The 57671-nt window shown below is 44.1% G+C and carries 41 protein-coding genes and 2 pseudogenes (2 of these 43 cut by a window edge); 36 read left to right on the forward strand and 7 right to left on the reverse strand.

The genetic code is table 11. The annotated features are described in order from the left end of the window. Together HW560_RS20560 and HW560_RS20565 are read left to right on the forward strand one after the other, a co-directional pair. On the forward strand, positions 1-1146 hold the 3' portion of the coding sequence (locus HW560_RS20560; RefSeq protein WP_090899086.1) for a preprotein translocase subunit SecA. It extends 1140 nt beyond the left edge of the window; the window shows 1146 of its 2286 coding nt (coding positions 1141-2286); its start codon lies beyond the left edge, outside the window; its stop codon occupies positions 1144-1146. A 20-nt stretch (positions 1147-1166) separates the two neighbouring features. After that, complete coding sequence (locus HW560_RS20565; RefSeq protein WP_179264512.1) at positions 1167-1922, forward strand: class I SAM-dependent methyltransferase; 756 nt, start codon at positions 1167-1169, stop codon at positions 1920-1922. A 278-nt stretch (positions 1923-2200) separates the two neighbouring features. Here the strand turns inward: HW560_RS20565 and HW560_RS20570 are convergent, their stop codons facing one another. Continuing rightward, the gene (locus HW560_RS20570; RefSeq protein WP_373565007.1) at positions 2201-3694 is read right to left on the reverse strand and encodes an arabinosylfuranosidase ArfA; all 1494 of its coding nucleotides are present in this window, start codon (positions 3692-3694) and stop codon (positions 2201-2203) included. A gap of 164 nt (positions 3695-3858) precedes the next feature. Here HW560_RS20570 and HW560_RS20575 point away from each other — a divergent pair, with 164 nt between their 5' ends. The 3 genes from HW560_RS20575 to HW560_RS20585 all read left to right on the forward strand — a co-directional run bounded on the left by HW560_RS20575 (position 3859) and on the right by HW560_RS20585 (position 7783). Next, positions 3859-4776, forward strand: coding sequence for an ArsR/SmtB family transcription factor (locus HW560_RS20575; protein ID WP_090899080.1), 918 nt, complete (start codon positions 3859-3861; stop codon positions 4774-4776). Between the two features lie 355 nt (positions 4777-5131). Continuing rightward, positions 5132-5845, forward strand: coding sequence for a beta-glucanase (locus HW560_RS20580; RefSeq protein ID WP_179264514.1), 714 nt, complete (start codon positions 5132-5134; stop codon positions 5843-5845). A gap of 252 nt (positions 5846-6097) precedes the next feature. Further along, entirely contained in the window at positions 6098-7783 is a 1686-nt protein-coding gene (locus HW560_RS20585) for an extracellular solute-binding protein (RefSeq protein ID WP_179264516.1), read from the forward strand. A gap of 157 nt (positions 7784-7940) precedes the next feature. On the opposite strand, the gene HW560_RS20590 is transcribed toward HW560_RS20585, so the two are convergent. Then, the gene (locus tag HW560_RS20590) at positions 7941-9581 is read right to left on the reverse strand and encodes a response regulator (RefSeq protein ID WP_179264518.1); all 1641 of its coding nucleotides are present in this window, start codon (positions 9579-9581) and stop codon (positions 7941-7943) included. A gap of 9 nt (positions 9582-9590) precedes the next feature. Then, positions 9591-11300 carry a sensor histidine kinase gene (locus HW560_RS20595; RefSeq protein WP_179264519.1) on the reverse strand — a complete coding sequence of 570 codons (1710 nt, stop codon included), beginning with the start codon at positions 11298-11300 and terminating at the stop codon, positions 9591-9593. A 211-nt stretch (positions 11301-11511) separates the two neighbouring features. On the opposite strand from HW560_RS20595, the gene HW560_RS20600 reads away from it, so the two are divergent. The 11 genes from HW560_RS20600 (at position 11512) to HW560_RS20650 (ending at position 34012) form a co-directional block, all read left to right on the forward strand. Further along, positions 11512-12396: an ABC transporter permease gene (locus tag HW560_RS20600; protein ID WP_177185802.1), complete on the forward strand. Its 885-nt coding sequence runs from the start codon at positions 11512-11514 to the stop codon at positions 12394-12396. A 15-nt stretch (positions 12397-12411) separates the two neighbouring features. Next, positions 12412-13290, forward strand: a complete 879-nt coding sequence (locus HW560_RS20605; RefSeq protein WP_179264521.1) for a carbohydrate ABC transporter permease — start codon at positions 12412-12414, stop codon at positions 13288-13290. 41 nt (positions 13291-13331) lie between these two features. Next, a complete protein-coding gene (locus tag HW560_RS20610; protein WP_179264523.1) occupies positions 13332-17792 on the forward strand; it encodes a carbohydrate binding domain-containing protein in 4461 nt (1486 codons plus the stop codon). A gap of 405 nt (positions 17793-18197) precedes the next feature. Beyond that, on the forward strand, positions 18198-19145 hold the full coding sequence (locus tag HW560_RS20615; RefSeq protein ID WP_090899057.1) for an ABC transporter permease: 948 nt from the start codon (positions 18198-18200) through the stop codon (positions 19143-19145). Positions 19146-19158: 13 nt separating this feature from the next. Then, positions 19159-20028 (forward strand): carbohydrate ABC transporter permease, encoded by an 870-nt coding sequence (locus HW560_RS20620; RefSeq protein WP_090899054.1) that lies wholly within the window; start codon positions 19159-19161, stop codon positions 20026-20028. Positions 20029-20093: 65 nt separating this feature from the next. Beyond that, positions 20094-21680 (forward strand): extracellular solute-binding protein, encoded by a 1587-nt coding sequence (locus HW560_RS20625; RefSeq protein ID WP_179264525.1) that lies wholly within the window; start codon positions 20094-20096, stop codon positions 21678-21680. Between the two features lie 166 nt (positions 21681-21846). Beyond that, the gene (locus HW560_RS20630) at positions 21847-23514 is read left to right on the forward strand and encodes a sensor histidine kinase (RefSeq protein WP_256222092.1); all 1668 of its coding nucleotides are present in this window, start codon (positions 21847-21849) and stop codon (positions 23512-23514) included. Then, on the forward strand, positions 23514-25136 hold the full coding sequence (locus tag HW560_RS20635; RefSeq protein ID WP_090899046.1) for a response regulator transcription factor: 1623 nt from the start codon (positions 23514-23516) through the stop codon (positions 25134-25136). The genes HW560_RS20630 and HW560_RS20635 overlap by 1 nt, the downstream gene beginning before the upstream one ends. Before the next feature lie 84 nt (positions 25137-25220). Further along, positions 25221-27452, forward strand: a complete 2232-nt coding sequence (locus tag HW560_RS20640; RefSeq protein WP_179264527.1) for an FAD-dependent oxidoreductase — start codon at positions 25221-25223, stop codon at positions 27450-27452. 17 nt (positions 27453-27469) lie between these two features. Further along, a complete protein-coding gene (locus tag HW560_RS20645) occupies positions 27470-28678 on the forward strand; it encodes an SGNH/GDSL hydrolase family protein (RefSeq protein WP_179264529.1) in 1209 nt (402 codons plus the stop codon). 270 nt (positions 28679-28948) lie between these two features. After that, entirely contained in the window at positions 28949-34012 is a 5064-nt protein-coding gene (locus HW560_RS20650) for a golvesin C-terminal-like domain-containing protein (protein ID WP_179264531.1), read from the forward strand. Between the two features lie 166 nt (positions 34013-34178). Here HW560_RS20650 and HW560_RS20655 read toward each other — a convergent pair whose 3' ends face one another. Next, entirely contained in the window at positions 34179-34733 is a 555-nt protein-coding gene (locus HW560_RS20655; RefSeq protein ID WP_179264533.1) for a stalk domain-containing protein, read from the reverse strand. 291 nt (positions 34734-35024) lie between these two features. Here HW560_RS20655 and HW560_RS20660 point away from each other — a divergent pair, with 291 nt between their 5' ends. Continuing rightward, positions 35025-36377: a glucoamylase family protein gene (locus HW560_RS20660; protein ID WP_090899032.1), complete on the forward strand. Its 1353-nt coding sequence runs from the start codon at positions 35025-35027 to the stop codon at positions 36375-36377. Between the two features lie 242 nt (positions 36378-36619). Here HW560_RS20660 and HW560_RS20665 read toward each other — a convergent pair whose 3' ends face one another. Then, positions 36620-37258 (reverse strand): TetR/AcrR family transcriptional regulator, encoded by a 639-nt coding sequence (locus tag HW560_RS20665; protein ID WP_179264535.1) that lies wholly within the window; start codon positions 37256-37258, stop codon positions 36620-36622. 127 nt (positions 37259-37385) lie between these two features. On the opposite strand from HW560_RS20665, the gene HW560_RS20670 reads away from it, so the two are divergent. Continuing rightward, positions 37386-38948 (forward strand): FAD-dependent monooxygenase, encoded by a 1563-nt coding sequence (locus HW560_RS20670; protein ID WP_257031387.1) that lies wholly within the window; start codon positions 37386-37388, stop codon positions 38946-38948. Next, positions 38949-39044, forward strand: a pseudogene (locus HW560_RS33995) (FAD-dependent oxidoreductase); the annotation flags it as partial. It lies immediately after the preceding gene. Between the two features lie 36 nt (positions 39045-39080). Here the strand turns inward: HW560_RS33995 and HW560_RS20675 are convergent. Beyond that, the gene (locus HW560_RS20675; protein WP_090899027.1) at positions 39081-39947 is read right to left on the reverse strand and encodes a LysR family transcriptional regulator; all 867 of its coding nucleotides are present in this window, start codon (positions 39945-39947) and stop codon (positions 39081-39083) included. A gap of 141 nt (positions 39948-40088) precedes the next feature. On the opposite strand from HW560_RS20675, the gene HW560_RS20680 reads away from it, so the two are divergent. The 16 genes and pseudogenes from HW560_RS20680 (at position 40089) to HW560_RS20755 (ending at position 56432) form a co-directional block, all read left to right on the forward strand. Continuing rightward, positions 40089-40454 carry a cupin domain-containing protein gene (locus tag HW560_RS20680; protein ID WP_090899025.1) on the forward strand — a complete coding sequence of 122 codons (366 nt, stop codon included), beginning with the start codon at positions 40089-40091 and terminating at the stop codon, positions 40452-40454. An 843-nt stretch (positions 40455-41297) separates the two neighbouring features. Beyond that, a complete protein-coding gene (locus HW560_RS20685) occupies positions 41298-42116 on the forward strand; it encodes a MerR family transcriptional regulator (RefSeq protein ID WP_090899019.1) in 819 nt (272 codons plus the stop codon). A 24-nt stretch (positions 42117-42140) separates the two neighbouring features. Beyond that, complete coding sequence (locus HW560_RS20690; RefSeq protein WP_179264537.1) at positions 42141-43319, forward strand: MFS transporter; 1179 nt, start codon at positions 42141-42143, stop codon at positions 43317-43319. Between the two features lie 181 nt (positions 43320-43500). Then, the gene (locus HW560_RS20695; RefSeq protein ID WP_143067031.1) at positions 43501-43932 is read left to right on the forward strand and encodes a hypothetical protein; all 432 of its coding nucleotides are present in this window, start codon (positions 43501-43503) and stop codon (positions 43930-43932) included. Between the two features lie 389 nt (positions 43933-44321). Beyond that, positions 44322-44948: a histidine phosphatase family protein gene (locus HW560_RS20700; protein ID WP_257031388.1), complete on the forward strand. Its 627-nt coding sequence runs from the start codon at positions 44322-44324 to the stop codon at positions 44946-44948. A 396-nt stretch (positions 44949-45344) separates the two neighbouring features. Continuing rightward, positions 45345-45557 (forward strand): hypothetical protein, encoded by a 213-nt coding sequence (locus HW560_RS20705; protein WP_090899010.1) that lies wholly within the window; start codon positions 45345-45347, stop codon positions 45555-45557. Positions 45558-46311: 754 nt separating this feature from the next. Next, positions 46312-48270: a beta-glucoside-specific PTS transporter subunit IIABC gene (locus HW560_RS20710; RefSeq protein ID WP_179264539.1), complete on the forward strand. Its 1959-nt coding sequence runs from the start codon at positions 46312-46314 to the stop codon at positions 48268-48270. A gap of 59 nt (positions 48271-48329) precedes the next feature. Beyond that, positions 48330-49772, forward strand: a complete 1443-nt coding sequence (locus HW560_RS20715; RefSeq protein ID WP_179264541.1) for a glycoside hydrolase family 1 protein — start codon at positions 48330-48332, stop codon at positions 49770-49772. A 17-nt stretch (positions 49773-49789) separates the two neighbouring features. Continuing rightward, a complete protein-coding gene (locus tag HW560_RS20720) occupies positions 49790-50641 on the forward strand; it encodes a PRD domain-containing protein (RefSeq protein ID WP_090902394.1) in 852 nt (283 codons plus the stop codon). Between the two features lie 369 nt (positions 50642-51010). Further along, positions 51011-52255: an endo-1,4-beta-xylanase gene (locus HW560_RS20725; protein ID WP_179264543.1), complete on the forward strand. Its 1245-nt coding sequence runs from the start codon at positions 51011-51013 to the stop codon at positions 52253-52255. After that, positions 52224-52673 (forward strand): endo-1,4-beta-xylanase, encoded by a 450-nt coding sequence (locus HW560_RS20730; protein ID WP_179264545.1) that lies wholly within the window; start codon positions 52224-52226, stop codon positions 52671-52673. Before HW560_RS20725 ends, HW560_RS20730 begins: the two co-directional genes overlap by 32 nt. Next, on the forward strand, positions 52658-53686 hold the full coding sequence (locus HW560_RS20735) for a sugar-binding protein (RefSeq protein ID WP_179264547.1): 1029 nt from the start codon (positions 52658-52660) through the stop codon (positions 53684-53686). Before HW560_RS20730 ends, HW560_RS20735 begins: the two co-directional genes overlap by 16 nt. A gap of 41 nt (positions 53687-53727) precedes the next feature. Next, positions 53728-53955 (forward strand): annotated as a pseudogene (locus HW560_RS20740) (ABC transporter permease subunit); the annotation flags it as partial. 705 nt (positions 53956-54660) lie between these two features. Further along, positions 54661-54834, forward strand: a complete 174-nt coding sequence (locus HW560_RS20745) for a hypothetical protein (RefSeq protein ID WP_177185733.1) — start codon at positions 54661-54663, stop codon at positions 54832-54834. Positions 54835-55147: 313 nt separating this feature from the next. After that, a complete protein-coding gene (locus HW560_RS20750) occupies positions 55148-55558 on the forward strand; it encodes an SH3 domain-containing protein (protein ID WP_177185732.1) in 411 nt (136 codons plus the stop codon). Further along, a complete protein-coding gene (locus HW560_RS20755; protein WP_177185731.1) occupies positions 55542-56432 on the forward strand; it encodes a GNAT family N-acetyltransferase in 891 nt (296 codons plus the stop codon). The genes HW560_RS20750 and HW560_RS20755 overlap by 17 nt, the downstream gene beginning before the upstream one ends. A gap of 202 nt (positions 56433-56634) precedes the next feature. On the opposite strand, the gene HW560_RS20760 is transcribed toward HW560_RS20755, so the two are convergent. Beyond that, a complete protein-coding gene (locus HW560_RS20760; RefSeq protein ID WP_090898990.1) occupies positions 56635-57090 on the reverse strand; it encodes a MarR family winged helix-turn-helix transcriptional regulator in 456 nt (151 codons plus the stop codon). Between the two features lie 386 nt (positions 57091-57476). Here HW560_RS20760 and HW560_RS20765 point away from each other — a divergent pair, with 386 nt between their 5' ends. Beyond that, a protein-coding gene (locus tag HW560_RS20765; RefSeq protein ID WP_090898987.1) for an aldo/keto reductase crosses the window boundary here: on the forward strand, positions 57477-57671 show its start. The gene runs 777 nt beyond the window's last position; 195 of the gene's 972 nt are visible here — the first part of the coding sequence; the start codon lies at positions 57477-57479; the stop codon falls past the right edge of the window.

The following is a 57671-nucleotide window of genomic DNA, read 5'->3' on the forward strand; positions in this document are numbered from 1 at the left end:
ATGGAATTCGAGGATATCTATGCACTGCAGGTCGTGCAAATTCCGCCGAACCAGCCAAACATACGGATCGACCACAAACATCGGATTTACACCCATAAAGAAGCCAAATATAAGGCGCTTGTACAAGAAATATCTTCCGTCCATAGGGTGGGACGCCCCATTCTTATTGGTACGTCAAGCGTCGAGGAATCTGACATGCTGGCGGAGGCACTTGCGGTTGCCGGAGTACCTTGCCAGGTTCTGAATGCAAAAAACGATGCAAAAGAAGCCGAAATCATCGCTAAAGCGGGAGAAATCGGGGCCGTAACGGTATCTACGAATATGGCAGGGCGCGGCGTCGACATTCGTCTCGGCGGCGGTAATCCTGCTCAGGCAGAAGTGGTTGCCAAGCTGGGCGGATTATACGTAATAGGTACACATGTGAACGAAAGCATGCGAATTGATAACCAGCTGCGCGGGCGTTCCGGCCGCCAAGGCGACCCGGGAGCTTCCGTATTTTATATAAGCCTGGAAGACGAGTTGATGCTTCGCTTTGGCATTCATAGACTGTTTCGCGCTCCCAGGCAGGACGAGGTTCTTGATGATCCGGCGCTCCGCAGCAAAATCGAGCATATTCAGCGCGTTATTATAGGTCAAAACTTCGATATTCAGCGGGAATTGAACTGTTATTCGGATATGGTGGAGGATCAGAGGCGAATTCTATACGAGGAGCGGCTCGGAATTTTGAAAGGCGAGAGACCGATGAGCTCATCGGAGCAGCGGGTACGGCTTTTTTATATCGACGAGTTATGGGCTGACCATCTGGCATACGTTTCTTACATTCGCGAAAGCATCCATCTCCAGAGCATTACCAGTCGCAACCCGATCGACGAGTTTCATACGCAAATCACCCAAGCATTCGAGCAAATTCCGGCTAAAATAGATCATGAGTCGGCGAATATGCTTAGAAAACTTGGAGGTTCGAATGATCCGGCGAAATGGGAAGAGTTCGGTCTGAAGAGTCCTATTTCGACTCGAACCTATATGATCAACGATCAATACAGCCAAGATAAGCGCAGCTCATGGACCGGAACGACGGTATTTGCTTTTTGGGGCAGTAAGATTTTGAAACTGTTACTGAGGCCAGTATATAGGATGTCAAAATAGTGATGGGAGTGTGACGATCGATGAACAATAGAGAACGGTTTACGAGCCGGGTCGATTCGTATTTAAAATACCGCCCGAGTTACCCAAAAGAGGCTATTGACCATTTGTATGAGGTCGTCGGTTTACGTGCGAGCAGTAATATAGCAGACATCGGTTCAGGTACTGGCATCATCTCAAAGTTGCTTCTGGAACGCGGAAGCTATGTAATCGCGGTCGAGCCAAATCAGGCAATGCGTGAGGCCGCCGAGCAAATGTTAGAAAGTAATCCGCAATTCCAGAGTATAGAAGGTTCCGCAGAATCTACTGGATTACCTGATCAGTCGGTTGATTTTATTGTCTGCGCTCAGGCATTTCACTGGTTCGATCGCTCTGCAACCCAAATCGAGTTTCGCAGAATTCTAAGGCCAGGTGGGAGAGTAATACTCATCTGGAACTCACGTCTTACAAACGGTACTCCGTTTCGTGAAGAGTACAATCATCTGCTTCATACTTACGGAACCGACTACGAAAAAGTCAATCATAAAAATATTTCTCAGACGATGCTGCTCTCTTTTTTCAAGGAAGGTTCAATGCATGAAATGCGAGTCAGAATGAGTCAGCAGTTCGATTTTGAGGGCTTGAAAGGCCGGTTGCTGTCCTCTTCCTACAGCCCTGCACCCGGGCATGCAAATTATGATCCCATGATGAAAGAACTGCGGAATCTATTCAATAGGAATAATCAAGATGGTATTGTTGAATTCGATTATGAGACTGAGATTTTTTGGGGAGAAGTATAGTTCTTCAAAATGATACCCAGCTATGCATAGCTATGCCTGAGCTGAGTAGTGATGAAATCGATTCATGTAAATGCCATTCAGCTTCTGATCTCGGGAATAGAGCATATGATTACCGGATCAGAAAAATGCCGCTTATCTTTGAATGGATAAGCGGCATTTTCATTATTTATTCAAATCTTGAGGGCTTAAATAGACTTCTACAGCGTCCCGCTATCCAGATATTCGGCATATCAAGGCAGCTCCCCGTACACAGAAAAATCCCTTTAAACCTATTTCCATTATGCCTGCTTCGTTTTCAGACGAATAACGTTCCACGACGCTTTGTTCAGCACAGCTTGTACGTTACCCTGATCAACCTTGGTATGTCCTCCGTTGTGCGGAACAACGTTATGCGGGTTCGCTTTGGTATTGATGGCCTTTAGATCGTCGTTCTCCAGCACGATATGCTCAATGAATGTAGTTTCCCCGAAAGAACGAAGATCCACTTGAAGCTCCATCTGTTCTTCCAGATGTCTGTTCACCGCAAAGATGGTGATCATGCCGTTTTCTTCATCATGCACGCTGATCGCTTCAAGGTAAGGTACGTCCGTAAAGTCTTTGGAATCATACTTCGGCGAAGATACGACAGACTGAAGCACAGTACCGCGACCGAAGTTGGATGCATGCATGAACGGGAAATAGGTCGTCTGGAACCAGATCGCTCCGTTGTTCTCTGTCATGATTGGCGCAATGACATTGATTAACTGTGCAAGGCAGGCCATCTTCACACGGTCTGCATGTTTGAGGAGTGTAATCACGTAACAGCCTACCGCCAGGGCATCTTCATGTGTGTATACATCTTCGAATTCAGGCGGTGCAATCTGCCAGCGCTCTTCAGCTCGGCTTGTGCCAATGGACTTCCAGACATTCCATTCGTCAAGGGACAGCATCAATTTCTTTTTGCTGCGTTTCTTGGCTTGCACATAGTCACAGATCGATGCCACACTGTCAATGAATTGGTCCAGATCCAGCGATGTAGCCAGGAAATTATATGTGTTGTCATTGTTATTGTTGTAGTAAGCATGCAAGGACAAGTAATCCACATTTTCATAGGACAGGTCGAGAACAGTCGCTTCCCACTCTGCAAACGTGCTCATGCCCCGGCTGGAACTGCCGCACGCTACAAGTTCAATATTCGGATCAACCCATTTCATCGCCTTCGCCGTTTCATTCGCAATGCGGCCGTATTCATGCGCGGTCATTGCACCAATTTGCCAAGGCCCGTCCATTTCGTTACCAAGGCACCACGTTTTGAATTTGTGAGGCTCTTTATACCCATGGGAAATTCGCAAATCACTCCAATAGGTGCCCGAAGGATGGTTGCAGTATTCCACCAGGTTTCTTGCGGCATCAATGCCTCGGGTACCGAGATTGACCGCCATCATGACCTCGGTTCCGACCAGCTTGGCCCAATCCGCGAATTCGTTGGTGCCAACCGCATTGGTTTCAATGGTCCACCAGGCCAGCTCAAGTCTGCGTTTCCGCTCTGCTACCGGTCCAACACCATCTTCCCAATTGTAACCGGATACGAAATTTCCACCTGGATAACGGATAATGGGCACATTCAGCGCTTTGATGGCTTCGATAGCGTCTTGGCGGAAACCTTGTTCATTCGCCGTGGGATGACCAGGGTCATAAATACCGCCATAGACAGCACGTCCCAAATGTTCAACGAAGGAGCCATACAGACGTGGATCGACTTCGGCTACCTGAAAATCTTTATCAATAAGCATTTTGGATGTAAGCAAAATGAAAACCTCCATAGGATTGAATTCGCCAAATAGCAAAATCAATTCATTGATTTGTTAGTTAATATGTATCATAATGCAACTATAGGAGCAAGTTTGTTTTGCAGAGTTCGCAAAATAGCGAATTCAATATAAGGAGAGTGAGATTGATGATGCTTGGCACAGATGCATCTTCGCTAGTCATTTATGAGGCGCTGGCAAGCGAAGCGCGGTTAAATATTGTTCGGTTATTGCTGTTGAACAGAGAAATGCACATTAATGCGCTCTCCAAGGAGCTTTATTTGAGTAAAGCCATCGTAAGTACCCATGTGAGCAAGCTGCAAAAGGCCGGAATTGTAGGCAGCCGAATGAAGCGGGAGAACGGTGGCACATATAAATATTGTTTTATTCAGCAAGAGTTCATGCTCATCAATCTGTCACCCGAACCGCTCGATGTCCCATACCATGAGGTATCCATTCCGGTTGGACAATATACGGATTACGAAGCGTGGCCGACATGCGGGATTGCAACGACGACCCAAATGATTGGACAATATGACACACCCGCATGCTTCATGGACCCGGACCGGGTGAATGCAGGCATACTCTGGTTGGCACGAGGTTTTCTCGAATATAAGATACCTAATTATCTGTACAAAGATCAGGTACTGCGTGAAATTGAAATTTCACTGGAGCTTGGATCGGAGGCTCCGCAAGTCAATGAGAACTGGCCTTCGGACATCCGTTTTGTCCTTAATGGCCATCACCTCGGAACGTGGACAAGCCCTGGTGATTTTGGCGACCGCAAGGGTAAACTGACACCGCAATGGTGGCATTCCGACGTGAACCAGTACGGCGTACTGAAAGTGCTTCGTATCAATGCAGAAGGTACCTTTATCGACGGTCAGCGCATCTCGGATGTCCGCATTCACGATCTGGATCTCCAAGCCGCAACGTATTGGACCATTCAATTAAGTCCTGAAGAAGGGGTACCCGGCCGGGGTGGACTTACGCTGTTTGGAAAGGGATTCGGGAACTACGACCAGGACATTTTGATTCGGTACTATTACGAGGGTGCTCTGTTATAAATCAGATCGAAAAATGTATAGCTGGAGGGTAGACCTTCTTCAATTGCTTTTGATACAAAGGTGTATAACTTTAATAATTCCTGTTTTGGCTGGTACATGTATGAGTATTTCCAAACCGTGCTCTCCGGAATACGGTTATGGACAATTTCAGTTGTTCTTTTGGTAAGAATAAAGGATTGGCATGATTGCTCAAGAAGGTGCTCAGCCTTATACGAATGAAACTAACATATCTTTAAAAATGAATATACATTCTTTAAAGTTTGCTATAGTTCACTTCAGGTGGAATATATAAAATGGAAACAACACCCATGTAAGCGTTTTATATTAGGTGGGTGAATTTGAATGGAGGTGTATGATGAAAAGGAAGACATGGTGGACGTTAACGATTTCGGGAGTGGTTTCATTATTTCTTTCGGTAAGCGCTTTCGCAGGGTATGTATTTTGGGAGCCGCTAACGTACCACAACCCGAGCACCTGGCAAAAGGCGGATGGTTATTCCAACGGTTCAATGTTTAATTGCACCTGGCGAGCGAACAATGCAAACTTTACGAGTGATGGTAAGCTGAGACTGAGCTTGACCAGCCCGTCCAACAACAAATTTGATTGTGGTGAATATCGATCAACCAATTCTCAAGGATATGGTCTGTATGAGGTAAGTATGAAACCTGCCAAAAACACAGGCATTGTCTCTTCATTTTTCACGTATACCGGACCTGCTCACGGAACGCAATGGGATGAGATTGATATTGAATTCTTGGGAAAAGACACTACCAAAGTACAGTTCAATTATTACACCAATGGTGTCGGCAATCATGAGAAGATCGTTAATTTGGGATTTGATGCATCTCAGGGCTTCCACACCTACGCGTTTGATTGGCAACCAGGCCATATCAAGTGGTACGTGGATGGCGTTCTGAAACATACGGCCACAACGAACATTCCAACGACGCCTGGTAAAATTATGATGAATCTGTGGAACGGAACGGGCGTGGACAGCTGGCTGGGGTCTTACAACGGAGCTAACCCGCTGTATGCTGAATATGACTGGGTGAAATATACAAGTAATTAGAGTGATCCATTTGCAAGAAGGCGATAAACGAAGAGGATAAGAGGAGAGGGGCGTATGTCGCTGTCCTCTTTTTTGCATGTTATTTTAGACATTTCATAAGGACCATTGCACTAATGCAACATCCATATCCATTTTCCAATATCCTAAATTAATGCAATAAATGTTGTAATATTAGTATGGGCATGCACCTGGATCATTCATTATGATGGATTCTGTAGACAACACCATTACATAGACAGGGGGAAACATAAGTTGGTAACAAGCAAAAAGAAAAAGATCGGTGGTTTGGCTTTGGCAGGAATGTTCGCGCTTTCAGCAGTGCTGAGCGGCTGTAACAGTGGAGCAAGTAAAGAGGCTGCACCGAGCACACCGAGTGCTACACTGGAATTGAAGGACGGTAAGTATGATCCACCCGTAAAACTTACTTATTTGCGTCCTTGGGGACCTGAAATCAAATTCAAATCTGGTGAAGATCAGGACAATAACGTGCACACGAAATGGGCGAAAGACAAGCTCGGCATTGAATTGAAAAATCAATGGGTCTCACCATCCACAAACAACGCGTTTGAAACGAAGCTTCGTCTGTCGCTGGCTTCCAATGCAGAAATGCCGGACATTATCTCGTATCGCGGCGACTTTAATCTGGCACGTGAGTTGATTGAAACGGGCAAGTTCGTTGATGCAGGTGAATTGTTTGATCAATATGCAAGTGATACCTGGAAAGCCGCAGTGAATGAAGATCCTTCCGTATGGTATCCGTACATGCAGGATGGTAAACGAATTGGTATTCCGATTCTCGATTACTCCTATAATAGTGATCCAGTGATGTGGATTCGCGAGGATTGGATGAAGAAGTTTAATTTGAAAGCACCTGAAACGCTGGCTGATCTTGAAGTAATTATGGAAACGTTTACGAATAAAGACCCGGATGGCAATGGTAAAAAAGACACATACGGTCTCACCATCGGATTCAAAAACTGGTTGAGCACATGGATGTCTGATGCTGGCTGGATCTTCGGAGCCTACGGCACGATGCCAAATCAGTGGAATCTGAACGCAGAAGGAAAACTGGAGTACGGCTCTGTAAACCCTGGAGCAAAACAAGCCTTGGCAACACTGGCTGACTGGATGAGCAAAGGATACATTCCAGAAGAAGCAGGGGTATATGATGAAACCAAAGCAGCAGAAGAGTTTACAGCAGGTAAAGCGGGGATTGTTGTCGGACCTCACTGGATGCCGTCATGGCCGCTCGAAGATGTGAAGAAAAACAATCCGGAAGCGGAGTACAAAGCTTACCCGATTCCATCTGGACCTGATGGCAAGGCAGGCAGACGCGGTACCGCGAACGACAACGGTGTAATTCTGATTAACAAAGATATGAAGAACCCAGAAGTCTTTTTCACATATCAAAACTATCTATTTGATCACTATGCCAATCCAAAAGCAGGTGATGAATTTGAAAATGGCTTTGCTGAAGGATATGACTGGGCAATGAAAGACGGCAAAGTAACAACGGATGCTAGTGTGACAGGCGGTTATGCACCTGAGAAATACACATTAACGTTTGATGGTGCACGTATCCCGAGTCTGAATATGGCTACGCTTGCGAAGTTTGCTAACGGTGAAGAAGCAACAACACCTTTCGAGAAAAAACTCAAATCTGGCGTACCGGCACCAATGGTGGAAGCGGCCAAGATTGTTCAGGATCAAAAAGATATTGCATTAAAACAGATGTTCACAGGTGCGCCAACGATGTCGATGCAAATGAATAACGACATCTTAACCAAAATGGAAAAAGATACGTTCTCTCAGATCATTTATGGTAAAGCTCCAATCGACGCATTCGATACGTTCGTAGAGAAATGGAATTCTTCAGGTGGAGATCAAAATACGAAGGAAGTTAATGAGTGGTATCAATCCGTAACTAGCGGCAAGTAAGCTGGAGAAAAACAGAGCAATAGAGAAAAGGCCTTGCTGGAGTAAGATCCGGCAAGGCCTTTTGATGTGTTAATCTAATCTTTTACGAGAATTGACGAAATTTATTCGTGATGCTTAAATCAGGCAGGCAGCTAAGTAGGGTTTCGAAAACATCATATCAAACAGGCAGGTTCTCTCTGTATTCCTGTGGAGTCAAATCGTAAAACTTCTTGAACACCCGAATGAAATAAGCGGTGTTGTTGTACCCGACAAGCTCGGCAATTTCAAATACTTTGGCGCTGGACGAGCGCAAATAATATGCTGCTTTTTCCATCCGCAATCGATATACATAAGCTGTTAACGCCTCGCCGGTCTCGGTTTTATACACTTTGGACAAATATACCGGGTGCAGGTGAACATGCTCGGCAATTGCCGGGAGTGAGACATCTGATGCGAGATGCTGATCCACAAAGCTTTTGACACTTCGAACGATGGTGCTGTGATTGTCCTTCAGCTCTTGTTCAGCATCCTCACTGATCGAATACAGTGTTCGTATGGACCAGTCCTTCAGCTGCTGTGCTGTGGCATATACAGGAGCTTGGAAGTACTTATAGGATTCAGCAGGCAGAACAGAAGAAATCTGTTTGCCATTCTTATGAATGATATAAGCAAAAGCTCCGGCCAACGCGTGATAGACCTCAATGGTTGTTTCGGCAATATCGTGATGCTGTCCTGACTCCAGTAATTCTTCAAAAATAACTTCAATTTTCTGCTCTACCGCATCAAACCGTCCCGCTTCCAGCAGACTGATCAATGTCGGTGGATTGTAAAGGGATCGAATGGCAGGCAGGGGATGTACATCCTTGTCATCAGATGCGGTGATAAACAGCCCCTGTGCCTGACCCATACGCTTCCGCATGGACCGAACCGCACTTTCATAGATTGCTCCGATCTCATAAGGGAACTTGCCCCAATGGGAGACGGAGATCGAGATGGCCCCTTTGAGGTACAACTGAACATTGGTCTGAATCTGCGCCGCATAATGCTCCAGCAATGTCTGGGGTTTCTCCTCTTTGTTCATGCTCTGCACTGCGCCCCTCTTAACACTGACCAGAACCACCAGATAATCATGCACGTCCCGTGTGTGCCAGATGTGAAAATGATGCTGCATCACTTCACTGATGATATTGCTAATGGCGTACTGCATCAGTGACAGATCGTGATCTCCCATCTCGGACAGATGCTCCTCCATGCGAATGACCAGCATGCCGAGCTCCTCGCCGATGGAGTAGGGCAGTTCAAGCAGTTCCAGCTTGTCCGCCAGCGCAGAAGGAGAGTAGGTTTTGCCTGTAAGTAATTCGTGAAGCATGGTGGACTGCAGCAGTGGCAGATTATCCTGAAACGCATGCAAAGCCCGTTGATAGGATGCGGCGGTTTCCCACTTTTGTTTGATCCGATCGACCAGTCGTTGCACGGTTTCAATCAGGTCCTCATCACTCACGGGTTTCAGCAAATAATCAAAGCTTTCCTGAGCCATCGCTTGCTTGGCATATTCAAAGTCGGCAAAACCCGACAGTAAAATGGTTTGCACATGAGGCCACTTCTCGTGAATGGTCGTAATCAAATCAATGCCGGACATCTCTGGCATACGAATGTCGGTGATCACAATATCGATATCATGGTTTTCCATAATTTCAAGTGCGACAGCACCGGATAATGCCTCGTGCACCGTACTGATTCCGCAGCTTTCCCAAGAGATCGTTTCAGCCAGTGTTTCTACGACGGATCGTTCATCGTCTACTAATAAAATTTGTAACATGTACTTCACCTACTCGTTGATATTGTTGTACCATGTGATGCTCACTTTGACTCCGCCGCGTGACCCATGTTCATAACTCAGACCCGCTCGTTCACCATACAAAAAAGACAAACGCTGATGAACATTCCAGGTCCCGCATCCTATGCTGCCGTCAAGCGGTTTGTGCAAATTATTGGTTAACTCTTGCATCTGATTTTCTGTCATACCCCGTCCGCTGTCCTCCACAGTTATCGTGCTCAATTCATCCGTATGATGGCCTGTAATCGTAATATGCCCATCTTCTGTACGAGGTTCGATGCCGTGAATGATAGCGTTCTCAACGATCGGCTGCAGGGTTAATCGGGGTAATGTTTTATGCAGCATATCATCTGGCACATCCATCGTAAAATGCATTCGTTCCAGCCTGAGCGCCTGTATTTCCAGGTAATTTTTCACCATCGTAAGCTCTTCCTTGATCGTTGCCTGATCATTCTCCGATCTGGTTATGTAACGGTAATACTCACCCAAATTAAGCGCCATCGCCACAACGGCCTTTTCATTTTTCATTCTTGCCATATTTTTAATATAGAAGAGACAGTTGTACAGAAAATGCGGATTAATCTGTGATTGCAACTGCTTCAGCGTAGCTTCACGTCTTCTAAGCTGCTCCTCATATACGTTCTCTATCAGCTCTTGAATCCGCTGGGCCATGATGTTAAATCGTGCAAACAACAAACTGAACTCATTACGAGAAGTATAGTGCAAACGAACGGAAAAATCTCCAGTCGATAATCGATTCGTTCCCTTAACAAGCTGAAGCAATGGGAGCTGAACACTGCGATACAGTACATATAACACCACCACACTCATGGCAATCAGAACGGCGATGGAAGCATAAAAGAGATTACGGCTGTTAGTAATGGGCCCTAAAATCTGCTGCATCGGTACATAATCCACGTAGTACCATCCAAGACTGCCCGATTGAATATACGAGACATAGTACTCCGTGTGGTCAAGGGTCGCGGTAAATCCGCCTTTACCCGAAAGTTCCGTCGCTTTGAGCTTGGACTGGATCGCATTCAAGGTGTCATTTGCGCTGCTGTTGCTTATTAAGCCCAGATCGGGATGGAACATAAAGGGGTCACCTTTGTTATTCAGCTTGTTCTGATCGAGCATAGCGATTAAATGATGTACCGGGAAACTGATCTTGGTGATAAGTCTGGATTTTCCCGGAGTATCCATAGCCGTTGTGGGGTCCGTTGTGTACCACTCAAACTGCTCATGTGTATAAGCCCAGGATTTTGAAAGCGGCTTGGAAAATTCATCCTTCCTGTATGGGATATAAGCATAATAATCCGTGGAAATGACTTTTTGCAACCTTGGAAAATACAGTGTAATCGTCGAATGCCATTTGCTGGCGGCGTTATACAAATTTATTTTTTCGAGAATAGCGCTTCCAACCTTGACACGTTCATAGGGGATATCTTTATAGTCCGGACGCTGGTACTCCTGAATGCTGGAATCCTGTCCAATGGATATGCCATATAGAGAAAGTTGGTAAATATTGGATTCTACAGAATCGGCAAAAGTGGATAGATGATTCATCGTATTATTCTGGATTTCGTGCTCAATTACACGCACACTTTCTCTGTTGGAGTAAGTGTAGAGGAATAACACCAGGATGAGCAACATGACAAACAGCAATGTGATTTTGGTAAAGACATTCAAACGGGCGAACAACGCTCAACCTCCTTAACTCATTAAAATATTGTTATCGTTGTTGCAATATTAGGATATAGATCGCAAATGGGCGTTGCTATAATTTTAATATACAAGTTCACGCGCACTTGTAAAATACAAAATTGATAACATGGGGGATGTTGGGGTGAAGGAACATACGTTAGAGACGCCGCGCAAACGGCGGGCCATCAAGGTAAAACAGCGCTGGAATATGCAACGAAACTGGTCCTTGCATTTGATGCTTGTTCCAGCGGTTTTGCTGGCAATCATTTTTCAGTACATACCAATGGGAGGCATTGTCATTGCTTTTCAGGATTTCAAACCTTATCTGGGATTTACCGAATCCAAATGGGTAGGTTGGGATAATTTCAAATATTTGTTCCTGTATCCAGATGTGGGGCAAGTGATCTGGAACACGCTGGTAATTGCATTTTTTAAAATTATTGCCGGGTTAATCGCTCCGTTCCTGTTCGCCGTTCTGTTAAACGAAGTTCGCCTGGTCGCTTTTAAAAGGGTCAGTCAAACACTCGTTTATCTGCCGCACTTTCTCTCATGGGTTATCCTCGGCGGGATTTTGCTGGATATCCTTTCTCCGCAAGGAGGCATGGTGAACAAGCTTGTTGTTGCCTTGGGTGGAGACCCGATATTTTTCCTGGGAGATGGAACGTGGTTTCGGATAACACTGATTGTCAGTGATGTGTGGAAGGAATTTGGTTTTGGCACAATTGTATTTTTGGCTTCTCTCTCGGGCATCAACCCGGCATTATACGAAGCTGCTGAGGTGGATGGAGCGAACCGGTTCAAGCAGACCCTGCATATTACGTTTCCTGCGTTGATGCCGATCACCATCGTACTGATGACCCTTTCCATCGGAAATATTCTGAATGCGGGATTCGATCAGGTGTTCAACCTGTACAATCCGCTTGTGTATGACAAAGGCGACATCATTGATACGTTCGTATATCGACTCGGTATCCTGAACGGCAAAATGAGCTTTGCCACAGCTGTAGGATTGTTCAAATCGGTGGTGGCGACAATTCTGATCGTTATTTCATATCGACTCGCTTACAAACTGGCTAACTATCGCGTGTTCTAGAGAGGAGAAAAGGGCTTGTATTACAAAACAAAAGGCTATCGAGTATTCAGCATATTTAATTATATCTTTCTCGGCGTATTATCGTTGCTGTGCATATTGCCCATTATTCATATTTTGGCCGTCTCGTTCAGCAGCATGGCGCCAGCCTCATCCAATCTCGTCAGCTTCTGGCCGATTGGATTCACCACCGACGCTTATGTGAAGACATTTGGCAATTCCAATTTTATTAACTCCTTGCTGGTCTCGGTGAAACGAACGGTGATTGCGACCATCATTGGCATGGTTATTATGCTGCTTACGGCATTTCCGCTCTCGAAGGAAGATATCAGCTTCAAGGGCCGTTCGATCTACACATGGTTTTTCGTTTTTACCATTTTGTTCAGTGGGGGCCTGATCCCCAGTTACATTCTGATTCAGAAGCTGGGACTTATGGATACGATCTGGGCACTGATTCTGCCAGGAGCACTGTCCGTATGGAATGTTATTCTCATGATGAATTTCTTCCGCGGTCTGCCCAAGGAACTGGAGGAAGCAGCCTATCTAGATGGGGCGGGTCATATCAAGACTCTGGCGCTGGTCTACGTGCCGCTGTCTCTTCCGGCCATTGCTACGCTGTCCCTTTTCACTATGGTAGGTCAGTGGAATTCCTGGTTTGACGGTATGATCTATATGTCGGACGTGAAAAATTATCCACTGGCTTCCTTACTGCAGACGATTATCGTGCAGCAGGATCTTAGTAAAATCAACGTAGATCCGTCCATGCTGGAGAACGTCTCCCAGCGTACGGTTCGTGCAGCGCAAATCTTTATAGGGGCTTTGCCTATTTTGCTGGTGTATCCATTTTTACAACGCTTTTTCGTTAAAGGCATCGTTATCGGGGCAGTGAAAGAATAGCATGGCCGTGCAAGTAACAACACATAAGGGGAGGAATACGGGTGAAAAAAGGATTGGCTTGTCTCTTGGCAGGAAGCATGATGGTTTCACTACTATATCCGGCAATGGCCGGAGCAGACAGCGCAACAAAGCAAGCGAAGGGAATGGAGCAGGTGCAGGCGAACAGCCTGCATTCCATACCCTATCGGGACATGACGGCCCACTGGGCAGAACAAGCAGTGACACAGATGCAGGAGCTTGCTGTGATTCAAGGTTATACGGACGGCACGTTCAAGCCGAATGAACGCATCAGCCGCGCCGAGTTTGTTATGATGCTGGACCGGATAATGGGCTTTGCTCGCGGGCAAGAATCAGCGTCTGTATCTTTTTCCGACCTGAATGAAAACGATTGGTATTATGAAGCACTGGTTAGAGCGAATAGCGCAGGAATAATACTGGGCACTGTTGCTGGACAGCTGTCACCCAATCAACCCGTGACCAGACAGGATGCCGCAGTTATGGCTGACCGAGCGTTCCAACTATCAACAGGCCAGGAAGATGAGCACGTGCTGACTCGTTTTACAGATGCGAAACAAGTGGCAGACTACGCCAAAAAAGCGTTCAGTTATTTCATTCAGGAGAAAATTGTAAACGGATACAATAACCAATTGGCTCCGACTGCCGACATTACGAGAGCAGAGGCAGCAACGCTGATATCCAACATGATTAAGGATGTGAAAAGCAGCCCGGGCACGTATGAGTCAAGCGTTGATGGCAACCTGGTCGTTCGATCAGCTGATGTCACCCTCCAAAACATGACCGTTGGCGGCAATCTATTGCTGGCCGAAGGGATTGGCGAAGGTACAGTGACGCTTGATGGGGTGACGGTTACGGGAAGTGTCATCATCAAAGGTGGAGGAAGCCATTCCATTAATATTCGTAATACCCAACTGAAACGAGTGGTGGTGGACAACGCTTCGGGACCGGTACATGTGAATATCACGGGTAACAGCCTGATTGAAGAAATGATTATTCTACGCAAAGCGACGGTTGAATTGTCTGACGAGAGCGTCATTGCTGCATTAAGCGTGAACAGCAAAGCTCGGCATACCCGGATTGATGCAAAAGGAAAAATCAAACTGCTCAATGTGGAAGCGGAAAACGTGCTTGTTAACGGGAAAGAGGTCACAACAGGCCAGCACAGTGTTAATATGACGCTGGGTAATGATCAGCCAGCAGCATCAAGACCTCCTACACCTGGAAACGGTAACGGTTCAAATGGTTCCACGCCTTCGAATCCGGGTGGACAGAGCCCTTCTGTTCCTGGTAATCCTGTGGGAGAGAAGCCCATTCCGGCAACGATGATCCCGAACAAGGATTGGGAAATGATCTGGAATGACGAATTTAGCAGTTCAGCTATCGATGCATCCAAGTGGACTGTTCAGGATACAGGACTTGTCTACAACAATGAATTGCAATATTACAGCCCTGACAATACACGCATCGTCAAGGACGGGGATCGCAATGTACTGCAAATTGAGGCCAAACGGGAGCAAAAAAGCGGCAAGTCGTTTACCTCAGGCAAACTGATGACGATGGGAAAAGGGGACTGGACCTACGGTAAAGTTGTCGTTCGGGCAAAGCTGCCGGTGCAGCAGGGCATGTGGCCAGCTATCTGGATGATGCCTACGGATGAAGCGCATTATGGCGGATGGCCAGCTTCAGGTGAGATCGATATTATGGAACTGATCGGTGGCAAAAATAAAGACCATGAAGTGTACAGCACCATCCACTATGATGCCGTCAAGTCTGACGGTTCGCATGGGCATGATCAAGGCAAGTTTACTCTTCCTGCTGGCGAGTCATTTGCAGATGATTACCATGATTTTCAGGTGGAATGGCTGCCTGGCATGATTCGTTTCTATGTGGATGGCAAGCTTCATCATCAGGTGAATGATTGGCAGACGACTGCTGCAGGTCAGCCGGAGAGCTATACCTTCCCTGCACCCTTCGACAGACCGTTCTATTTGATCCTCAATCTCGCGGTGGGCGGAGACTGGCCGGGATCACCTGAGAACGAATTTGTCTCCGAGAAGATGAATGTTGACTTTGTTCGGGTGTACTCTTATAAAAAAATAAACGACTGGCCGGACGTGACTTCAAGTCCAATGGAGCCTGAACGGCAACGTGCTCCGCAAGCAGACGGCAACGAAATCTATAATGAACGCTTCACTGAAGGCTCCGATGCAGCCGGAGTGCCGAACGAATGGAAGTTTATTGCAAATGCAGACGGAGCTGGTGCAGTTGAAATCGTTGACGATGAACAGAAGGGCAAGGCTGCGAAAGTGACCATCTCCCAGGCGGGCACCGAGAGTTATTCCGTACAATTGACGCAAATGCCGATCTATATGAAGAAAAATAAAAAGTATAAAGTAGAGTTCGATGCCAAAGCATCCGTTAACCGTGATCTTCGCTCCAAAGTAACACAATTTGAGAAAAGCTGGACGAATTACTCCGGTGAAAAAACCTTCTCATTGACCACTGAATGGCAGCCGTTCGAATACACATTTAATATGCGGGATGGCGCAGACAATAATGCTCGATTAGAATTCAATCTGGGCCTGGATGAAGGGACAGTCCTGTTGTCCAATGTCAGACTGACGGAGATAGGAGAGGCTGATCCGATCCCTGTGGAGCGGAAAGCATTACCGGATGGGAATTATGTTTATAACGGTACGTTTGATCAAGGCAAGGAACGACTTGGCTTCTGGTCCAAGCAGATTCAACCTGATGCTGAAGCTCAGATTTCCGTCAACAATTTCCTGAAGTTCCCGATCATGGAGCGGCAGCTCGTGGTTGATGTGAAACAAACGAATGGCGAACCCGGTCAAGTTGCTGTCGTGCAGCCTGATATGAAACTGGAAGGTGGCACAACCTACGGATTCTCTTTTGATGCCAAGGCCGATGTATCTCGCACGATGGATGTGGAGTTGTCTACCGCTGAGGGTCATGACGTACAGATACATCAAGGACAACTCATTCAGATTAGTCAAGAAATGAAGAATTATACGGGTGAGATTGTGATTGGAGAGGGCCCGGCTGCAGCAACGTCTGAACTGAAATTATTATTTGGCAGTTCTGCAGGAAAGGTCTACGTCGATAACGTTCGCCTGACGAAACGGGGAAAGCCTGTATCGATCCAGAAGTATGCACATATTCCTGCAACAGAAGCGTGGCTCATGCAAGGCTTGCAACTCGAAAACTCCGATGAAGGCGGCAAACATGTCAGCTACATGGACGAAGGTGATCTGCTGCAATTCAAAATAGACGGGGCGAACGATGGAGAGTACGTCTTCTCCACACGGATGGCAAGTGCCAAAGCTGATTCAAAAGTTCGATTCAGTGTCAAGGATGAACAAGGTACAACGGTGGCCACCTCACAGCTGGTGCTTGGAGATACAGGTGGTTGGCAGACCTATAAAACCATATATTTCCCAGCGGTTTCCCTGAAAGCCGGGGCAGTGTACTACGTTAATTTTGAAGGGAATGAATACAATACACGCTGGCTGGACGTCTCGCAGAACATACTTCAGAACGGGGAGCTGACTTCAGATCGAAGTGGTTGGGAATTGATCCCCCCTGATCTCGAGGTATCCAATGGAGAAGATGGAGGTATTAGCATCAATTTGCCGGGAACAAGTGAGAACTGGTGGGAAGTGTTATTGCAGCAGGGGAAACTTGTGCTGGAGGGAAGAAAAACGTATCGTTTAAGCTTTGAGGCATCAGCAACCGCTCCAAAATCCATGCAAGTGGTAGTGTCGCAGGGGAACGGCGAAGACACAAAGTATATGGATGAAACGGTAAACCTGACAGAAACCAAACAATCATATGTATATACCTTTGGGATGGGGGAGCAAGGGGATTCAGCTGCCTTGTTGAACTTTGGTCTCGGCACCGCTTCGGCAGGAGAGCATAACGTATCCATTCAAAATGTAATGTTGTACGAAGTGAATCCTGGTGCGGATCAAGGGGGACAGCCGGTACATGTCAATCTGATTCCGAATGGCGACTTTGCAAAAGGCAGCGAAGGATGGTTTAAACATTCTGACGGGAATAGCGAAGAACTGGTATTCCAAGTTGCGAATCAGAAGCTGCAAGCTCAAATCGGTCAGGCGGGAACTAATCCGTGGGATCGACAGATTATTAATGAAGGTTTTGCAATGCAACAGGGATATAAATACAAACTGACGTTCAAAGCCAAAGCGGATAAACCGCGTAAAATGGGCCTAGGCATCGGTTGGGTTGACGTTCCCGCAGGATATGCATGGCACGGATTTTTTGGTGAACAAGTGGACTTGTCTACCACGGAGCGGGAGTATACCTTCATATTTGATACTACCGAGCCGAGCTATGCGAACAGCCGCCTCGTGTTTGATATGGGCAACATTAGTGGTGTCGAAGACGGGAATACAGCGATTATGTTATCGGATGTGAGTCTCATCCTGATGGGGCCAACACAATAAAATGGCATAATTTTTAATAATGAGTTTGTTACACTAAAGAATGCATTGCAAGTCAAGGGAAAATAATATAGCCCTCCATCAAGTGCATGAAAGAGATCCATTTAACATTTTCACTATCATAACGATGAGATTTTTAGCAAACAAGCACGTTTATCCTTTGGGGATGAACAGTGCTTGTTTGTATTTTGGGAAGATAAGCTGAGTATAAAAGAATATGAAGATCCATTCATGATTTGTCGGTATAAGTTCCGGTACGCATCGCTTGTTCAGTTTAGTCTCATTGCTTGTTTATTAGGCTAGTACGGCCTACATACATAAAATCTTATAAGAAATTCTTGAAATTTCAGAAATTTATCCGTTAGGCGGGTGCTAATATACAAATACAAACAAAGACGAGGTGATGATATGCAAGTGAAATTGGCAGCGGACGCCATTCCTCTCTCCAAAAAGCGGAAGTCATGGATAAGGACGATCCAAAAATATAAAGTGATGTATGCTCTCTTATTACCAGCATTAATTTACTTTGCCGTATTCAAATACATCCCTATGGCGGGAATATTGATTGCTTTTAAAAACTACAACCTGGCTTTGGGAGTATGGGATAGCCCATGGGTGGGATTCAAAAATTTTACGGATTTTATGAACGGCGTTTATTTCTGGGACATCATGAAAAATACGATTGTTATATCGCTGTATAAGCTATTGTTCGGTTTCTCCGCTCCCATCGTACTTGCTTTATTGCTCAATGAAGTTCATACCCAATGGTTTAAGAAAATCGTACAAACCATTACTTATTTACCCCACTTTTTGTCTTGGGTCATTGTATATGGATTGATGGTAGCATTATTAGCCCCAGGCGATGGCCTTTTTAATATGATTTTGAAGGAAAGTGGTTTTCAGCCCATTTCATTTCTAACGGAGCCTGCTTGGGGAAGACTGCTGGTCATCACATCTGAAATATGGAAGGACATTGGATGGGGAGCGATACTGTACCTCGCCGCATTAGCAGGTATTGATCCAAGCTTATATGAAGCGGCTCGAATGGATGGTGCTTCCAAATGGAGACAGCTCTGGCATATCACTTTACCCGGCATTCGAGGAGTCATTATTCTGATGCTGATCCTTAAATTAAGCCATATTCTGGATGCTGGCTTTGACCAAATATTCATGTTTGCCAACACCTTTAACCAGGAGAAGATCGACATTATCGACACATGGGTATACCGTGAGGGGTTGGAGCGTCTTAAGATTGGCTTGGCTACTGCTGTAGGATTGTTTAAAGCTGTCATTGGATTTGCTTTAGTGTTGGCGGCCAATAAGCTCGCCAAAAAATTCGATGGGCAAATTTGGTGAGGTGGTTTTTAATATGATCAATTTGACAATCGGGGAAAAAGTCTGGCAATCCGTCGTTTATGTTATTCTTATTTTTCTATCCCTACTTTGCTTACTGCCCTTTCTATATGTAATTGCTGTCTCAGTGACGCCAGAATCGGAAGTATTAAGGAGAGGGATTGTGATTATACCAGAATCTTTTACCTTTCTGGCTTATAAAGAAGTCTTCATCTCTCATGGGATCTGGCAGGCGTATAAAATTACGTTGTTTCGAACAATTGTAGGCACTGCGTTAAATGTGTTTTTTACGGTCTTAGCAGCTTATCCGTTATCCAAAAAATATTTGCCGGGACGCAGTCCGTTTTTACTATTCATTGTGTTTACCATGATGTTTAGTGGGGGGTTAATTCCGACTTATCTACTAATTCGCTCTCTCGGGTTGCTAAACAGTCCGTGGGTATTGATTATTCCAAATCTCATTAGTGCATTTAATCTGGTGATCATTAAAGGCTTTTTTGAGCAATTGCCTGGTGAAATCGAGGAATCAGCGAGGGTTGACGGTGCAAGTGAACTTCAATCGTTATGGCGGATCATTTTACCTCTGTCTTTGCCCGTCATTTCCACCATTTCTTTATTTTACGCAGTGGGGCATTGGAACAGTTATTTTGATGCTATTGTTTATATCAATGATTCCAACCTCATGCCGCTTCAAGTCGTCTTGCGCAACATCCTGCTTAACGTTGCAACACAAAGCGCTGAGTCGCTCGCCAATTCCGGAGCTGTAAGTACGTTCGCTGTACAGATGGCTACCGTTGTTGTGACTACGATTCCGATTTTAATCGTTTACCCATTTTTACAAAAGCATTTTACCAAAGGTGTGCTCTTGGGATCCGTTAAAGGTTAAAAGGTGTTCCAACCTAACTTATTACGGTGAAACCGTGATAATATACAAGCAAAGGAGAGGTCAATATGCAGCGTAAGAAGATTTCATTTGCTATTCTGTCGGCAATCTTAGGATTGGGTACGCTACTGTCAGGATGTGGGGGAAATGAAGAAGTTACATCGACAGCTTCGGGTAATTCGCAAGGGCAATCTGGCCAGTTTGCAACCAAAATGAAAATCTCAATGTTTAACCAAGGCACTTTCAATGCTGCTGCTCCGGTACCTCCACGTGATGAAGATGTTCAACGTCAAATGTTGGAAAAAGAGATGAACATCGACTTGGATATGATGATTCCTCAAGCTGGGCAAGCAACAACCAAACTGAATACACTCATTGCAGGCGGAGATATTCCAGATTTGATCTTCTTGAAGAGTCGGGCTGATCTTGCGCAATATTACGACCAAGGCGTTCTTGCGGATTTGACACCGTATCTGGATCAATTCCCTGAATTAAAGAAACGGTTTGGCAACGACTCCTGGGAAGCAATGTCCTATCAAGGAAAAACGATTGGAGTTCCAGGCTATGATAATGTAAACGGTATCAGTCGAAGCTTCTTTATCCGCAATGATTGGCTGAAAAAGCTGAATATGGAGGTACCAACGACACCGGATGAGTTGTTCGAAGTTATGAAAGCCTTTACAGAGAAAGATCCGGACGGGAATGGTAAAAACGATACGTACGGATTCATCGGCGGTATGAATAAAGAAGGTAATCTGCAAACCTACGGCTTCGATAGCTTGATGTGGATGTTTGGTGTCAATCCTCCTTCGGCCGTTGAGATAAAAGATAATGAACCGATATTCCTGTTTATTGATCCAAAAATGAAAGAGGCGCTTGCTTACATTAACAAAATGATGGCAGCCAAAGTGGTAGACCCAGACTGGGTGACGATGAATTCGCCTGATCTGTTGGATCAAAAGATGTTTAAGGGTAAAGTTGGCTTCATGATCAGAGATGCCCGCAGGCTGGAGCCGGATTATCAGCAGAAAATGAAAGAAATTAGTGGCGAGGTGCCGGAATGGATTGTTATTCCTCCGATGAAAGGTCCTTACGGTGATCAAATTGTAGAGAGAAAATCGTTCCAAGGCAATTCATGGGCCATTTCCGCGAAAGCGGATAAGGACAAAATCATTCGGATCTTGTCCATGCTGAATTATCTCTTTACGGACGAAGAAGCTTATCCGAACTTTGCATACGGAATTAAAGGGATTCATTGGGACGTGGTGGACGGCAAGATCAAAAATAAAACCTCCGAGTTATCGAAGGAAATGAAAGAGAAGTACCTGTGGGTCGATCATTATAGAATGCCGCGCCGTGGTGATGATGCGGAGTACTTCAGCTTCCAGAATCCGAAGACGGCGGAAGCTTTCAAGGATAATCAGCAATATGTGGGGCCAACGCTGCCCGGAAATTTATTGACCCCTGACCCCAGCGATACCTTGGATGCTGACCGCACACGTTTCATTAATGAAAGTTTAGTTAAATTTATGACGGGCAAAGAGCCTCTTTCCAACTGGGACAATTTCCTCCAAACGTTGGATACCAAGTTTGACATGCAGAAATATAAGGAAACAGCAATCCAGCAATTTAAAGAAGCCGACCTTATCAAGTAAAATAAATAAACGAAGAGAGTGGCTATTCGTAGCCCCTCTCTTTATTAGCATATGCTATTCTTAGTTTAAAACGGAACTAAAAGGAAGATGATCGATGCGAAGAAGAATCAGCTTGCCTTTAAAATTATTTTTTATCGTGTTTGCCTTTGTATTAGGGTGCATCATCTTGATAAGCCAATTGTCTTATCGCTATGTCCAAAAGGAAATAAGAACCAATGACATTTTTTACACCAATCAAATCCTTGACAAGGTAGACCAGTACTTCACTGTTAATTTTTCCTCCTTCCAAACGATGCTCTTCTCAGTCGAAACATCAGTGAAAGCCAATATTGACAATACGGAAGTGATTAAAAAGCAATTAAGAGAACTGTATGAACTCAATAGTAATTACGTCAGTAATATTTATTTGATCAAAAGCGATTTATCCATTCTAGGCGGAAGTACAGCTACTCGAATATTCGATGAACCTTTAACTGAGAGAGAACCTTTGTTTGATGCGGCTGATAAGAACAGAAGGACTACCTTTATTAGTGAACCATACAAATCGAAGTATTCTGGCTGGACCGTTACGATGGTTCGATATCTGAACGGTGCTCCGTTTCCAATGGCCATTGCGGTTGACTTGGATCTAAATGCCATTGAGGAAACCTTGTTCAAGATTAATAAACAAGAACAAATGAATCTGGCTCTGATCACCGCGACAGGTAAAATCATTGCCGGATTTTCTGAAAATAAAGGACTACTGAATATTCAAGATCATACGTTTTCGATCGGAGAAACGTCAGCGGAACAAATTCTTGATACGACAGAAACAAGTCTTCAACTGCATACCAAGGATGGCATTCCGGTCTCCCTTCTGAAAAAACCGACGGAGAAATTCAACTGGACCATAATCTCGATCAATGATGAATCACGCTTGAAAGCAGCTTTGTCCAGATTGGAAACCTATTATATTGAGCTTCTAGCTGCAGGTCTTCTCTTAAGTTTGTTCATTTCTTTTTTGGTTGCCAAATATATAAGAAAACCACTTTATACGCTCAAAACAAAAATGAAGCAGGTGGAACAAGGCATCCTCACAACGACAATAACAATTAATCGAAACGATGAGTTTGGCGATCTTTCACGAGCATTCGATCGTATGCTGCAACAAATTGTGGAACTGATTCGGGGGGCTGAGCTTCATAATGAACTTGAGCGGAAGCTGGAAATCCAGGTGTTACAGTCTCAAATTAACCCTCATTTTCTGTATAACACACTTGGTTCGATCAGCAATGTCATACGTCTCGGACAAATAGAGAAAGTAGATGTGGTGATCGGGTCGCTCATTTCATTATTGGAATACGGGATAGACGATGCTTCAGAGAAGGTTTCCCTACGCCAGGAATTACGCAATGTAGCGGACTATATCGAGATCCAGAACATTCGGTATAACCGAAACTTCCACTTGATTGAAAATATCGAAGCAGGGTTAATGGATTTCCCTGTTTTTCGAATGCTGCTGCAGCCTCTTGTGGAGAATAGTATCTTCCATGGTTATAACGGAGGGGGAATTGAGGGGCCTATTACGATTCATGCGTACAGGGAGGACGGCATCGTCATCATCGAAGTTGTTGATCAAGGTGAGGGAATTCCAGCTGATAAAATAAAGCATATTTTAATCTCTGAACCGAGTGAAGAGGAAGTAAAAAGAAAACGAATCGGGCTGAACAATATTCATGGCCGAATAAGACTTCACTACGGCGATCAATTCGGACTGCAAATCATTAGCATACCTAAGGAAATAACCCGTGTACGCGCTGTATTCCCGGCAGAATTGCAAAAAGGAGATGCATAATGATGAGAGACTATACCTGCTTCATTGTTGACGATGAAGACCTGATCATTCAACGATTGGAATTGTTTTTTAATGAACTCTCTCATAGGGATAAGCGATTTGTTCTAGTGGGCAAAGCGAATAATGGGCTGAATGGGGTCGAGGAGATCATAAAACTGAAGCCGGACATCGTCATATCCGATATCGTTATGCCGCGAATGGACGGAATCTCCATGATTGAGCAGCTCAAGAGGGAGCTCCCCCATACGCAATACATACTTTTGACCGCCTATTCATCCTTTGAATACGCCCAGCGAGCGATTCAAGCCAACGTATTGGAGTACATTGTAAAGGTTCCCTTGCGGGAAGCGGATTTGAATCGAGCTTTGGATAAGGCAGCCGGAATTTTAAATGAGTTTAAGAAAAAAGAAGCGGAATTTCAATCGTTAAATGTATCCGTCCTTGAAAATAAATATAGAGTGCGCAAGCAATTTTTTAACGAACTGATCAGAGGCGAAATTCCTTCTCATCGGGCATCGGATTTTGCTAATCGCATGCAGTTTCATTTCTTTCAAGCCAACTATTGCTGCTTCATCGTTGAAATGAATACGTATGAAAGTTTTCGAAACGAATACGCTGCCTCAGATCAAAACATCTTGAAATATGCGATTACGAATATCATCGAAGAAACGGTGATGAATGGTGGCAGTGGGGTAGCTGCGGATCTGTCCGATAATCGTTTTATTGGCTTTCTATCCTGGGAAAATAACCGCAGTGATATGGAAACGGAATATGCTTGCCTATCCTTGGGAGGGCAGATCGTATCTCATTTGCATCAATATTTGAATCAAAGGGTATCTGTCGCTTTTGGTGGTCCACACCGAGGCTGGGAATCGATCAAACAGGCGTACACGGAAGCTAAAAATGTGAGTGAGGATTTCTATTATCATACCGAAAAAGTAGTCAAAACACCGATGCATCGGTTCCAATACCATAATGACAAAAAAGCAGACTTTCAGCAGAAACTGGCTGATTTTCTTATCCGGCTGAAACGAAAGATTTCCAAGGAAGAGCTGGACAATGCACTTGCCGAGCTGTTGCACTTTGTTTCGGACCATAAAATCCACAAGTCCATCATGGCGCCCATGATTAGAGACTTGTACAGAGAAATTACCGTAAAGTTTAAATTGGGGAACAAGCTGACTACGGAAGCAGCTGAATTCCCTATGGAATATATGGCATTTCAAGAACAACTCGCTTATATTGGCGACTTCACATTTGAATACGTGCACTCGGGCCAACGATTACATCGTGCAGAAATCATGAGTGCTATGCATTTTATAGAGAAAAACTTGAAACAACGCTTAACGTTGGAGGCAATTGCGGAGGAAGTGAATCTAGCGCCATCGTATTTTAGCAGCTTATTCAAAAAAACAATGAACGAAGGCGTGATCAGCTACATCAACCGTAAAAAAATCCATCTCGCTCTCGAGTTGTTAAACGTCCGGGATTATTCTTTATTGGAATTGTGCGAGGAAGTAGGTATCGTCAATGAAGGTTATTTCTGCAAACTGTTTAAAGAATATACGGGTGATACACCTAAGCAATATCGGATAAAAATGACACGGTACGAGTCCAAATAAGGATGCAAAAAATGTATGATTTTTTCGCGAAATCCTGTAAAAAAAAAGGCGCCAAAACCATTACCATGATAGGAGCATCTAATCATGGAGGTTATCAAAATGGAGCTTATGAAAGCAGATGTAACCGTCGTAGGTGGAGGTATTGCAGGGATATGCGCTGCCATTGCAGCTGCACGCCAAGGTCTGCAGGTTTCACTTATTAATGATCGGCCGGTGCTTGGGGGAAATGCGAGCAGCGAGGTCAGAGTTCATATCAACGGGTCGGCATATCTCGGAAATAGTCCATCCTATTATGCCCGCGAGGGCGGGTTGGTAGAAGAACTCAAGCTGAAGATCTTTCATTATAATCCGTTATACAACAAGAAGCTTATGCTTTCGCTTTCGGATACGGTCTTGCTCGACATGGTTTATGATGAGCCTAACATTTCTCTGTTTCTGAATACATGTGTACATGAAACGGGCATCGAGAACGGCAGAATCAAGTGGGTGGAGGGCCTTCAATTAGCTTCCGAAAGAAAATTTCGTTTTGAAAGCCCAACCTATATCGATTGCTCTGGTGATGGAATTGTTGGATACCAAGCAGGTGCTGACTTCCGATGGGGAAGAGAGGCGAAGCATGAATACAAGGAGGAGCTTGCTCCAGAAGTGGCGGATCATTACACGATGGGGGATACGATTCTGTTTCAAGCCCGTGACGTAAACTATTCCGTTCCTTACAAAAGGCCTGGCTTTGCGTATGATATCACGAAGCTGGAGTTTTTCGAGAGAATCAAAAAAGGAATAAACCATCGGTCTTTTCCAAGGAAAATCAATGGACTTGGCGGATTGTGGTGGCTGGAATACGGCGGACATATGGATATTATCAAGAATAATGAAGACATCGCATTGGAACTGCGGAAATTGGTGTATGGAATCTGGGATTATATCAAAAATAGCGGTGAGTTTGATGATGTAGACAATCTCATCTTGGATTATGTATGCCCGATTCCGGGAAAGCGGGAGTCGAGACGTTTTATCGGGGAACACATGCTGTCTCAGAACGATCTTACACAAAAGACTCATTTCGAAGATGCTGTATCCGTCGGAGGCTGGTATATGGATCTGCATGCGAATAAAGGCATCTACGATGAGGGGCCGGCTACAGCGTGGAATTTCGTGCCGGGATTGTATAATATCCCTTTCCGCAGCTTATTTTCACGCAATATTCCCAATCTCATGTTCGCTGGCCGCAATATAAGCGCTACCCATGTAGCTTTTGGGTCTACAAGGGTGATGGCGACCTGTGGTTGTATGGGGCAGGCGGTAGGAACAGCTGCTGCGTTATGCGTAAAATATGATACAGACCCCGCGGACATCGTCAAAGCGCATATGGGTGAGCTTCAGACGCAGCTGCTTCGAGACGGGCAAACGATTGTAGGGCTTCAAGAGCCGTTGGACCCTTATTTCGCTGACGGATTAACGATTCGTGCCTCGTCTCAGCGAAGCTATGAACATCTTCATCCTACCGAAGAGATCTCCTTGGACAAAGCGTTATGTTTGGTCTTGCCGATCCAGACATCCGTGGCTGAAAGTGTGCAGATCAAAATTAAAAATAGATCCGAGCATTCGGAAACGTTGCAAGTGAAGCTGTTTGGCGGGGAACGGAAGGAAAACTATATTCCAGCCAGCGAGCTGAAAGGCTACAACTTGATGATTTCAGCGGGGCACGATGACTGGATTACACTGGATTTGGGCTGTCAGAAGCCTGCTGACGATAAAATCTACATCGTATTGGAAGGTACAGCGAGCCTTGACGTATATGGTAATGAAGAAAAAATGACAGGAGCGGTGAGCTTCTATTATAGACCGGAAGAGCCATCCAGACTGAAGAAATTCAACAGAAGCATTTGCTTCAAGGATCTGATGCCATCCCAGGATATGTATAATCCCGCGAATGTCGTCAACGGCTTCTCCAGACCTTATGGTCTGCCGAACGGCTGGATTTCTGAACGTTCGGAAGGACAGGAGTGGTTGGAATTTGGTTTTGCAAGCCCCAAGAATCTGGATGAAATCCATCTTGTTTTCAATTCGCAGCTGAATTTGGAGCATTTCGACGATCCGATCGAGCCGTTGATTCAAGATTATGATGTGATCTTAACCTTAGAAGACGGAACCGAGAGTGAAATGAATATCCGTGGTAATTATCTTTCGTTGAATAAACATCAGGTGCATGCAAAAGGTGTAACCCGAGTCCGATTTGATTTCTGTGCAACGTATGGTTCGCCTTATTATGAAGTGTTTGCTGTCAAATTTTTTGCTCCTAAAAACGCTAAGTGAGGGCGGGTGAAGTCACGATGAAGGAATTTTTCCCTCGAAGAGGGCTGCCTAATGTCATTCAAAAGTTGGAAAATGGGGAGACAGTAACAATTGTCTATTTTGGCGGCAGTAATACGCGTTCTGAAGGATACAGGGTCATGACGGCGGATTGGCTGCGAGGGCAATATCCCCATGCAGATATCCGCTCTGTGAACGCAGGCATTGATGGGACAGGATCGGACCTCGGCTGCGCCCGTTTGGAGACAGATGTACTGCGTCATCAGCCTGATCTCGTGTTTGTTGAATTTGTTGGAAACGATGGGGGAGTTCCCGAATCCAAAGCACGGATCGAAGGTATTGTCCGACAGATTCGCAAGCACAGCCGTTTTACGGATGTCCTGTTTGTGTATACGGTTAAGGAACGGGATTTGACCTCATTTCAATCCGGCCAATACCAGAAGGGCGCTCGTATGCAAGAGGAAGTCGCCGACTATTACGGCATTCCTTCGATTCATCTGGGCGTAGCAGTCAGTCAATTGGTTTTGGATGGAAAGCTCATTTTCACCTTAAGAGCAGACGTATCTATTCCCGAAGCCGTTATTTTTACGCATGATTCGATCCATCCAACGATTCCCGAAGGACATCAGATTTACACAGATACAATCACCCGGTCGTTTGAGAAAATCAGAGAGCTTCGAGATCACGTAGGAAAAGTCGAACATCACTTGCCGGAGGAGCCTTTGGTCCCGGCCAACCCTTGGGAGTATGCAACCATGCTGCCACTGGATCGTCTTACTCATTTTTCCGCGGGGTGGTCTTACATGACCCCTGATGATTTTGCTTTAGTGCGCGAGTATGATTGGTTGTTCCCCGGTCTATGGCGAGCAGTCGATCCCGGAGAGACGATCACAGTGGAGTTTGAGGGAACCCACATCGGATTATTCGATATTGGGGGGCCGGATTCCGGCAGATTGAAGGTGACGGTGGATGGAGGGGAACCCTTTCTTATCGATCGATTCACATCATATAACGATCATAATCGAAATCAATATGTTTTCTTACCGGAGCTACCAAATGGGAAACATAAAGTTCGCTTCGAAATTGATCACGAGAAGACTGACAAAGCGGCCGTATTTGAGGCTAGCGGCAATGAACGAAGTATGGAGCACGTGCGGCAGCATCCAGCTTGGTATGATCAAACGGTCATTCAGCTTGGTAAGTTACTATTGGTGCAGCCGCCATTATAATTGATTAGTCCTTTTGGAACACTTGGAAGACCTATATTCTATCTGACTGCAACTGAGCAATCAATTAGGATGTAGGTTTCTTTTTTTACTTAAAATCATATAAGAAATTCTTAAAATGAAAGAAATTTCACCGTGATGTAACATGCTAAGATAAAAACGACAGAGCGGGATTAGCCAGAAGACTAGGTTAATTGCTTTTTTACGATCATTCGAGCAAGAGGCAATGCATTTATGGAAGCGTTATCATTAATAGGAGAGGCTGTGAGTTGTATGGTCAAAAGGAAGCTTTTTTTCTTCATCGTTTTCATGTTGACGATCGTAGTTCCTTCCAGCCTGATCGGAATAAGGGCCGCTTATGCGGAGACCTTACCTTATCAGACCATTATCATCGATGACGGGAGCATTAAGATTAATGATGTTGTGACACCTGATGCGGGTAACGAGAACAATGGATATTCGGCTCCAAATTGGACCACAAGCACAGGGGTGAAGGGGTATGATCTTTCAAGCACCCAATATACGAGTACAGCAGGCAGAACGATCACATGGAATCCACGCTTGGAAGCAGGAACCGCGAAAATATCTTTCTATAAGCTGGATTGGGCGGATAAGGCTGATAGCAATGTGAAAATCGAAATTGTTCATAATGGAACGACGGATGTAGTCTTTATGGATCTAAGACCCTCATCTGGCGCTCCAGCAGGTTGGGTTGATTTGGGAGAGTACTATTTTTCCGGAGTTGGTGAAGAATTCGTTAAATTGACTCGGTCTACCGGCACCACGAACACGATCCTTACGCGTGCGGATGCGGTCAAGTTCGAAGGGAATATAAGGCAGAAAGAACCACATAAGACGATCATCATTGATGATGGAAGCCTCACAATTGATAATGTCGTCACTGTTGATTCAGGCAATGTCAATAACGGGTTCTCCGCTCCTTATTGGACCACAAGCGCAGGAGTGAAGGGATACAATAATTCCAGTTCCAAATACACAGACGCTGTAGGTAGAACGATCACATGGAATCCGCGCTTGGAAGCAGGGACGGCGAGAATATCGTTCTATAAGCTGGATTGGGCGGATAAAGCAGACAGTAATGTGAAAATTGAGATTGTTCATAACGGGATAACGGATGTCAAGTTTATGGATCTAAGACCTTCGTCAGGTCCATCGGTTGGATGGGTGGATCTCGGGGAGTATGAGTTTAGTGGTAATGATAGCGAATTTGTCAGGCTGACTCGAACGCAACCTACGACGGGGACAATTATTACACGGGCCGATGCAGTCAAGTTCGAAGGAAATATCCGACAGCAAGCACCACCGTTGCCCCCGCTGCGGAGCCGCACATTAGCGAATCTCAGTTACACGGAAAAAGGCAGCATCGAAAATGCTAACTATAAGGCGACCTTCTATGAGGCAGCATGGGATGGGGGCAAATCCATCGTTCGTGACATGTTCTACAAGAACACGGACACGGGAAACTGGATGCCGATTAATAATGTATCGGAAAGACTTGAGGAGCAATGGGTTTTATTGGATGGGAATGCGGGCAGCCGAACCAATTACTACGATACGATGAACAAACGCTGGATTACATTCGACGAGGTCCATTTTCCAGACAGCCACACGGCGGTATTAACCGATTCTACGCATGGCAGTGATTACGATTTTGAAGTGAACTGGTCCATGGCAGGGGATAAACCAGATGTTTCCTTTGCTTTTACACCTCGCCGCGACGGCAATTATGTTATAGGATATCAGTCCTTCACAACAGAGGCAGTCTCGGGCATCAATGAAGTGTTAAATGGATTCAGGTCCCATGCCAAAATGGTAGGTACGGTGGAATCAACAAGCTTGAGAGAGCTGAGCGCTCCGATGAGCCTGGTTGAGAAAAATGATGGTTCGGGAAATCCATTGACGTATGGTGTTTTTGTACCTTCGGCAGAGCTTCCGATTGAATTTGAACCGACGGGAGGCGTTACGAAACAACGGCTTGGCATGAGCCTGGTCAACAACGAAGGCAGCGTGCAGCCAATCCTGTATGCGCCTCAATTAGGGACTTATTCGCAAATGACCGCAGAAAGCACTTATCAATTTCATATGGGGCTAATCGCTCAAAAAAGCAATCTGTATGAGTCCTACGCGGATATTCTTCGCAATGAGTACGGTTATTCAGCATACCGGGAAAATGTGTCAGATCAGTCGCTCACTGACGCGATGTTCAATATGATCGATTTGCTTAAGATTGAGCCGCAAGGGGACGACTCTGTCAATTATGTCCCGTCACCCAGCGGGTGGTGGAGCCGTGCCAAGGGCTTTATTGATATCGAAAACGAGGATAGCGTCCGAACAAGCTCGAATGCGGTTCTTTTGGGGGCTTACTATTTGACTGGGGATGACCAGCTATACGATACGAGAGCACTGCCGTCCGTCCAGTATGGCGTATCGCGAAACGGTATCGGTTGGTCGCCGACCCAGAAGAAAGTTTACGGTGTGCCTTCCTTATGGAAAATGGCTACTCTGCCGTTCGATGTTTCAAGCGTAGCCGCCGTCAATCAGATGATGGGCACTTCGGCAGGAATTGGGGCGCTGGCACAGGAAGAGTACCTCATGCGTGATCCTGACCAGAAAGACCGGGGGCCTGTCATTCAACCCCTGATGATGTATCGTATGACAGGAGAGGCCCAGTATTTGCAGGCTGCCAAGGATGCAGCCGATAGTTATATCTTGCAATATATCGATACGCCTGCAACCGTGGATGTGAGTAAAAATGAGTTCATTTATTATTATAGCAAGCTGTGGATGGAGATCTTGGAGCTATATGAGGAAACTCAAGATCCCAAATATTTGAATGCCGCTTATAAGGAAGCCAAACGGTATGCAACCATGTTCGTTGCTCGTCCAGTTCCTGAAGGAAACGTTACGATTCCGCAGCCAGAGACGTATAATTACGCGGAGTCGTTCCATTGGCCGGAAAGTGGTAAATTTCAATATCCTAGGCTCAAGCTTCCAGAAGATATAGCTGGAGGCGTTCAAGCTGCGAGTTGGCTGGTTTCACCGAGCGGATTGACGTTTGAAGCAGGAAGTACAACCGGCTATTATCGGATGAATGCTCAGGAAGCTCCATTCATGCTGAGATTGTCGCTTTATACAGGGGATAAACTGCTGCAGGATATTGCTCATAATGCGGTTATTGGCCGATATTCCAGTTATCCAGGTTATTACTATAAGGGTTTCGCCGTTAGTCAACTTGAATCAGACTTTCCGCTGGAAGGCCCCAGCGGGGCTACATCCATCTATTACCACCATATTCCGGGGCAGCTTGGGCAAACGATGGATTATTTGATCAGCGAACAATCATTAAAATCGAACGGGAGTATTACATTTCCTTCCGTATTTGAAACGAATTTTTTATGGTTCAAATATCACCTCTATGGGAATAAACCAGGTCAATTTTATGGCAATTCCGACGTTTGGCTTTGGATGCCCAAGGGGATTATTAAGACCAACCATCCTCAATTGAATTGGATAACGGGTGAGAGCGGTGATAAATTCTACATCGGGCTAAGCAATGCATCGTCAGAAGAAATTCAGACTCCGATTGAATTGAATGAACAAATCATTGGATTCAACCCAACACAGGATTATACCGTAACGATCATCCGCGACAATGGTACACCAGAGCAAGCAGTTATGAGTGGCGGAATCATTCAAGCCACGGTTTCAGGCAAGGGCATCACCGCTATCATTGTAGAAGGACTTAACATTGATGTGCCGCTGCATCAGGTTAGAACGGCTGAACCATCGGATGCAAGCTATTTCTTTGATACCCACAGTCCAATTGATGCGGTTAAAGGCATGCTGATGGTTAAACCCGACGAAACGGTCTATGATGCATATGTGCAGGCCAAAACGACGAAACCAGCGACAATCCATTATTCCTTGGATGGCGGGGCTACGTATACAACCGTCCCAGATACGATATACCCGATGGAATGGTCGATACGGGTGAATGATTTATCCCAAACCTTCACGTATTACGTGGAATCAGAGGGGAAACAGACCCGCAAGCGGACACTTTATCTGCCTGATCAGGTTACGGAAACTCCAGTCCAACCCGATGGGCAGGAGAGTTCATCTATCATAGTGGATAATACGGAGGCGGAGACAGAAGGCGTCTGGATAAGGGATACGACGGCTGACAACTATTACTATGATAACTATGTGTATGCCAAATCTACGGCTGGCACAGCGACAAGCAAAATGAGATGGCGGCCTGAGCTGCCGGAAAGTGTCACTTACAGTGTGTATTACAAGATTCCGCAAATCACCGCTGCGAGTGAAAATTGGACAACGAATGCCTCATTTACCGTGTATTACAGCGGAGGCTCCGAGACGGTTACTGTTGATGAGACAGCAGCGAATGGTACTTGGGTGCACCTAGGGGATTATCCTTTTGCTGCAGGCGATAGCGGGTACGTGGAACTAACCAACAAGGCCAACAAGTCTCGGGTCGTTGCCGATGCGATCATGTGGGTGGACGCGAACCAGATACCGCAATTGGAGTCTGCTGTGATCCTGTCTGATCGGAACGAGCTGCAGATGACTCAAACCGCACAGCTGAGCGTAACCGGCTATTTGGATAACGGTTTGATCGGTGATCTAACACAGGCCAATGTACAGTATTTCGTTGATCGTACGGATCTGGCCGAAGTGGATAGCAGTGGCTTGTTGACCCTTCTAAATCTCGATGGGGATACGAATCACATTGAGGTATGGGCCACAGTAACGATTGATGGTGTGACCTTAACCACACCACCTTTGAACATCACGATTAAGGACCTAACGGTTATCGTGGACAGTACAAATACAACTGGGTTGTACACGACAGAAGGGTCTTGGAGTCAAAGCAATTTAGCCGGATACAAAATTGGGGTTAAATCCCGTTACTCAACAGTTGAAGGATCATCCGCAACTTGGAAAGGCCAGTTTCCAGAGGGGAAATATACGGTCTCGATCTACAAGCTCGTCCATACGACGGGTAACGATAATCATGTCAAAGTGGAAGTGAAGCATAAGACGGGTACCGAGGTCACCTATATCGATGCAACGGTCGGCTCATCGGGTTGGGTTAATCTAGGAACGTTCGACTTTACGGGTGACGGCAGCGAGTATGTCCGGTTAACCAGGGTTACGCCTACAACGGTAGACCCGCCAACGCTTCCTGCAGATATGATCTATACGAGGGCTGATGCAGTTATGTTCGAACGGCATTCCGATGATTCGGAGCTGCTTGCAAATGAAGCTCAAGGTGAACCGACACTTTCTGAATAATGGCAGTGAATTGCGAATGGAAGTGGAACTAAGGTAAGTAATGTTAAACAAATGATTGTAAAATAACATAAGAGCCGAGTGGATGAGAACGATCCATTCGGCTTTTTTGTTGAGTAATGGCGTATATCAGTATCTTCAGAAAGGATTCAGTTACAAGAACTCCAGGTTAATCATTAAATTCAACAAATACATGCATATTTCGATCTACTCCTGCGATCCCGGTTGTTTGTTTAATATCCAAAAATTCAAGTCGTTCTTCCCATTCAACTCTTTCATGATCCGATTCATCTGCGTAATATTCAAAAATATACGTTAAGACAAATGCATTAATGGTGGAGACTCCGTTCTTCAATTGTACCCACTCTTGAGGGATAACAACTTGATTCTGCTCAGCTAAGACCGTATTCCCCGAGAAATTGAGAATTAGCTCTTGTCCTTGATTTTTAATTGTCGTTATTTTTTTCTTACCATCCCATGTAATTATTGCTGCGGTTGATTTAAATATATCCTTCACTGGAATATATATCGATTGATACGTCGTTGTAGTTAGCTTGTTGTCATGCGTTACATTTAAGATGGATTTTTTTAGTAAAGGGCTGTACATATTCGCCGCACGTTCATCAAAGGTTAGTTCCCTTGCAGATTGGTCCTTGGCAGATGCAATGGACGCTGAACTGACAACAAAAGTTAATATTAACAATAAAGAAATAGCTCGCTTCATTTCGATGCCCCCTAAAGTAATATGGTTTACATGACATTAACGCTACAAAGCGGATGAATGTTTCTTTTAAATCCAGTTTTTGCAGATTTTACGAGTTGTCTTCAGAGTCGGCTACTTTGCCTGACAGATGGGTTTATTGCACATATAATGAAACGTTTCGAATTTATATTTATAAATAAACCTTGTTAAAATCAACATTTGTAAGCGTTTTATTTTTTTTGTTTACCGAAATGGTAAATTTATGATAACATATACACGAAACGTTTCGAGTTCATTTGAAGGGAGAAAATCATGAAAAAAATAAAAGTTTTTAGTTTTATTTTAACTTGCTGTCTGTTGGCTAATTTAACTTTAACTTCTATGGTTTCAGCGAAAGACTCAAGCAATCTAAATGGATTTCGAGCAGAATTGAAAGCGATTGCAAATAAGACTTATACGTTTTTTGAGGACTATACAGATCAGAACACCGGCTTGACTTACGATGAAGTACGGCTCACTGAAAACGAGACAGAAGAAGCTAAACGGACTTCGCCCACAAATATCGCAATGTATATGATGAGTACCGTTTCAGCCCAACAATTGGGTATTATTTCAAAGAAAGAAGCTGTACATCGCCTGCAAACGACTTTAAATTCGCTTGAAAAGTTAGAAAAGTGGAACGGACTATTCTATAACTGGTATAACACGGATGACGGTTCAGTGAAGAAAGATTGGGGACAATTTATTTCCCAAGTCGATAATGGCTGGTTATCCGCAGGTTTAATGGTCGTTGGGCAAGCCTATGAAGAACTTCATGGGCAAACAAGCAAGTTGGTTGAAAATATGAATTATACACCGCTATATGATCCTGAAGTCGGTCAATTTCGCGGAGGTTATGATGTGGCTAAAGGCGCGCTGACAGAGCACCATTATGGGATGTTTTATACGGAACCACGCTTAGCCAGCTATATTGCGATTGGGAAAGGTGACGTTCCCCAAGATCATTGGTGGAAGATGTATCGCACCTTGCCTCAAGAATGGGATTGGCAAGCTCAGATTCCCCAAGGCAAATCCGTTAAGTACGATGGAGTGGATGTGTTTGAAGGAAGTTATGTATACAAGGATAAAAAGTTCGTGCCAAGCTGGGGAGGCAGTATGTTTGAGGCTCTTATGCCTGGTATGGTCATAAAGGAAAAAGAACTGGGTACTCAAGCTTTGGGCTTGAACAACCAACGTCATGTCGAATTGCAAATCGAATATGCCAAAGAAAAAGGGTATGCCGCATGGGGCTTTTCACCTTCTGCAACTCCGACAGGTTACAGTGAGTTTGCAGCAACGCCGTTAGGTACCTCAGGTTACAAAGATGGAGCAACGGTAACAGCACACGCAACATTCCTTGCCCTGGATTATGCTCCTGAAGCTGTTCGAAAGAACATCAAAGCTTTAAAGAACTTCAAAATGGTTGGCAAATACGGGTTCTATGACTCCGTTAATGTTGAAACTGGTGAAATTGCCAAGGCCTATTTGGCACTGGATCAAGGGATGATTATGGTGTCGATCGCTAACTATCTTCAAGATGGCGTTATACGCGATTATTTTCACAGTGATGTGATAGGGCAGACGCCAGAAGAATTATTGAAAAAAGAAGTTTTTTCCATTCAATAAAGGGTTGCTTTAGATTAGAGCAAGTTCACTCAACGGAATGGGACGAAGATAAAAGGATGGGCGGAACGAAGCAGGGTATCGGCATGCTTCGTTCCGTTTTTGCGTTTACCATTGATAATGAAGTCGTAGATCGATTGGATTATGAAATTTACGTTGCAGGTGCTGGCGAAGACAGGGTGATCCCCCGATCACCGATGAAAATATCGTATCCGGAAAAAGAAAAGGTATTCACAACGGCGATTTTAAGACTTACGTTGTGGTGCATAAGCGCAAAGAAAGACGCGTACGCCTTCAGTGATAATACGTTTAGTTTGTTCCTCCTCTAATATTCCGATTTTTCCCGGTTGATTGAATACCAATAAAAACGTTAATGCAGCGAAGTGCTTTGCAGCCATTTTAGGGTCAATCACATCGAGCAATCCGTTTTGTCCAAAAGCTGTAAACCTCCTGATAATCCCCTCTTCAGTTGCGTTATCCAGCCTTTCAAAAAACGAGTCTGGCAGGTTGGCAGCTTCCACCATAACCAGACGAATCAAAGCCTTGTAATCGGACGAACCATTCGCAGAAGCTACGATTTGTTCACAAAATAAGGTGAGCGCCTGCTCAAGATCCTCGAATTCCAGGAGGTGGTCTGAAATCCCTTGCTCAATCATATCCAGAACCGCCGAACTGGATTCTTCAACAACGGCAAGCAGTAGGTTCTGTTTGTCGCCATAATAATCATAAACTGTCCGTTTGGAAACTCCCGCTTTAGTTGCGACCGCATCGACGCTGGAACGATCAAACCCTTCTGAAAGAAACAGCTCTCGTGCCGCCGCAATTATTTTAGCTCGTTTTTCTGAAGAGCCTTTGCGGATTTTCTTATTTTCCGTATTATCCATTCTTACGTTTCCCCCTGTATAGGTATACTTTCAGAAATTGATTAGAGCCCTGCTTTACAAATTACACTGTACGGTGTAGTGTAACAAATGTAGCATATCAAATCAATGATCAAGGAGGTTTTTATCCATGAATACCATACCGTCTGTTGTTGATGTTCTCATTGTCGGGGCCGGACCCACAGGGCTTACACTTGCCTGCGAACTTGCCCGTCGAAACGTCAACCATCGTATTATTGATCGAAGCACCGTGTATAACGTTGCATCTCGCGCCAAAGGAATCCAGCCTCGCTCGCTTGAAGTCGTCGATGATTTGGAAGCCGTTCACTACATTGTTGATACAGGTGTTGTGGACTTACCTGTTCGTTATTATACCGCAGATGGCAGAAGTGTGGAGAAGCCGACTATTACCGTTGCAGCCAGCGCCGAACTTGAGACACCCTATCGTGATCCGGTCTGGATTGCTCAATTTGATGTGGAAAAAGCGTTGCGCGACCGATATGCAGTATTTGGCGGTCAAATTGAGTTGGGCATGGAAGCTGTAGGGCTTGTTCAGGATGTGGATGGTGTATCGGTAACCGTGAATACACCACAAGGAGAAGAGCAAATTCGTGCTCTTTATGTAGTCGGCGCTGACGGGGGCAAAAGCAATATCCGCAAATTTATTCACTTACCGCTGGTTGGGGAAACACATGATCATGAGCGATGGTATCTTGGCGATGTACGATTGGAAGGGTTAGATCGTGACCATATTCATATCTGGACTTCTTCGGAGGGGATGGTCGGGGTGACACCGCTGCCGAAATCCGATATTTGGCAGCTGCAGGCTACAATTCCGGCAGACATTGAAGAACCAGAACAGCCGTCGTTAGAGATGTATCAGGCTATGTTTGACCGTCGCGCCGGGGCCGGACGTGTTCAGCTCACGGATGCTTCCTGGCTGTCCATCTACCGCGTCAACGTTCGTATGGTTGAATGTTACCGCAATGGCCGGGTCTTCCTTGCCGGTGATGCTGCTCATGTTCATTCTCCGGCCGGCGGTCAAGGCATGAATACGGGGATTCAGGACGCATACAACCTCGGCTGGAAGCTGGCGGCTGTCATACGCGGAGCGGACACCGCCTTGCTCGACACGTACGATGAAGAGCGCCGCCCAGTGGCTCAAGCCGTGCTCAAAGACAGCACAAAGAAGATGGGAGGCGTCATAGGAACGGCGACAGAAGGCGGAGGGTTGTCCCAATCCTTGAGCACCATATCCGACGATCTGACGAGCGGGCTTCTCATTTCCTATCGGTCTAGTTCGCTTACCCGTCCGTCTGCTCGAACAAATGCTACCCGTTCACTTCCTGGAGATCGTGCTCCTAATGCTACGGGACTGCAAGGCACCGGGTTTGCAGGAAATGTCTTTGACCTCTTGCGCGGCCCACACTGGACGCTTTTGGCTTTTACAAACTACATCGATCCTTCTCTGAAGAACTTTACCAACGACGAACTCCATTTGCATTATATCCTGCCATCGAAGGTGGAGGCGTTGGAAGGCATAATAGACACAGCAGGCAATGCCTATCGAATTTACGATGTCGCAAGTAAAGAACTTGTATTGATTCGTCCTGACGGTTATATCGCACTGCGCACCTCCCTTGATGATATCGCATCGATCCTGAATTACTTGATTTTGTGTGGCATATCATAGGATCGAACGACCCAAGGCTCTGCCAGAGTCATGCCGAATTGCTTTGCGATGGGCGAGGCCGCAGGTGCGGCTGCGGCAATTCTGGCGGAGAAAGGCTCACGCCAAACACGCTAGTGACCATCTGGAAATAAATCAAAAATTAGTGATGCCCACCAGCTCCATAAATTGTGAGAGAGCACTTGTCATGTACGAGTCACGTCGTCTTATAAACACCGTGGGCACTTTTCCATACGATTCCGGTAATGGATGACAGCTGATTTTCCCCTGCTCTATGCGTGATTCAACCATAGACACGGGTAAAACAGTGACTCCTAGCCCGTTCTCGACACATTTAAGAACACCCTCTAGTGTGCCGTATTCCATGACCTTCATAGAAGCATAACCATTATCCTCTAGCCATCGCTGCCAGCGTCCCAAATAGATGCAATGCGCGAATGACGAAAGCAGTGGTTCATGTAAAATCGATTCTAATTGAAAGGGCTCGGGAGAGAAACTCGTAATCAAAACTAGAGATTCTTCAAAGACAGGGTATTCAACAATCTCCGGATGAAGAATGGGTCCATCCACAAATGCACCGTCTACCTTATATTCGAGAATGGTACTTACTTGATCTACGGTAGGTGCCATATATAAGCTTAATTCTACTTGTGGAAATTTCTTGTGATATTGTGTGAAGATCAATGGCAATCGTGTAGAAGCAGTTGACTCCATAGCTCCAATGCGCAAGGTTCCCCGCGGGGCAGAAGAAAGTTTAACTGCCTCAATCGCTTCCTCGAAATCATAAAGCAACTTGTTTACATGCGGCAACAGCTCACGTCCTGCAGGCGTTAAGGATACCTTTTTATGATATCGATATAACAGAGGAACGCCCAATTCTTGCTCAAGACGTTGTATTCGTGCAGTAACGTTGGACTGTACATAATTCAATTTCTCAGCAGCCTTGGTGATGCTTTGTTCAATGGCTACTGCCTTAAACACTTCCAAAGACCTAATATCCAAAACAGCCCTCTCCTTTTGCATCACATATTATGATGATCTATATACTTTTATTTGATTTTACGTGATGCATCATAGGATGTAAACTTAATGAATCAGAGGGATTAACACCATTGCCAATGGGTTGAAAAAGGAGTGTTTAATATGAGTTACCAACCTATTAATTTTGAAGAGAAATTATCTAAGTTCAATGAACATTGGTCTCCGAAAGTTATTGGTGAAATGAATGATTATCAGTTTAAATTGGTTAAAATCAAAGGAGATTTTGTATGGCACGATCATCAAGATACCGATGAGGTATTTATCGTGATCAAAGGGGAGATGTTTATCTATTTCCGCGATGGCCAAGTAAAGATTTCCCAAGGGGAGATGTTTATTGTACCAAGAGGAGTCGAACACAAAACGTTTGCTCAACAGGAATGTCATATCATGATGGTTGAGCCTAGGGGCGTAGTAAACACTGGCGAGACAGAGTCAGAATTAACAGCAGTCAATGATATTTGGATCTAATGAAGTTGATGAAACAACACAAACATACTGTCAGGATACAAGAATAATGTTCCATTGAAAGTCGCTAATGCAGCGGCTTTTTTTATGGAATTAAGAGCTTGTTGCGAGGTGAAGAAAGTATAACCGAAATGAACGATTACATAGCCATTATATATGGAAGGATTTGAATATATCCATTGCGAAAAGGATTGGCTATAATGCAATACGTTACGGAAAACACTATTCTAAATCCTTCTGTGTGGAAAATGGTTACCGTGACAGCTCTTCTGTGGGATATATCATTCACAATGCTTCTAAAAGATTACGAAGGTGAAGCAATCCTGGAGGAATTACCGATTGTAACGAGAAGAATTTGGATGTTGATAACATTCGTTATTTTGATGGGGCCACTTTACTATGGGCTGTTCAGATATTCTTTTTCATAAATGGTGCCCGTAACCTCCACAATTTTATTTGTCCATCCAAGAAAGCTTGCTTAGAAATATCTGGAAACCCTTTTCAATAATATCTGTAGAACCGATAATCGCATCTAACTTTCCTCTTTTCAAAAAATCATTTCTTGTATTTTCTCACCAGTATGATTTCAATAGACAAGATTTTAAATTACATAGGTAAGATTGACGGAATTAGACCCATGATCATTGCGTTAGTAATGCTATCAACAGTATTTTATACTGTTCCTTTACATGGGTTTCAGGCATAATTAGAACTCCTTTTATCTATTTTTTTCATCATAGAATGTGACGTAGCGTCCCCCGCAAAATGAAAAGCCTCTACACCCTTGACTTTCCCCTGCACGGGAAACTGTATACTCGCATTATGTTATAGATTGGAGATGATATTTTGTTCAAAATCAGTGTGTTTTCCAGGCTAAGCAAGGTCTCTTTAAAAACACTGCGCTATTATGACCAGATTGGCATACTTAAGCCGAGAAAAGTGGATCACGATACGGGTTATCGTTACTATTCCGCAGATCAGCTTCTTGAGCTCAACCGAATCTTGATCTATAAGGAATTGGGTTTCACCTTGCCCCAAATTACACAGTTGCTCCAGGAAGAAATTACATTGGAGAATATTCAAGGCATGTTTAGGTTGAAAAGAAGCGAAATCCAACAAATCATCGATACAGAACAAGCCAAACTTGTCAGGATTGAGGAGCGTATGAAGCTTATAGAAGAAGAGGGACAGGTCGAAACAGGTCAAGAGATCCGAATCAAAGCAGAAGGTGCTCAGCCGTTTCTTTTTCAGAAAGCATGCGGCAGAGAAGAGGACATTCCGACTTTGTTTCGTAAGTTTGATCAGTTCGTAACAAAGGAAATTCGCCAATGGATTCAAGGTCCTCAGGTTGTGTTGTGGAGAGACATTGACGGAAAAGAGGATGAGTTTGAGTTCGAAGTTGGTTATTTTTTAACCTGTGAGCTGCAATCATTCCCGGAGCCGTTTCAACTGCGGACTCTTCCTCCTGAACCGATGATGGCTACGATGGCTTTTCATTCAAATTCCAAGTTTGATGGGGCGGCCTGTGTTCATCTGGCGAAATGGATTGAGAAAAACAACTATCAGATCAAGGAAGATGAATCGGGTAGGGAACTATATTTGCCGTTATCTCCAGAACAAGAGGCACAATTTATCGAAATCCAAATTCCAATACGAAATAGATAACTGAAGAAGGTGGAGTGGAATACATTGAAAAATAAAGGAATCATCTATGTAATGGCACTGGCTGTTTTTCTGATTGGAACCATTGAATACATTATTACTGGAGTCATTGAAATGATCGCTGCGGACTTGCAAGTATCTACTTCCGAAGCAGGGTTACTGGTGACCGTGTTTGCTCTCGCAGCGGCCATAATTGCTCCGATATTGATTGCATTAACCATAAATATGGATCGCAAGAAGTTGCTGATGGCTACCCTCAGTGTATTTATTGCCAGCAACGGACTAATGCTCGTCGATCTTACCTATGAAACGATACTTTGGGTACGAATGATTCAAGGGGCTAGTGGAGGTATCTCTACCGTTGTAGCTATGGCAGTAGCGACACGACTCGTGGAAAAAGAAAAACGAGGCAATGCCATTGGTATCATTTTGATGGGGCTTAGCAGCTCGCTAGTGCTCGGTGTTCCCATAGGCACATTTTTTAGTGAGATGTTTGGATGGAGAGCTCTATTTGTTTTCATCGGTTTGTTAAGTGTTCTTCCGTTACTGATCATCTATAAAAAGATTCCGGCAATCAAAGAAGAAGAAAAGGTTACCCTCACCATGCAGCTTACCATTTTAAAAAATCCAACCATTCTGACTGCCTTGGTTATTACGTTATTGTATGTTGGCGGTTATGCTACACTGTTTACCTATATTACGCCTTTCTTGCAAGCTACATCCTCTCTGTCCATGGCCGAAATAAGCGGTGTTCTGTTTCTGGCGGGGATTTGCAGCTTTGTCGGATCAAAAGTGGGCGGGCAATTGGCAGATGCAAAGGGGTCAAAGTTTACCATTGGCCTCGGACTGATGTTACAGGGCGTGACTCTTCTTTTATTCGCTCTAGCGGGTGTGCATCTGGTGGTTCTACTCTTGGTGTTAATGATTTTTATGTTAGCCACGTGGAGCATTTCCCCTGCCCAGCAACTATATCTGGTTACTCTAGCACCACGAAATCCGGATATTGCCCTTAGCGTAAATACGTCGTTTATCCAATTTGGTTTTGCACTGGGATCTGGATTAGGAGGGCTCGTCATCCGTCATACATCTGTTCTGTATTTGAATTGGCTGGGTTTTGCCGCTGTAAGCATAGCTTTTCTTTTTGCCATCGTATTATTCAAAAAAATGAGCAGTTCTAATCTCAACTCTAAAGGGGTTTCTTTATAGTCAGGGGCTGGAGCGGAACAGTTTCGAACCAGGAATTGAATAACGTTTGGCAACATTATGTATTTGTAGCGCGTCCATATAAGTAAGCACTTTAAAGGGGAGGATTATAATCAAAGTAAAATATTTGCATTGTATTCTCAGCATTATACTGATTTTTCTAACATCAGCTTGCTACAGCAAAGTGACTAGCACAGGTTCACAGGATGATCTTATTGAAGCCTATCGTGTAGCGTTGGATGAATTGATTTCATATGATACAGTTCTTAATACCAATATGGAGTACATTTCCCTGGTTTGGAATGAGGGAGTTACTTTAAAAAGCTCTGATAAGCAAGTCATTGAGGAATCCCTGCAAAAAGAATATAACGTAACGATGTACAACTACACTTATGAACAATTAATAGAGGAGAAGTTATATGCCCAGCAGAAAACTACGCTAAGAGGCATTCTTTTAACGATTGAAAAGCAGCAGCAATCTAACAACCCAGATGAGATGACGATTGAGGTCAGTAAGTATCGTGCAAACGAAGGAGCAGTCGCTTTAGACATGAAACTAGCTTGTCAGGAAGGGCAATGGAAGGTCGTTGAATATGGTATGATCAGAGAAAGTTAGGGAACAACTAATTTCCCCATTCAATAGTGGGTAACCAACACAAAGAACACTTCGAACTGCATTAGCTGCTTATGACAAATAATAAAGAGCATGTGTGTATGAATACGAAGGTAAAATCGCTACTTTAGCGGCTTTTTTATTTGAATCAAGTCAGCAATCAGGCACTATGATTTTATTCCTTTATATATAGGTAAAGCAGATAAAAAAGAGGGGAAGCATGCAATCATAAGTTGTACAAAATACTCCCCATTTGCAAGGAACCGTTATGGTGTCGAATTTGCATTGTAGTACAATACCAGATTGCCATCATGTATAGTTATATCCACTTTAGACGTTGTATAAAGTGTTTTCTGAATGGGGACAGTATGAAAACGGAAGGTGGATGAGAAATGTACCGTTTGTTCATGTTGTTACCCTTTATTTTTTTATTGATTACACCATTACATTCTTATGCTTCCCCTGTTTCTGAAGATCCTCTTATAAATGATCTCCGTAAAGGAGGGTATATCCTTTATGTTCGTCATGGGGAAGCAACTTTAGGAGAGGATCAACAAGATCTTAGTCTAACGGATTGTTCCACTCAAAGGAATTTAAGTGCTAGAGGTATGGATCAAGCAAAGAAGTATGGTGAAGCCATTCGAAAGCTCCATATACCCGTTACTTTTCCAGTTGAATCGAGTCCACTTTGTAGAACTGTGCAAACTGCGGAAGCTGCTTTTGGCAAACCCAATGTAACTGTAAATGAATTTTGGATGAACATATACGAACTAAGCAAGAACATCAATACAGAGGATGCACAGAATATCATTCAAGCCTTTACAAATGAAGTTGAACGTATAACTCCTAATACATCCAATAGGGTTATCATAGCTCACTCTTTTCCACAGGATATGGGTTTAGGGGACATTCCATATATGGGGACAGTAATATTAAAACCGCTGGGAAATCATATGGGGTATGAGATCGTTAAAAGGTTGACTCTGGAGGATGTACTACGTCTAGCTGAGATGCAGTAGTTTAAACTGTTGGATACAGCACAATCTGTTCAGGACAAAATGATACCGTGAAAGTTTCACATTACCTAAATCATATGAGATTCAAAGGAATTTACTGAGGCATTCAAATCTTACAGGAAGCATATGATTGATTACAAACTGCGGTGCCGAATAAGGTACCGTAGTTTCTTTGTTTTGCGATTCGAGCGTAACATGGTTGGGCTGATAATGGAAATTAACTTCCAGTAGCACTGATCAAATTGGAATATAGCTATAGATGATCTCGTTTTAATCGGATAATATAATCTTAAAAGGGGGGGGAGAAGTCGATAATGATAAGTTCATTGATAAATTCCTTGAGTTTATTGAAGCTAATGGCCTTAACGCTTTCCACTCGAATTTGAAAGGATCTTTATTTTGAGAAAAACAATTAATTATGTTCTTTTGTTAATGATTATCTGGGTAGCATTACTGTATCCTTTTCGTTCTGCTTGGTTTGTAGGTGCAAATCAGATTGCTGAAGATCTTCATGGAGTATATTTACTTTTCTTGTTCTTTGGATATCTTATTTGTTCATCTGGTATGGGACTTATTCTTGGCAAGATGTTTTTTAAACGAAAAGAACAGTAATAACAAAAAGTATCGTTCGATAGAAAGCGTGACTTTTGTCCGTCGCAAAGTCATTTACGTGTCACTACCCTTTAGCCGTATTGCAAAGCTAGTAATTCCGTACATAAGACCTTCTGCAAGGAAAGTAATTGTCTTCGAGAAACGCTAAAATATAATACTGGGCAGACGGACGCATCGTAGAGGCGCTCGAGGAGGTGGCTGACATTATAAATAACCATTGGAAATTAGCGATGCAGAGGACGTTTTTGCATAATGTTGAACCTCTTTAGAATTATTCGTTGAATACAGGTTATAGCTTTTAACATCCGAAAAGCAAAAAACAAGACGCTAATATGACAAGGTTACTATGCACCATAAATATTTAGCAGGTATAAAACCAATTGATTTTTCATTTTAATAAGCATGGCCCGTTCTGAAATTTGTTGGTAATGATACATGTTGATGGATAAATCTCCATTCGCCATGTTCGCTTATATAGCCATCGGTTTGACGAGTAAGAAAGCTGGCAGATGGAGAACCATTCTCATATCAAAATGCAGAAAAATGTCGAATAAAGTGATTGCTAACTAATTTGTTGTGTGATATTATGATCCAGTAAACGTTTACATCAAAAGCGAATTGAATATTAGCAGTGTTTGGCTGTTACTGGTAAAGCAGGCATGACCAAAATGATTTTGCATTTTCCTTATGTGAGTAGGGGAAGGCATATCGTTTTGGTCTTTTTTATATCCAAATTCAGAAATGGGGCAAAGGTATGGATTATCGCAAGTTGGGACAAGAGATTACGGAATTGGTTGGAACGAAGGATAATATCGCTCGGCTTACGCACTGCGCAACCCGACTGCGGTTCGAACTTCACGATATCTCCAAAGCGGAGACAGAAAAACTTAAAGCACTCCCAGGAGTCATTACCGTTGTGAACAATGGTGGACAATACCAGGTTGTCGTGGGCAATGAGGTACAGCAGGTCTACCGAGTTATCACTCAACAGATGGGTTCAGCAACTCGAAGTGCGGACACCACATCAGCTTCTGGCAAAAATAACGGACCAAAACAAAAACAGAGCTGGATCTCCAGATTCATCAGCGTGATCTCAACGACATTTACTCCGGTCATTCCGGCAATCATTGGCGCGGGTATGATCAAAGCGATATTAGCCGTACTTGTGCTGACAGGCCTCGTAACGACGGAAAGCCAAAACTACTATATCCTTAATACCATTGCAGACGCGGCGTTTTATTTCATGCCTATTCTGCTGGCTTATGGAGCTTCCATTAAGTTTGAAACAAGTCCAATTCTGGCGATGACCGTTGCCGGCGTGTTATTACACCCGGGATGGAGCGCCCTGATGGCGGAAGGAAAAGACGTGTTTTTCATCGGTGTGCCAGTTCGACTAACCGACTATGCAGGCTCCGTCCTGCCGATTATTATTGTTGTTTGGCTCATGTCTTACATTGAACGTTTCGCGGATCGAGTATCACCTTCCATGATCAAATTTTTCACGAAACCGATGATTGTGCTGTTGATTACAGCACCACTTGCATTAGTGGCCATCGGCCCTTTCGGAACATACCTGAATGATCTGGTGGCGATGGGTGCAGAAGCAATTAATGCCAGAGCCAGTTGGCTGATTCCTTTGTTAATGGGCACTTTGCAACCGTTCCTGATCGTGACAGGCACTGCATGGGCGATGACGCCGATTGCAACTAGCCAACTGACCAAAAATGGATATGAAATGATCAACGGTCCGGGAATGCTTGCGTCCAATATTGCTCAAGGTGGGGCCACGCTTGCTGTAGCATTAAAAACAAAAAACAAAAAACTGAAACAGCTCGCTGCTTCATCCGGTTTCACCGCTGTGCTGGGCATCACGGAACCATCCTTGTACGGCGTAACGCTGAAACTGAAGAAACCCTTAATTGCCGCAATGATCGGTGGTGGTGTAGCAGGGATATATGCTGGTCTGACTGGATTAGTACGTTATGCCTTCGTGTCTCCAGGGCTTGCCGCGTTACCTGCCTTCATTGGCAGCAATCCGATGAACATCGTTCATGCCATTGTGACTTGTCTAATCGCTTTTGTCGTTACCTTTGCTCTGACATGGATCATTGGTTTTGAAGATCCAGTGGACGATGAAGAAGAAGGCAACACCAACGTTAACGATGACAAGCCACTTTCCGGGCAGCCTGTTCAAGACAACAGCCCAAGCACAAAGTCTTCTACAATAACAAATGCAAATGTACCGAGCCAAAATGAATTACTCCCACTTACGATCGCCAGCCCGATGCAAGGGGAATTAGTCCATCTAGACCGTGTACCAGACGATGTCTTCTCTTTGGGATTACTGGGTAAAGGCGCTGCCATTATTCCTGCCAAAGGAGAACTGTATGCACCAATCGCAGGTGAAGTAACGGCTTTCATGGACTCCAAACATGCAGTCAAATTAAATGGTTATGATGGAGAAGAGGTGCTCATTCATATTGGAGTGGATACCGTCAACTTGAAGGGGAGACATTTCGACTCATCCATTAAAGTAGGGGATCGGGTACAACGGGGGGACTTATTGATCCGCTTTGATATCGATGCCATCAAGACGGAAGGCTACGAAGTCATAACCCCGATCATTATCGCCAATTCGGATCATTTCTCGGACATTAAGCTGGAGAAGCAGAGTCCTGTGGAGGTTGGAGCGACGATTATCCACCTTACCTAACAACCGTAATACGGTCCTATATATATGTAGATCAACATTAAGATGAAGGAGTGCTTGAGATGTTATATCAACACATCAAACCATTCCCCAATGATTTTCTGTGGGGAGGCTCTACCTCGGCCTATCAAGTGGAGGGAGCCTGGAACGAAGATGGCAAAGGTCTGTCCGTGATTGATATGTGTGATCATCCGGCCGGAACCGCCGATTTCACAGTAGCGAGCGATCACTATCACCGATTCAGAGAAGACGTGAAGCTTTTTGCAGAGATGGGTCTCAAAGCGTATCGTTTTTCCATTGCATGGACTCGAATCTTGCCTTCAGGCGTAGGGGCTATTAATGAGAAAGGCCTCGATTTTTATCACCAATTGATTGACGAGTTGCTGTTACATGGCATTGAACCCATTGTCACCATGTACCATTTCGACCTCCCCTACGAGCTTGAGAAAACCGGAGGATGGAACAACCGGGGGACGATCGATGCCTTTGTCGAGTACGGGCGTATCTTGTTTGAGCAATACGGGCATAAAGTGAAATATTGGTTGACCATTAATGAGCAAAATACGATGATTCTTCATCCAGGTGCTATTGGTACACCGAAGGGCGGACGTTTGCCTTCCAGTAAGGAACTGTATCAGCAAAATCATCACATGTTTGTGGCTCAAGGCAGAACAATGCGACTATTTCATGATATGCTCCCGCACGGCAAGATCGGTCCTGCATTAAACATGACTTCCATGTACCAGGCAACCTCCAGGCCAGCAGATGCAATCGCTTCACATAACTGGGAGACCATTCGTGGATGGGGGTTTCTCGACTTATCGGTGTGGGGACGGTATAATCCATTATTCTGGAGTTATTTGCAGGAACGTGGCATCGAGCCGATTATTGAGCAGGACGACATGGAAGACATCCAGTCAGGCCATCCCGATCTTGTAGCGATCAATTATTACTCAACGGCAACCATTGCCGCCAGTACGGGCGATGCGTCGGATGTTACAGCTCGTGCGGGTGATCAGCAAATTATGCTTGGCGAGCAGGGAGTGTACCGTGCCGCAGAGAATCCTTATACGAAAAAAACAAAATATGGCTGGGTCATTGACCCGGTTGGCCTAAGGCTGACATTGCGTAAGGTAAGTGAACGATATGATCTCCCGATTTTAATTACGGAAAATGGCATAGGAGCTCCAGATGTACTGGAAGCAGATCACACTGTCAACGACACGTACCGAATTGATTTTATCGAGAAACACCTGGAACAGATCAGACTCGCTCTAACGGATGGGGTGGATGTGATTGGTTATTGCCCTTGGTCCGTTATTGATGTAGTAAGCACCCATCAGGGTTATGGGAAACGCTACGGCATGATTTATGTAAACCGTGGTGAACAGGATCTGAAAGACTTGAAACGTTTGAAGAAGAAAAGCTTCTCGTGGTATCAAGAGGTCATTAAACAAAATGGTAGATGTATCGGAAATTCGGATCAGGCGGTCACGAAAGAATAAAGGATCGTGATGAAAGCATGAGAGTAATCAAAATATTGAATAACAGCTTGCTACTGACCAAAGATGAACAGGGGCAAGAAGTGATTGTCATGGGCAAAGGTTTGGCATTCAAAGGTAAAGTCGGTGAGTGTCTCGAAGAGGAGCATATCCAGAAACGATTCATTCTGCAAAATAATCCGTCTGCTCAGGCTTACGTACGAACCATCGAAAACATGCCAGAAAAACATGTGAATGTCATAAACAAACTGATTTCCAATGCAAAAGAAAAGCTGTCTCTTGACGATCAAATCTTCTTTACGCTTATGGATCACTTGTCTTTTGCCATTGAACGATGGAAAAAAGGTGTATCATTACAGAATCGCATGTTGTGGGAGATCCAGAGGTTTCATCCCGTCGAATTCGAACTGGGCATGGAAGCCGTCCACATGTTGAATCAAGAACTTGGCATTGAGCTTACGGAAGAGGAAGCAGGGAATATCGCGTTTCATTTTGTGAATGCCCAAACACATGAGCAGAATATGGAGCGCACCATGCAATCCGTTAAGATGTTAAAAGATATTTTTAACCTGATTCAATATAGCTTTGATATGCAATTGAACAAAAACTCCATCCATTATGTGAGACTCGTCACACACCTACAATTTTTCATCCAGCGTTTACAAGAGGGTCGGCTGGGCAATTCGCCGAAAGATTTCATCTTTCAGCACATGGTGAAGGAGCATCCGCTTGAATACAAATGCGCGGAGATGATCAAAACCTATGTGCAAAACATGCTGGATATCTCCATATCAAACGAGGAATTATTATATTTGATGATTCACATTGCTCGAATTGTGCAGGAGGAACAGGGTCACGAGGAACGATTATAAAACAAAAGTTATATTGATTTACTTATGGCACGCGATTCTTTGAATATCTGATGCCCTTGATTTCTAGTATGTTTATATGCCTGTTAGCAGACAGGAAAAAATGATTCTTTCTAACGATGACCGTTTTCTCGTATTCTATCGGGAAACGGTCTTTTTTTTGCAAAAATCTATTCGTATGGTACCTTACTCATCGAACCTTTGCGAACGGACTCCAGCTTCCTCAACTCATATGACATTGACAAATGATAACATTTTATTATCATAATTGGGAATTTTCTATATGTAAGCGCTATCTTAAAAATTATAATTTATGTATCTGGATGTTAATCCGTTCAGAAATACTTAGACCAAATCAAGAGGAGGAATTGTATGAAACGGTTACGTCAATGGAATATTGCAGCCTTGGTTCTTGTGCTCGTACTCGGTATGTTTCCATTTTCGAATGTCTCACATGCAGCCCAGGCAGTTACGGAAGTGGAGGAAAGTCATTTGAGCACAAACTTTGAAGACGGTACACTTCAGGGATGGACTCCACGTATAGGTAACGAAAGACTGACAGTGACACAGCAGGAAGCACACGAAGGTCAGTCCAGTATGCTGGTTGCCAACCGTGAGCGTTCCTATCAAGGAGCGATGTTATCCATGAAAGATCTGCTTGAGCGTAACCAAGAGTACGAAATTACGGCATATGTAAGACTTACCCAGGAGCCCACCACGGATCAAACGCTACAGCTCACCACATATAAAAAAACAACTGCCGAAAGCTGGAACCCGATCGGCAGCGTGAAGATTGCCAAGGCGGAATGGAATACATGGCACAAGATCACCGGAAAATTTCAGTATAGCGATGATCCCGCTGAATTGAATTTGTCCATCGAAACACCCTACATCTCTGATGATAGCGTAGATACGTTATCGTTCTATGTGGATGATGTATCATTTACTATGGCAGAGCAACTGGAGATTGAAGAAGATATTCTGTCTCTGAATGATCTGTATCAAGATGATTTCCCCATTGGTGCGGCAGTGTATCGCTGGCAGTTGGAAGGCGCATACGGACAACTGCTCACAAAGCACTTTAACAGCTTGACCGCAACCTATGAGATGAAACCAAAGTACATGTCTCCTTCCGAAGGTGTTTATGAGTTCGAGGCAGCCGATCAATATGTTCAGTTCGCCGAGAAGCATGGTATGGGTGTACGCGGACATGCGTTGTTGTGGCATATTGATGCCGCAGAGTGGATGCTAAAGGATCGTCAGGGTAACCCTGCAAGTAGAGAATTACTGCTTGCCCGGATTCAGGATTACGTTGAAACCGTCATGACCCGATACAAAGGCAAGATCTATGCCTGGGATGTGGTAAACGAGGCGATTGCGGATAGCAATGGTGATGCCAACGGTTTACGTAAAAGTCCCTTTTATGAACTAATTGGTCCGGATTACATTGAAAAGACCTATGAATTCGCTCGTGCAGCCGATCCGGATGCCAAATTACACTACAACGAATACTTCACGGAAATCCCTGAGAAAAGAGAACATATGTATAAGTTGGTCAAACGACTGAAAGAGAAAGGGCTCATCGATGGTGTGGGTTTGCAATCTATCGCACTATAACCTGGAATCCCCGCCCATCGAGGAAATTGAAAAAACGATCAACATGTTCGCCGAACTTGGATTGGATATTCAGATCACGGAACTGGATGTGGATAGCGGAATTCCATTTGGTGAAGAGATGTCGGATGAAGTTGCGGTAAAACAGGCGTATCGTTATAAGGAATTGTTGGATTTGTACAAAAAACACAAAGATCACATTTCTTCCGTTACCTTATGGGGGTTGCAGGATGAGAAGTCTTACAACAACCAGGCTATGCTGTTTGATTCAGCCTTGAAGGCCAAAAAAGCATACTGGGGACTCGTCGATGAATCCAGCTTGCCTGTGTTGACGCAGAGAGCCGTATCTTTTCAGGTAAACCAGATATTAAAAAACAGTCACAAGATCCGCTCTGGAACAAAGCGGTGTCTACTACATTGAAGGGCAACTTTTCGGGATCAGCCAGTTTTCGCACCTTATGGGATCAAAGTAACTTGTATATCCTTGTGGATGTTCGGGATGCGAAGGCAGATGTGAATGACAGAGTAGATATCTTCGTCGATCACAATAATGGCAAGACCACTTCCTATGAAGCAGATGACCGACACGTAATCATTAAGCGTTTGGGCAAAGCTGAGGGCGCGGAGCCACGTTCATATCGTGTACGCGAGACAAAAAACGGATATTCGGTTGAATTGTCCATTCCATGGGGTGGTATCCAAGTCGGATCAGAATATGAAGCCGGCTTGGATATCCGTGTGACTGATGGCGGTGCAAGTGGGACACAGCCTTATAATCCACTGTACTGGAATGATCGAACACAATCACAGGAACAAGATACAAGCAAATACGGCGTGATTCAACTCGCCCCTATGCCCAAATCTGCACAAGCTGTGCAAGGGATTGTTCAGATTGATGGGAAGAAAGACGCCCTATGGAATAAGGCTGTACCCTTTGAGGTAAAACGGTTGAATCAGACTGAAGGTGCAGAAGCAGTGGCTCACGCAATATGGTCAGGTGAGTATCTATATCTGCTGGTCGACGTCACTGATCCAAATATCATAAGAGATAGTATTAACCCATGGGACCAGGATTCGGTTGAGATTTTCCTGGACGAAAATCACCAGCGCACACCGTATTTTCAATATGATGATGCCCAGTTCAGAATCAGTGCAGACAATGTAGGAACCTTTGCAGGCAGTGCCTCACCCGGACGTCTTGTAAGCGCTGTGAAGAAAACGAATAAAGGATATCTCGTAGAAGCCAGAATCAAGTTACATTCACTAACACCCAAAGCAGGAAATGTTCTTGGTTTGGATCTTCAAATTAACGACAACCAGGGCGGAGGCAAGCAGAACGTAGCCAAATGGAATGATAAGACCAATGAAAGCTGGAGAAACACTTCCCAGTACGGAATACTCACTTTTGTTGGAAAAAACAAACACGGGGATTAAATCTTTTGCCGTAGTAGCAAGAATGAAAACCATCATAACAGTTGTTCAGTGGCGGATTGATTCCATTTTATATTCTGATTCAGAAGCTGAATTTGTTGAACACGATGTGGGTGATGATTCTCCCTGAAGCGGTATCCATCTGGAACATGATCCTGTTGTTGAATTTTTTTCGCAACGTCCCCAAAGAGCTGGAAGAGGTCGCCTTCGTTGATGGAGCTGGTTACTTTCGAACTTTGATTCTTGTGTTATTACCTGTGTCGATGGCAGCCTACAAAGGATTCCGTAGCTGTTTCCGGTATTGAAGAACTTGGTAAAAACTCAAATCCATCCGTTTCGAAAGCAGGGATGACTGTGTATAGCCTTGTATCTGGAACTCTGACAATTATGTATCAGTAATTGGGGTGGCGGCACAAAATATTTCTGTGGGTAGTCCAGTAATTACAATAAAAGTGTAGAGGCAACTCCTTATATTCCTTAACTTAATGAAAAGGATTATCAAGCCCGCTTGTATAGCGGGCTATTGTCGATGGATAATAATATTATTCCATTCAAAGTCGTTATATAGCAATCTAGTTGACGGCAGGTACGATTTCGTTATGCACGCCGATTTCACATATGGCTGAATTGCTTTACAATAAGCTTAGAACCTGGTTCTACCCGAAGGCAAGCCGTTTTAAAAAAGCTCAAGGAGGGTTTCTCGTACATACGGTCAAAGAGCTGCCAAGATAATGCGACTCACCGAGTACGCCGTGATATCATTGGTGTCTTTTGTGGAAGTAACCACGGCTATGCGCTCATCTCTAAGACATTGAATTGAAAGTAATCTTTGAATGTTTTGACCAGCAGGATTGTTATTTGAATCCAGAGAGATCAACTGGTATACCTTTTTGTTACCGGACATTACCTCATCGAAGTAGTAGACGTTACCGATCTGACTTATTTAAGTAAATAAGCGTTTAATTGGAGGGTTTGTTATGTATAAATTGGTGAAAATAGCCGCTTATATATTGATGGCTTGTGGAGCCTTATATCCTATGGGGATTTTCTCTAAAGAAAGTTTGTATTTTACATTGTATCCGGGGTTGTTACTATTATTATCCACGAATGTATTTTCAGTTGTCATGAAACCCAAAACTGAAAGCAAGTAAAAGAAAGACTAAACGTAGAAAACAGATCTTTAAGCTAACGGTAGGTTATTGTAACTCCAGAAATAATAAAAGGGAACAAGTGTTCTTTACATATGTTATATATGAGTGATATACTCGAAACGAAACGGAAACAAGTGAAATTTAAATAAATCTATTTTTTAGAGGCAGACCTGAGGTTGGGAGTCTGTTTCTTTTTCTTTGAGCTAACATGCAGGTAAGTAGGTTGAATGAATATGGCGTGAAGGAACCAATCATTACGGTGTTGGACGTAACTTGGTTAATAACAGTTGAATTTAAAATTTGGAGGCATATTATGAAGCAATATAAAGTGGTATACCCACATCTTTCAAATTATCCTGATCCAATTGTTTTAGCTATAGGAGATGTCGTTATATACGGCAGAGAAGATACTGAATTTCCAAACTGGATTTTTTGTGAAGCAATCCATTCGAAAAAGAGAGGCTGGGTACCAAAACAAATATTAAGTAAACCAACTGAGGAAAACAAAGCGACTGTGTTAGCACACTATTCCGCATACGAATTGACTGTTACTCCTGGTATGTTAGTTGAAAAAGAATTTGAACTTAATGAATGGAGTTTTGTTCATACCACACATGGTGAGAAGGGGTGGGTACCTAATAGGGTATTAGTTATTAGATTGGGCGAAAATGATCACATTAAACGAAGTAAAAGAGAGGTTCGTACTTATGACAATAACGTTTAGGAAACTAAGTGAGCTATCGATCGAGGAAAATGTACGTATTTGGAATCTAGGATTCGAGGGTTATTTTATACAGATTGTTATGACGATTGAGGCTTTGATGACTAGGATTGTTAACGAAGGACTTTCTTTGGAGAATTCACTCGCTATTTATGTGGATGGTGAACCTGCAGGGTTTGTCATGAATGGATTTCGTGACGTAGATGGAAAGAAAGTGGCATGGAACGGTGGCACAGGTATTGCGCCTACATTTAGAGGACAGGGCATTGGCAGAGCGCTCATGTTAAGAAATCTAGAGTTGTACCGAGAACAAGGCGTGGAGATTGCGATACTTGAAGCACTCACCCAGAATGAGAGTGCGATCAAGCTATATCAGTATGTGGGGTATGAAATTACGGATCGATTAATGATTTTACAACATACGGGTACAATAGATCCCCAACTACTGAAGCGATCTGTTGCGCATCCCTTTTCTATCACCAAAGGATTGCCCCGTGATGTATACGCGCTAGACTTTTATCGAGGTTTATCTGCTTGGCAGACACAATGGCCTAGCATGAAGGAGGGTGAATCTATAATCATTAGACAAGATAGCGAGCCTGTATGCTATGCATTGTATAAGCGAACATTTGATCAAGAGGGTAAATTGGTAACCATTTCGCTCTATCAATGTGAGGTCCTTCCTGGACGGGACGATGCAGAGGAGATTTATAAGCTTGCTCTCAGTGAATTGTTCGCCCCGTTAGACTATGTATGCAGGCGAGGGACAGCTAATTTGCGTAAATCCAATCAACTTTTGAACGATCTATTGATAAAATTAGGTTTCACAACAAATGTTGAGCAAGTGCTCATGATGCGAAATATGGATCTTAGATGAAATCATTTTTTTAGTTTCGTTGTCTATAAAATGGCCTGGATTTATTTTGTAACGCAAGGATTTATTGTCTGGGGTTAGGGTACATTTTTATGCGCTTACTTATGGAGCAGATCATTTGGGAGGATTATGAAAATTAGTTAATGCAAGAAAAATTTTAAATGAAGAAAGCAACCCCTCCGCTATTTTCAGCGTGAGGGCCCCGTTAATTGTCAATTGCAGTACTTTTTTTGGTTCGTTCCGCCAATTCAGTTATTGACTTAATGTCTTGATCAGTTAATAGATCTAGAAAATACTTGCGTATTGCCTTTGAGACAATGGGAAGGGCTTCATCCAAGGCGGACTTTCCGGCGGAAGTAATAATGACTTGCACACCACGTTCTGTGTCTAGTGGTTTCCTCAGAACTAGACCTCTTTTTTCCATACGCGTTAGATGATGAGATAATCGGCTCTTATCCCAGTCCATCGAGTCAGCTAGTTCCTGTTGGCGAAGTTTACCATCTCCAAATTGGACTAAACGGTCTAATACTCCAAAATCACCTTCTGATAGTCCTGTATATTCAGACATTTCCTTTACAACGCGACCGAAGACTCGTTTAAAGGAGCCTTTCCACGTATTCCATATTCGCATTTCGTCTTCGTTTAGTTCGTTAATATCCATGCGAATATAATACCATGGTTGACACGTCAACCACAAGATGTTACAGTTTGTTTTGTGAGTTGACATATCAACCAAAGAGATGAAATTATCTTTAGGTTGATATGTCAACCTACGAAGATTATAAAGATTTGCAAAGAAGCAAAGGAAGGAGAAAAAACGGATGAAAAAGCGGCTCGAGTTCGTTGACTTTAAACGCAGACCCTGCCAATTCGCATCGTGAAATGTTCGGCGCCGTTTATAGTCCGTCTAAAACCGCTCTCAATGCGATTACACTTGCTTTCGCAATCAGAACTTGAGTCCACAAGCATTAAGGTCAACGCTGTATGCCCGGGCTTCATCGATAAGGCGTAACGCCTGCCCTACAAATATAAGGAGTGTGTTATTAAATGGAATATGTGAAACTGGGACAAAGCGGTTTGGATGTTTCGAAATTAAGTCTTGGAACCATGAGCTTCGGCGTACCTGAACGCGGCAATACCCCATGGTCATTGAATGAAGAGGACAGTAGACCGATCATTAAAGAAGCAATCGAAATGGGCATTAATTTTTTTAGTACTGCTAATATGTATTCTGACGGAACA

This window comes from Paenibacillus sp. E222, assembly GCF_013401555.1.
Lineage (GTDB): Bacteria > Bacillota > Bacilli > Paenibacillales > Paenibacillaceae > Paenibacillus.

Bases quoted from the DNA above. Each gene is read 5' to 3' on its own strand.
- HW560_RS20755 (WP_177185731.1), top strand. From the start codon at position 55,542: ATGACAATAACGTTTAGGAAACTAAGTGAGCTATCGATCGAGGAAAAT.
- HW560_RS20575 (WP_090899080.1), top strand. From the start codon at position 3,859: ATGATGCTTGGCACAGATGCATCTTCGCTAGTCATTTATGAGGCGCTG.
- HW560_RS20750 (WP_177185732.1), top strand. From the start codon at position 55,148: ATGAAGCAATATAAAGTGGTATACCCACATCTTTCAAATTATCCTGAT.
- HW560_RS20640 (WP_179264527.1), top strand. From the start codon at position 25,221: ATGGAGGTTATCAAAATGGAGCTTATGAAAGCAGATGTAACCGTCGTA.
- HW560_RS20620 (WP_090899054.1), top strand. From the start codon at position 19,159: ATGATCAATTTGACAATCGGGGAAAAAGTCTGGCAATCCGTCGTTTAT.
- HW560_RS20625 (WP_179264525.1), top strand. From the start codon at position 20,094: ATGCAGCGTAAGAAGATTTCATTTGCTATTCTGTCGGCAATCTTAGGA.
- HW560_RS20655 (WP_179264533.1), bottom strand. From the start codon at position 34,733: ATGAAGCGAGCTATTTCTTTATTGTTAATATTAACTTTTGTTGTCAGT.
- HW560_RS20670 (WP_257031387.1), top strand. From the start codon at position 37,386: ATGAATACCATACCGTCTGTTGTTGATGTTCTCATTGTCGGGGCCGGA.
- HW560_RS20730 (WP_179264545.1), top strand. From the start codon at position 52,224: ATGGTGTGGGTTTGCAATCTATCGCACTATAACCTGGAATCCCCGCCC.
- HW560_RS20710 (WP_179264539.1), top strand. From the start codon at position 46,312: ATGGATTATCGCAAGTTGGGACAAGAGATTACGGAATTGGTTGGAACG.
- HW560_RS20760 (WP_090898990.1), bottom strand. From the start codon at position 57,090: ATGGATATTAACGAACTAAACGAAGACGAAATGCGAATATGGAATACG.
- HW560_RS20680 (WP_090899025.1), top strand. From the start codon at position 40,089: ATGAGTTACCAACCTATTAATTTTGAAGAGAAATTATCTAAGTTCAAT.
- HW560_RS20715 (WP_179264541.1), top strand. From the start codon at position 48,330: ATGTTATATCAACACATCAAACCATTCCCCAATGATTTTCTGTGGGGA.
- HW560_RS20615 (WP_090899057.1), top strand. From the start codon at position 18,198: ATGCAAGTGAAATTGGCAGCGGACGCCATTCCTCTCTCCAAAAAGCGG.
- HW560_RS20660 (WP_090899032.1), top strand. From the start codon at position 35,025: ATGAAAAAAATAAAAGTTTTTAGTTTTATTTTAACTTGCTGTCTGTTG.
- HW560_RS20645 (WP_179264529.1), top strand. From the start codon at position 27,470: ATGAAGGAATTTTTCCCTCGAAGAGGGCTGCCTAATGTCATTCAAAAG.
- HW560_RS20580 (WP_179264514.1), top strand. From the start codon at position 5,132: ATGAAAAGGAAGACATGGTGGACGTTAACGATTTCGGGAGTGGTTTCA.
- HW560_RS20665 (WP_179264535.1), bottom strand. From the start codon at position 37,258: ATGGATAATACGGAAAATAAGAAAATCCGCAAAGGCTCTTCAGAAAAA.
- HW560_RS20570 (WP_373565007.1), bottom strand. From the start codon at position 3,694: ATGCTTATTGATAAAGATTTTCAGGTAGCCGAAGTCGATCCACGTCTG.
- HW560_RS20650 (WP_179264531.1), top strand. From the start codon at position 28,949: ATGGTCAAAAGGAAGCTTTTTTTCTTCATCGTTTTCATGTTGACGATC.
- HW560_RS20635 (WP_090899046.1), top strand. From the start codon at position 23,514: ATGATGAGAGACTATACCTGCTTCATTGTTGACGATGAAGACCTGATC.
- HW560_RS20725 (WP_179264543.1), top strand. From the start codon at position 51,011: ATGAAACGGTTACGTCAATGGAATATTGCAGCCTTGGTTCTTGTGCTC.
- HW560_RS20745 (WP_177185733.1), top strand. From the start codon at position 54,661: ATGTATAAATTGGTGAAAATAGCCGCTTATATATTGATGGCTTGTGGA.
- HW560_RS20720 (WP_090902394.1), top strand. From the start codon at position 49,790: ATGAGAGTAATCAAAATATTGAATAACAGCTTGCTACTGACCAAAGAT.
- HW560_RS20700 (WP_257031388.1), top strand. From the start codon at position 44,322: ATGTACCGTTTGTTCATGTTGTTACCCTTTATTTTTTTATTGATTACA.
- HW560_RS20590 (WP_179264518.1), bottom strand. From the start codon at position 9,581: ATGTTACAAATTTTATTAGTAGACGATGAACGATCCGTCGTAGAAACA.
- HW560_RS20565 (WP_179264512.1), top strand. From the start codon at position 1,167: ATGAACAATAGAGAACGGTTTACGAGCCGGGTCGATTCGTATTTAAAA.
- HW560_RS20600 (WP_177185802.1), top strand. From the start codon at position 11,512: ATGCAACGAAACTGGTCCTTGCATTTGATGCTTGTTCCAGCGGTTTTG.